The following is a 56,604-nucleotide window of genomic DNA, read 5'->3' as shown; positions in this document are numbered from 1 at the left end:
TCTGATTTCCGCGGTCGCTATCGCCGCCGCCCTCGTTGTTCCGGTCGCTGCGTTCGCTCAAGCCAGCCAGCCGGTGACCCGCGCTGAGGTTCGCGCTGAACTGGTTCAACTCGAAAAGGCCGGCTACAACCCGGCCGGCGACAACGCAACCTATCCGGCAAACATCCAGCAAGCGGAAGCTCGCGTCGATGCGCAACACGGCACGGCCGTCGCGGACACCAGCGGTTACGGCGCTCCGGCCGTCGGTACGTCACAAGCTGGCCACGGCCACGCCGTCCTTCCGGTGAAGGCCGACCGTAACTCGGTGTACTTCGGCGGCTAATTGCCGCTACGGGTTGCGCTGAACTTTGATGTGGAAGTTTGCAGTAGAAGTGTGCGGTAGACGCCGCGTCGTGCAATAGCGCGAACGCGGCGGGCAAGAAAAAACGCCATCCAGTTCGATTGGATGGCGTTTTGTCGTTTACGGCGCCGTGGTGCGGCGGGCTTGCGTTAGTGCAGCGTGCGATGCCGTCGGCCGATCTCATCGAACAGCGCGCGGCTCGGCTCCAGTGCCAGCAGCCACGATTCGTCGTAGCCGCTGAGGTTGTCGAGCGCCTCGCGCAGCCGCTCGACCGCCACCGCGGGCAACTCGACGCTCGCCTCGACCCCGCTCGACAGCCCCGCGATGCTCGCCAGTTGCACGAGCGCATCGGCGGCCTCGGCGACGTCGGCGGCGAAGACAAGATGCGTGTTCAGCAGTTCGACGAGGCCGGGAGACGCCGCCACATCGTCGACGTTGAGTTGCACGGACAGAAAGGTGGCTTTGTTCATCCTCGATTCCTCCCAGAATCACAGCGTTGTCGTGAGCGGCTCCGCGCGGCTTGACTGAGTATAGGCGATGCCCAGTTGCCTGCAATGATAGGACGAATCGGCAGCGCTGGCTTGCTTGCAAGGTTGCCCGTGCCGCGAGACCTATAATAGGGCCAGCCGCACCAGTGCTGTCGCGCGTGGGCAGATGGCGCTGGCCGCGCGGTTGCCCATCGTTCATCGGCCGTGAAAATCATCCGCAGCAGAAGCTTTCCCGCGTCCCTTGTCTGGGGCGCGCTCGACACTGGTCGTCGAAACGCAGGGCAGCGTCTGAAGAACACGGCAGTTTGACGGCGCCGCCAGCGCGGCGCGCCTGTGCCGGTCGCGCATAATATCCAGTCGACAGCAGACGGCCGCGACAGCTGCGCAAGCGGGGCGGCACGGCAATTGCTATGGCGTCGATTGAATCGGATTGATACACACGTCGAGGAAAATCAGATGACAGAACAATCGCAACCGACGGGAATCCGCCTCCTGATGGCGGTGGCGCTTGGCGTGATGATCGCCGGTTGCACGACGGTGCCGTGGGAAAGCACGCCGTTCTACAGCAGTGCGCCGTCCGCCACGACCAGCCTCGCGACAGTGCCGGTGCCCGCCGGCTACTACCGTGTCAACCCGGGCGATACGCTGTCCGGCATTGCCTCGGCGTATGGACGCAAGCCGCAGGAAATTGCGGCGTGGAACGGTTTGCCGGTCAATGCGGCGGTCGCGCCCGGCCAGGTGCTGCGCGTGTCGCCGCCGATGGTCTCGGGCAGTGTGGTCGCGCCGCCGGTTGCGGTGGCGCCGGGTGCGGCAGCCACGCCGGTCGCGCCCGGCGCGACGGCCAACGTGCCGCCGGCCGCCGCGGCCGGGCCGCAGCCAGGTGTGCTGCAATGGCCGTTGCGCGGACCGGTCCTGCGGGCGTTTTCGCCCGGTAAGTCCAACGGCATTGTGATCGGCGGGCAGCCCGGCGATCCGGTGAAGGCCGCGGCGACCGGCCGCGTGGTCTACGCGGGCACCGGCATCGAAGCCTATGGCCCGCTGATCATCATCAAGCACAACGACTCGCTGATCACCGCGTACGGCCAGAACAGCCAGTTGCTCGTCAAGGAAGGCGACGCGGTGGCGCAAGGGCAGACGATCGGCGAGGTCGGTGTCGATAGCCGCGGTGTCGCGTCGATCCAGTTCGAAGTGCGTCAGAACGGCCAGCCGGTCGATCCGCTCCAGTGGCTGCCGAAGCCGGGCGGCTGAGCGTCCCCCTCCCATCTGTCACTCATAGCGGCCGGATCGGTGCGCTTCTCGGGGGCGCGCCGATTTTCAGCGTCGTGTGAATTGAATACACTGTGTGGCTCGATTGCCGGCGCGTACGCGTTCGTTGCGGAACGTACGCGCGGCCGATCGCCGTAGGCTGTCATTCATGGACGCACAGGGACACAAAATGATCGATTTGCGCAGCGATACCGTTACCCGTCCGACTCCGCCGATGCTCGCGGCGATGTCGGCGGCCGAAGTCGGCGACGACGTCTGGGGCGACGACCCCACCGTACTGCGTCTGCAGACCACGTTGGCCGAGCGCACCGGCAAGGAAGCGGGGCTGTTCTTCCCGAGCGGCACGCAAAGCAACCTCGCCGCATTGATGGCGCACTGCGCGCGCGGCGACGAATACATCGTCGGCCAGCTCGCGCACACCTACAAATACGAGGGCGGCGGCGCGGCGGTGCTCGGCAGCATCCAGCCGCAACCGCTCGAAAACGCCGCTGACGGTTCGATCCCGCTCGAGAAGATCGCCGCCACGATCAAGCCGATCGACGATCACTTCGCGCGCACGAGACTGCTCGCGCTGGAAAACACGATCGGCGGCAAGGTGCTGCCGGCGCAGTACGTCGCCGAGGCGACGCAGCTCGCGCGCGAGCGCGGCCTCGCAACCCACCTCGACGGCGCGCGCGTCTTCAACGCGGCGGTGGCGTCGGGCAAGCCGGTCGCGGAACTTACCGAGCCGTTCGATTCGGTGTCGATCTGCTTTTCGAAGGGACTGGGCGCGCCGGTCGGCTCGGTGCTGGTCGGCAGCCGCGCGCTGATCGACGTCGCGCATCGCTGGCGCAAGGTGCTCGGCGGCGGCATGCGCCAGGCCGGCGTGCTCGCGGCGGCGTGCCTGTACGCGCTCGATCACAACGTCGAGCGTCTCGCCGACGACCACGCGAACGCCGCGCGTCTGGCAGCGGGGTTGGAGACGATCGAGCAGGTGAAGGTGCAATCGGTCGCGACGAACATGGTGTTCGCGCAGTTTCCGCAGCAGCATTGCGCGCCGCTCGAGGCGTGGCTCAAGGAACGCGGCATCCTCACGCAGATGCTCTACGCGTCGCGCTTCGTTACGCACAAGGATGTGTCGCGCGACGATATCGATACGTTTATCGCCGCGGTGAAGGGGTATTTCGCGGCGCGTTGACACGATCGCGCAGAGAGCCGGGCAAGGGGGCGGTGGGATCAGGCGCTTGGATGCTTTGCAGCATGCAACTAACTGTCAATGCCGCCCCGCGTCTCCAGATCGGCACGCGTCCGGTGTCAAATCCAGCTCGAATACGCTAAAGCCGCCCGGCAGAACGAGCTGCCCGATCCGATCGCACCCCGAAGCAACGCGGGGCTTCATCCAAGCGTCACGCATCGAAACAAATAATCGATGTGCGGCACGCCGGGGGCGGCGTCGGCGTACCAGCTTAGCCAACCCGACTCCGGCCGCGCTTCGCGCCCGCCGATGCACACCGCGAGTGCCGCCACCACGCGGCCGTGCACCGCATCTGGGCGCTGGCCGCGGCGCCGTCCCGTGGCATTGGGCGTGCGCGCCGGGCACGGCACGTGCGTCACCGTGCGCTCGCGCGCCGGCGTGCGCGATCCCTAAAATGTCCTACTCTGTTTTTTTAAACCGCTCCGACAGGCACGCGCCTCCCGTCCGTCCCCAGTGCGGTTCGCGTCTGCCATGTCGAACTACCCGGAGGCTTCGATGACAACCGTCGATCTGGAATTCGACCAGCTCCACAGTACCGTCGACGCGCTACGGCGCTCAATTTCGAATCGCATGATGTACGGCGTCGGCAAGGACGCCATCACCGCTCACCCGCACGACTGGCTGCACGCAGCCGCGCTGACCGTGCGCGACCGGCTCGTCGCGCGCTGGATGAAGACCACGCGCCTGCAATACGAGCAGGACGTGAAGCGTGTCTACTACCTGTCGATGGAGTTCCTGATCGGCCGGACCTTTACCAACGCGCTGCTCGCGCTCGGCATTCACGACCAGATGAAGGAGGCGCTCGCGAGCCTCGGCGTCGACATGGACGCGCTGATCGAAATCGAACCCGACGCCGCGCTCGGCAACGGCGGCCTCGGCCGGCTCGCCGCGTGCTTTCTCGACTCGATGGCGACGCTCGGCATCCCGGGCTTCGGCTACGGCATCCGTTACCAGTACGGCATGTTCCGTCAGGAAATCGTCGACGGCGAGCAGGTCGAGGCGCCCGATTACTGGCTGCGCGCGGGCAATCCGTGGGAATTTCCGCGGCCCGAAATCAAGTACATGGTCCACTTCGGCGGGCGCACGGTGCAGCGCGGCGAGAAGACCGAATGGATCGACACCGAGCACGTGAACGCGACCGCGTACGACACCGTGATCCCCGGCTATGCGACCGACGCGACCAACACGCTGCGCCTGTGGTCCGCGCGTGCGACCGAGGAGCTCGACCTCGGTGCATTCAATCGCGGCGACTACCGCAACGCGGTCGACACGAAGAACATGTCGGAGAACGTGTCGCGGCTGCTCTACCCGGATGACTCGACGCCGGCCGGCCGCGAGTTGCGATTGCGCCAGGAGTACTTCTTCGTGTCGGCGACGATGCAGGATCTGATCCGCCGCTATCAGCGCACGCACAGCACGTTCGGGCGCTTCTCGGAGAAGGTCGCGGTGCATCTGAACGACACGCACCCGGTGCTCGCGATTCCCGAGCTGATGCGCCTGCTCGTCGACGAGCATCATGTGCCGTGGGACAAGGCGTGGAAACACGTGACGCAGATCTTCTCGTACACGAATCACACGCTGATGCCCGAGGCGCTCGAAACCTGGGATGTCGAAATGTTGTCGCGCCTGCTGCCGCGGCATCTCGAGATCATCTTCGAAATCAACGCGCAGTTTCTGCAGCACGTGAGCGAGCAGTCGTACCACGATGCCGAGATGATCCGGCGCATTTCACTCGTCGACGAATATGGGCAGCGGCGCGTGCGCATGGCGTATCTGGCGATCGTCGCGAGTCACAAGGTGAACGGCGTGTCGAAGCTGCATTCGCAACTGATGACGCGCGACATCTTCGCCGACTTCGCGAGGATCTATCCAGACCGCTTCACCAATGTGACCAACGGCATCACGCCGCGTCGCTGGCTCGCCCAGGCGAGTCCGTCGCTGTCGTCGCTGATCGACTCGCGCATCGGCAATCATTGGCGCAGCAATCTGTTCGAGCTCGAGCAACTGCGCAATCTGCGCAAGGACGACGAGTTCGTCGAAGCATTCCGCGAGGCCAAACGACAGAGCAAGCTGCGGCTCGTGCAGCGGCTCGCGCATCACACGAAGATGCACCTCAATCCGGATGCGCTATTCGATCTGCAGGTCAAGCGCATTCACGAATACAAGCGCCAGCTGCTGAACGTGCTTCATGTGATCGTGCGCTACAACGAGATTCGCGCCAATCCGGAGCGCGACTGGGTGCCGCGCGTCGTGCTGTTCGCGGGCAAGGCCGCGTCCGCGTACCGGATGGCGAAGACGATCATCAAGCTGATCGGCGACGTGGGCGAGAAGGTCAATACCGATCCGCTGATCGGCGATCGGCTGAAGGTCGTGTTCGTGCCGAACTACGGCGTCAGCGTGGCCGAACTGATCATTCCGGCGGCCGACCTGTCGGAGCAGATATCGATGGCCGGCACCGAGGCGTCGGGCACCGGCAATATGAAGCTCGCGCTGAACGGCGCGTTGACGATCGGCACGATGGACGGCGCGAACATCGAAATTTGCGACGCGGTGGGGCGCGACAACATTTTCATCTTCGGCCACACCGCCGACGAGGTGGACGATCTGCGCGCGAGCGGCTACCGGCCGCGGCATATCTACGAGGAGAACGAAGCATTACGCACCGCGCTCGATCAGATCCGCTCGGGCTTCTTCTCGCCGGACGATCCGCTGCGCTTTTCGGATATCTTTCACACGCTGGTCGACTGGGGCGATCACTACATGGTGCTCGCCGATTTCGACGCGTTTGCAAAGGCGCAGAACGAAGTGGATGCGCGCTTCGTCGACAGGCACGCATGGGCCGAAAGCGCGATCGAGAACGTCGCGGGCATGGGGCAGTTTTCGTCGGATCGCACGATCGGCGAGTACGCGCGCAATATCTGGCGCGTGAGTCCGCTCAGTATCGAATGAGCGTGTCATGACGGCAACGTAGTTGCTTCGGTCGAGGCAGCCAATGGAAAGCCGTGCGGGGCTGGTGCTGATCAGTCGTGCACGGCTTTGTCATGTCTCGCCGTCGGCTCGCGTCAGGCCTTCGGCGCCGCAGCAGCTGCCTTCGCCCGATGCACGGCCTCGCCGACGCGTTCGACGAACTCGCGATCCGTGCTCATCAGCGCCTCGCGCTCGCCGTCGGCCGTCCTGACCATCAGCCGATGCGTGACGTCCTGGCTCACCAGGGTGAGCCAACCGACCACGATCAGCATTACCCCGCATACGAGTCCCGCCGGCGAATGCAGCACCCCCCCGGCGACCGCGCCGATCAACCCGGCCACCGAGATCGCGAGCGGCACGACCTTGTTCTTCTGGACGGTGACGACCTGCACGTCCACGATATCGCGCAGCGGGAAGACCTGACCCGCGGACGAGAGGGCGTTGCGCGTGACCGACACGCCGCGATCGTTGAAAGGGGATTCCATCGTTTCAATGCGAGGGTGGTGAAGGGCGCAGCGTAGCAGACTTCGTCGCTCGTCAGTGACGCGACGTCATCGGCTGGTTGCATTGCATCAAGGAAATCGATACCTCGCCCGGAGGGATTGGCTAAGATGTCGCAGGCGCGCGCTACTGCGTCTTGATCCCGCCCGGAGGCCATTCATGACTATCGGCGTATATGCCACGCTGGTCGCGACATCGCTCGTGCTGCTGCTCGGCGAAAAGCTCGTGCAATGGATCGGCGTGCTGCGGATCTATTCGATTCCGGCGCCGGTGGCGGGCGGCCTGATCGTCGCGATCGGCGTGCTGATCACGCGCCTCACCACGCACGTCGAGGTCAAATTCGATTCGACGGTGCAGGCGCCGCTGATGCTCGCGTTCTTCTCGACGATCGGTCTGAACGCGCATCTGTCGAGCCTGAAGGCGGGCGGACCGGTGCTGGTCCGCTTTCTCGCGCTGGTCAGCGGGCTCTTGATCCTGCAGAACGTGCTCGGCCTGCTGCTCGCGTTCGCGCTTGGCGTCGATCCGCTGCTCGGCATTCTCGGCGGCTCGGTCACGTTGTCGGGCGGTCACGGCACGGGCGCCGCGTGGAGCCAGGTCTTCACCGAGCGCCACGGGCTGGAGTCGGCGACCGAGATCGCGATCGGCTGCGCGACCTTCGGGCTCGTGATAGGTGGCGTGCTCGGCGGCCCGCTCGCACGGCTCCTGCTGCGGCGGATCAGTGCCGAAGAACTGCGGCACGTCAAGCTGCGCGAAGAAGAGACGCTGGTCTTCGAAGAACCGAAGGCGCAGCAGGCCACCACGCCCGCCGCGATCATCACGACGCTCGCGCTGATCTCGATCTGCCTCGCCGGCGGCGAAGTGTTCGCCGACTGGATCGCGGGCACCCCATTAGAGTTGCCGACTTTCGTGTGCACGCTGTTCATCGGCGTGCTCCTGAACAACGTGCTCGCGCTCGTGCGCGTACGGATCGACCAGCATGCGGTTGCGCTGATCGGCAACGTGGCGCTCGCGCTTTTTCTCGCCATGGCGCTGATGCGGCTCAATCTATGGGAGCTTGCCGCGCTCGCTGTGCCGATCATCTCGATCCTCATCGCGCAGACTGTGCTGATGGTGCTCTATGCGATCTTCATCACGTTCCCGGTGATGGGCCGCAACTACGATGCGGTCGTGTTGTGCGCGGCACAAAGCGGTCTCGGCCTGGGCGCGACGCCGACCGCGATCGCGAACATGCAGGCGATCACGAGCCGCTTCGGCCATTCCCATATCGCGTTCCTGATCGTGCCGATGACGGGCGCGTTTTTCATGGACATCGTCAACGCGATCGTCATCAAGCTGTTTCTCTCGCTACCGATTTTTCATTGAGCCGCGGTGGCGTTCGCAGGTCAACCTGGCAAGCAAATACCATGAGCGATCAACACAGCAACAAGCCCGTCGGCTTCGGCAAAGGCCTGACCAATTATGGCGACCGCGAATTCAGCGTCTATCTGCGCCGCACGTTCGCGAGTTCGATGGGCTATAGCCGCGAGATGCTGGACCGGCCGATCGTCGGCATTGCGCATTCGGCGAGCGGCTTCAATAACTGCCACCGGCATTTCCCCGAGATGATCGAAGCGGTCAAGCGCGGCGTGCTCGCGGCCGGCGGTCTGCCGATCGAGTTTCCGACGATCTCGCTCGGCGAGACGTTCCTGAGCCCGACGAGCCTGAAGTTCCGCAACCTGATGTCGATGGACGTCGAGGAGATGACGCGCGCGCAACCGATGGATTCGGTCGTGCTGCTCGGCGGTTGCGACAAGACCGTGCCCGCGCAACTGATGGGCGCGGCGTCCGCGAATCTGCCCGCGGTGCAACTGGTCGCGGGGCCGATGTCGACGAGCCGGCATCGCGGCGAGCGGCTCGGCGCCTGCACCGATTGCCGGCGCTTCTGGGCCAGGTTCCGTGCAACCGAAATCGACGCACAGGAGATCGGCATCGTCGAACGACGGCTTGCGTCGACCGCGGGCACCTGCGCGGTGATGGGCACGGCGAGCACGATGGCGATCATCGCCGAAACGCTCGGCATGATGCCCGCGAATAGCGCCGCGTGTCCCGCCGTCGATGCAGACCGGCTGCGCATCGCGGAAGAAACGGGGCGCGTCGCGTTCGATCTGATCGCGAAGCCGATCCTGCCGAGTGAGATCATCACCGCGCAGTCGGTCGAGAATGCGCTGCGCGTGCTGCTCGCGATCGGCGGCTCGACGAACGCGATGATTCATCTGACCGCGATCGCGGGCCGCGTCGGCGTGAAGATCGATCTGCAGCGGCTGAACGAACTGAGCGACACCACGCCGGTGCTCGTCAACCTGAAGCCGACCGGCGATCACTATATGGAAGACCTGTATGCGGCGGGCGGCGTGCCGGCGATCCTGCGCGAGATCAAACACCTGCTGCATCTCGACTGCCGTACGGTGACCGGCGAAACGCTCGGCGATCGGCTGCACGACGTGAGCTGGGTCGATCACTCGGTGGTGCGGCCGTATGCGCAGCCGGTGCGCGAGAACGGCGGTCTCGTCGCCCTGTTCGGCAACCTCGCGCCGCGCGGCGCGATCCTGAAGCGTTCGGCGGCGGACCCAAAGCTGTTCGAGAAAGAAGGGCGAGCGGTCGTGTTCGAATCGCTCGAAGACCTGGCGAACCGCGTCGACAGCGACGAGCTCGACGTCAGCGCCGACGATTTTCTGGTGCTGCAAAACGCCGGCCCCACCAGCGAATCGGCGATGCCCGAAGCCGGCTATCTGCCGATTCCGGCGAAGCTCGCGCGCGCCGGCGTGAAGGACATGGTGCGCATGTCGGACGCGCGTATGAGCGGTACCGCGTACGGCACGATCGTGCTGCACATCACGCCCGATTCGGCGTCGGGCGGGCCGCTCGGTCTGGTGCGCAACGGCGATCGGATTCGCTTGAGCGTCGCGAATCGCTCGCTCGAATTGCTCGTGTCCGATGAAGAGCTCGATCGACGCCGCGCCGCGTTGCCGCCGAGATCGCAAGCGCCGGCGAAACGCGGCTATGCGAAGCTGTACGAGCAAGAAATTCTGCAGGCCGACGAAGGTTGCGATTTCCAGTTTCTCAAGTGAGCGAGACAGAGGCATGAACGAACCACGAGAGACCGTACCCGACAGCACCGCCGCGCGCGTCGCGTTATGGCGTGCGCTGCACGTGCAGGCCGACCCGCCGCCGCACGTGTTCGAAGACGAAGTCGGCTTGCGGTTGCTGGCCCCCGCCGAAGACTGGCGCAGCCGCGGCGACATGGACCCGCAGTTCACGCGGCCGTTTCGCGCGTCGATCGTCGCGCGCGCACGCTTTATCGAGGATCTGGTCGTCGAGCAGGCCGGGCGCGGCGTCGGCCAGTATGTGATTCTCGGCGCCGGTCTCGACAGCTTCGCGCAACGCCGGCCCGACATCGCGTCGCGGCTCACCGTGTTCGAGGTCGACCAGCCGGGACCGCAAACGTGGAAGCGTCAACGGCTGAGCGAGCTGGGTTTCGGCGTGCCGGACTGGCTGCGTTTCGTGGCGGTCGACTTCGAAGCGGGCGACAGCTGGCGGCAGCGTCTCGTCGCCGAAGGTTTCGACGAAAGCAGGCCGGCCGTCGTCGTGTCGACCGGCGTCAGCATGTATCTGACGAAGGAGGCGAACGCGGCGACGCTGCGCGAAGTGGCCGGGCTTGCGCGTGGCTCGACGTTCGCGATGACGTTTCTGTTGCCGCTGGAGATGGCGGACCCGGACGTGCGTCCCGGACTCGAGATGGCCGAGAAGGGCGCGCGTGCGAGCGGAACGCCGTTCATCAGCTTCTTCACGCCGCAGCAGATGATCGCAATGGCGCGCGAAGCGGGATTCGACGAGGCACGGCATGTGTCTGCCGCCGATCTGACGCAGCGCTATTTCGCGGGCAGGACGGATGGGCTGCGTCCGCCGGGCAATGCGGAGGAATTGCTGGTGGCGAATACGTAGTGGTTGTGGCCCGCTTCGCCCACACGGCTATAATCGCGCTCGAACATGGCCTCCGAAGTCTACTCATGAAAAGAATTGCTGCCTTAGCACTCGTCGCGTGCGCACTCGCCGCCTGCTCGTCCCCGGAAAAGCAGGCGCAGCGCGCCCAGCAGGAAATCCTTCATAGCGAACCGAACCTCCTCGCCGCGCAACGCAACGCGGTGATCGATTGCACGCCGGCGAATTGCGATGCCGCCTGGGCGGCCACCAAGCGCTATATCGAGCAGCATTCCGACACGCACGTGATCCGTGCGGACGCGATCGCGATCGATACCGACGTGCCCGACGATACGGGCAAAGCCGCTTTTTCAGCGACCCGCGCGGACAAGAGCACGGGCGGCGCGACGCTCACGCTGTTCGCGCAGTGCCGCGGCATGTATGGTCCGGACAGCGAGAAGGGCTCGGACTATGACGAGTGCGCCGACAAGATCCTGAAAACGCAGAACGGCTACGTGCCGTACCTGCGCTCGCACGCGTCGGCGCAGTAGGCGGCAAGCCACCGCGGCGCCCCAGGCGCGGCACTCGCGTAGCGACCCGCTGAACCATCGCCACGATGCGGCGGGAGGCGCTATGCTGATGCGTCTTCGCCTCGCGGAACCACCTCATGCACGCTCCTGGCGCAACCGTGCCGATCTCGCTCGTCAATGGTTTCCTCGGCAGCGTCGGGACGCAGCCGGATATCGTCGACCGGCATCTGTCGGCCGCGAACATCCCTCGCGCGCTTCTGGACCAGCCTGGGGCGCGCGTCACCGAGGAACAGTTCTCGACGCTCTACCGCGCGCTCGCGATCGAACTCGACGATGAAATGCCCGGCGTTTTCTCACGCCCGCTGCGCAGCGGCTCGCTGAAGTTTCTCTGCCTGAGCCTGCTGGATGCGCCGAACCTCGAAACCGCGATGCACCGGTTCGGCCAGTTCTTCCATCTCGTGCTCGACGACTTCCGCTTCGAGTCGCGCCGCGGCGAGCTCGTCGCGAGTCTGACGCTGCATCCGGCAAGCACTGGCGCGCAACTTGGCATTCTGGGCCAGGAACTGATGCTGAAGCTGGCGCATGGGATTGCGTCGTGGCTGATCGGACAGCGCATTGCGTTGTTGCAGGTGCAGTTCGCGTTTCCCCGTCCGCCTCACGCGCTCGAGTATCTCTATCTGTTTCCCGGGCCGGCGAAGTTCGACTGCGCCCGGACCTCGATGCAGTTCAGCAGTACCTATTTCGACATGCCCGTGCGTCAGCGCAAGGCGAACCTGCGCAGGTTTCTCGCTCGCGCGCCGGAAGACTGGATCTTCGTTTCGTTCAACGAACAGCTTTTCAGTCATCGCGTGCGGGAATTTCTCGCGTCCCGGCTACCAGACGTGCCCACCATCGAAGAGTCGGCGGAAGGCCTGCATTGTTCGGTCAGAACGCTGTGCCGTCATCTTGCCGCCGAAGGCACGGCGTTTCAGGTGCTCAAGGACGAACTGCGCCGCGACATCGCGATACAGCGTTTGACAGGCACGCACGAACCCATCGCCATCATCGCGGGCGACGTCGGCTTCGGCGACCCCACCGCGTTCCACAGAGCGTTCCGTCACTGGACGGGCAGCACCCCGGCGGCCTATCGCCGGGGTGGCTGATCTCGCCATATTGAAGCGTCGGCTGCACAGGCCGACGCCGTTCCGACGCGGCATTCAGCCTTTGCGGCCTGGCCAGGTATGTCAATAGATCGTCCGGTTTGGACAACCGGGCAGGGCCTGTCCGGCGCTACGATTCAGCCATACGTTACCCCGGCCGCAGCGCCATCAGACGGGTGACATCCCCTACGGACTATCTGATCGGAAGAATGGCAATGAGCTACGTCGCGCCTCTCAAGGACATGTTGTTTGCAATCACGGAACTGGCCGGAATCGACCGCCTGTCGGGCTTGCCCGGCTGCGAGGACGCGACCGCCGACACCGCCCGGGCCGTGCTCGAAGAGGCCGCGCGGCTGCATGAGGGCGTGCTTGCACCGCTGAACTTCGACGGCGACCGCAGCCCGAGCACCTGGAAGGACGGCGCGGTGAGCGCCACGTCCGGATTCAGGGACGCGTTTCGTCAGTTCACCGAAGGCGGCTGGCAGGGTTTGCAACATCCGTCGGAATACGGCGGTCAGGATCTGCCCAAACTGCTGTCCACGCCTTGCATCGAAATGCTCAATGCCGCGAACCTGTCGCTGGGACTGTGTCCGCTCCTGACCGACGGCGCGATCGAAGCGCTGTTGACGGCGGGCAGCGAAGAGCAGAAGCAACGCTTCGTGCCGAAGCTGATCTCGGGCGAATGGACCGGCACGATGAACCTGACCGAGCCGCAAGCCGGCTCCGATCTCGCGCTCGTTCGCACCCGCGCCGAGCCGCAGGCCGACGGCTCGTACCGGATCTTCGGCACGAAGATTTTCATTACATGGGGCGAGCACGACATGACCGAAAACATCGTGCATCTGGTGCTCGCACGCACGCCCAACGCGCCCGAAGGCGTGAAAGGCATTTCGCTGTTCCTCGTGCCGAAGTTTCTCGTCAACGAGGACGGTTCGCTCGGCGAGCGCAACGATGTGCACTGCGTATCGATCGAGCACAAGCTCGGCATCAAGGCGAGCCCGACGGCGGTGCTTCAGTTCGGGGATCACGGCGGCGCGATCGGTCAGCTCGTCGGCGAGGAGAACCGTGGTCTGGAGTACATGTTCATCATGATGAACGCCGCGCGCTTCGCCGTGGGCGTACAGGGCGTGGCCATCTCGGATCGCGCGTATCAGCATGCCGTCGCGTATGCGAAGGAGCGGGTGCAGAGCCGTCCTGTCGATGGCTCGGCGAAGCAGGCGGTCACGATCATCCAGCATCCCGACGTGCGTCGCATGCTCTCGACCATGCGCGCGCTGACCGAAGGCGCACGCGCGCTCACCTATGTGGCGGCGTCGCATTGCGACCTCGCGCATCATCATCCTGACGCGGCGACGCGAGCGAACCATCAGGCAATCTACGAATACCTGGTGCCGGTCGTGAAGGGCTGGAGCACGGAGATGTCGCTGGAGGTGACGAGTCTCGGCGTGCAGGTGCACGGCGGCATGGGTTTCATCGAGGAAACCGGCGCCGCGCAGTACTACCGTGATGCGCGCATCCTGCCGATCTACGAAGGCACGACGGCGATCCAGGCAAACGACCTCGTCGGCCGCAAGACCGTGCGCGACAACGGCGAAGTGGCCGTGATGCTGCTCGCGCAGATCGACGCGACATTGGCCGCGCTGCGGGCGCACGCGTCGTATCGCACGAGCCCGGTCTTTCAGGCGATGGTCCGCCATCTTTCCTTCGGCCGTGACGCGTACTACAGCGCGGTGCGCTACGTTGTCGAGCGGGTCAAAAGCGATCCGAATGCAGTGTTCGCGGGCAGTGTCTCCTATCTGATGCTCGCGGGCGTCGTGCTCGCGGGTTGGCAAGTCGCGCGATCGCTCGTGCTCGCAGCCGACAAACGCGACGAAGACCCAGCCTTCTATGACGCCAAGATCGCGACCGCGCACAGCTACGCGACCCAGGTGCTGCCTCGCGCAGTCGCGCTCGAAGCGGCGATTCGCGGCGCTCGCGATGGCGAAGGCGCATTGGCGCTGCGCGAAGACCAGTTTTGATGCAATCAATCAACGTGACGTGTGAATCGAAACGGTAGGGCTCGGCCTTACCGGTGTGGGAAGGAGAGTGTTGTGAGAGTTCTTGTAGCAGTCAAGCGGGTGGTCGACTACAACGTGAAGGTCCGTGTGAAGTCGGACAACACGGGCGTCGATATCGCCAACGTGAAGATGTCGATGAACCCGTTCGACGAAATCGCGGTAGAAGAAGCGGTACGTCTGAAGGAAGCGGGCGTCGCGACCGAAGTGATCGCTGTGTCGGCTGGTGTGACGCAGGCGCAGGAAACGCTGCGCACCGCGCTCGCGATCGGCGCGGACCGCGCGATCCTGATCGAATCGAATGAAGACCTGCAGCCGCTGGCAGTCGCGAAGCTGCTCAAGGCGCTGGTCGACAAGGAACAGCCTTCGCTCGTCATTCTGGGCAAGCAGGCGATCGACGACGACTCGAACCAGACCGGCCAGATGCTGGCGGCGCTGGCTGGATTGCCGCAGGCAACCTTTGCCTCGAAAGTGGTGGTGGCGGACGGCAAGGCAACCGTGTCGCGTGAAGTGGACGGCGGCGCGGAAACGCTGTCGCTGACGCTGCCCGCGGTGGTGACGACCGATCTGCGCCTGAACGAGCCGCGCTACGTCACGCTGCCGAACATCATGAAGGCGAAGAAAAAGCCGCTGGAAACGGTCAAGCCCGAAGACCTCGGTGTCGATGTCACGCCGCGTCTGAAGACGCTGAAGGTCGCCGAGCCGCCGAAGCGCTCCGCCGGTGTGAAGGTGCCGGATGTGAAGACGCTGGTCGAGAAGCTGAAGACCGAAGCCAAGGTGCTGTGAGGAGACGCAAGAAATGACGAACCTGGTAATTGCAGAACACGACAATGCGTCGGTCAAGGCCGCGACCCTCAATACGATCGCAGCGGCACAGAAGATCGGCGGTGACATTCACGTGCTGGTGGCGGGTCACAACGCGCAGGCCGCAGCGGATGCGGCCGCGAAGATCGCGGGCGTGAGCAAGGTGCTGCTGGCTGACGCGCCGCAACTGGCCGCCGGCCTCGCGGAAAACGTCGAAGCCACGGTGCTCAACATCGCGAAGAACTACACGCACATCCTCGCGCCGGCGACCGCTTACGGCAAGAACATCGCGCCGCGTATTGCCGCGAAGCTCGACGTCGCGCAGATCAGCGACATCACCGCAGTCGATAGCGCCGACACGTTCGAGCGTCCGATCTACGCGGGCAACGCAATCGCGACGGTTCAATCAGCGGATCCGGTCAAGGTCATCACGGTGCGCTCGACCGGTTTCGACGCAGTTGCAGCTGAAGGTGGTAGCGCAGCGGTCGAAAAGATCGAAGCGGCACCCGATACGGGCATCTCGCAGTTCGTGAGCCGCGAAGTCACGAAGCTCGACCGTCCGGAACTGACGAGCGCGAAGATCATCGTGTCGGGCGGCCGGGGTCTGGGCAACGGCGAGAACTACACGAAGGTTCTGGAACCGCTGGCGGACAAGCTCGGTGCGGCACTGGGCGCGTCGCGCGCGGCGGTCGACGCGGGCTTCGTGCCGAACGACTATCAGGTCGGCCAGACCGGCAAGATCGTCGCGCCGCAACTGTACGTCGCGGTCGGCATCTCGGGTGCGATCCAGCACCTCGCGGGCATGAAGGACAGCAAAGTGATCGTCGCGATCAACAAGGACGAAGAAGCGCCGATTTTCAGCGTCGCCGATTACGGCCTCGTCGGTGATCTCTTCGCCGTCGTGCCGGAACTCGTGAGCGAACTCGGCTAACCGCATCCGGCGCCTGGCGCCCGTCCCAAGACACAGTACACATTCAGCCCAGGGCAAACGCCCGCCAAGCAAGCGGAATAATCATGAATGAGCTTAACGGATACGATTTCGAAGACCTGCGACCAGGCATGAGCGCCCACTTCGCCAAGACCATCACGGAGGCGGACATTCTGCTGTTCGCGGGCGCGTCGGGAGACATCAACGCGGTTCACATCAACGAGCAGTTTGCGCAGACGACACCCTTCAAGGGGCGCATCGCTCACGGGATGCTGAGCGCGAGCATCATCTCCGCGGCCATCGCGGGGCGGTTGCCCGGCCCGGGCACGATCTACCTCGGCCAGAACCTGCGTTTCAAGGCGCCGGTTCGACCCGGCGACACCGTTCGGGCCGACGTGACGGTCAAGGAACTGATTCACGACAAGCGCCGTGTGGTGCTCTCCACTGTTTGCACGGTCAGCGGCAGGGTGGTGATCGAAGGCGACGCCGTGGTCATGCCGACATCGTGCCGCGATCGTGTCGAGGCAGACGCGGTTTGCGCCGTCAGCAACGCATGATAGCGAGTCCCGCCATGAGAATGCCATTCAGCATGCCACACGCGAGCGCCCATTACCTGCAACAGCACGCGCAACTGTGGGGCGACACCGTAGCCGGATTGATCGGCGCGCGGCCGGAGTTGAAGCCGGTCGCCGAGCCCGAGCAGGGAGACCGGCGGTTTCACGCCGATGACTGGTCCAGCAACGGCTGGTACAGCCTTCTGAAACAGAGCTACCTGATCAATGCGCGCGCGCTCGAAGAGCTCGTCGAGGCGAGCATGCTCGATGAAAAGGACAAGCACAGGCTGCGCTTTTACACGCGTCAGTTCATCGACTTCGCCAGCCCCGCGAATTTCGCCGCGACGAATCCCGAGGTCATCCGCGCGGCGGTGGAATCGGGCGGATCGAGTCTGCTCGCGGGCTTGACGCATCTGTTCGACGATCTGGGCAACGGCTCGATCTCGATCACTGATCAAAGCGCGTTCGAAGTGGGCCGCAGCGTGGCCACATCGAGCGGCGCGGTAGTCTATGAAAACGATCTGTTCCAGCTGATCCAGTACGCGCCGCTGACGCCGAAGGTCGCTGCACGACCGCTCGTGATCGTTCCTCCGTGCATCAACAAGTTCTACATTCTGGATCTTCAGCCGGAGAATTCCTTCGTGCGCTTCGCCTGCGAGCAGGGGCTGACGGTGTTCGTCGTGTCCTGGCGCAATCCGCAGCAGGACATGGCGAATACCACATGGGACGCCTATCTCGAGGATGGCGTGATGCAGGCGCTCAGCGTCGCGCGTGCCATTAGCCGGGCCGACAAGGTCAACGCGTTGGGCTGGTGCGTGGGCGGCACGCTGCTTTCGTCGGCGCTTGCGATCATGCGTGCGAACGGCGACGACTCCGTGGCGAGCATGACGCTGTTGACGGCCTTGCTCGACTTCAGCGACCCAGGCGATATCGGCGTGTTCATCGACGAGCAGGGCGTGTCGATGCGCGAGCATACGATCGGTCGAGGCGGCCTTTATCCCGGGCGCGAACTCGGCTTCGTATTCCAGTCGCTACGTGCCAACGATCTGATCTGGCCGTATGTCGTGAACAACTACCTGAAAGGCAAATCCCCGGCCGCGTTCGACCTGCTGTACTGGAACGCGGACACGACCAATCTGCCCGGCCCGATGTACAGCTTCTACCTGCGCAACATGTACCTCGAAAACAGTCTGTGCGTGCCGAACAAACTGACGTTCTGCGGTACGCCCGTCGATCTCGGCAACATTGATGTGCCGAGCTATCTGATGGCGGCCGAGGAGGATCACATCGTGCCGTGGCGATCCGCCTATCGATCGACGCAATTACTGGGGGGCGAAACCGAGTTCGTGCTGGGGGCAAGCGGCCATATCGCGGGTGTGATCAATCCAGCGTCGAAGAACAAACGCAGCTACTGGACCAACGAGACCTGCGACGAGAATGCGGACGACTGGCGCGCAACAGCGGTTCAGCAACCTGGCAGCTGGTGGAATCACTGGATCGACTGGGTCAAGAAGCATTCCGGCGAACAGGTCGAGGCGCGCACGAAGCTCGGCAATCGAAAGTACAAGGTAATCGAGAGCGCACCGGGCCGGTATGTGAAGCTTCGTGCCGAATGAGCGGATGGCGTTTGCGCATGGCGTGTGAAAGGACGATTGCCCAACGTTGGGCAGCGTCGCCGCGCCGCAGTACGCGCGTCGCCCAATAGCGCTTCCTGCCCGCGTCGCTTGCCTTTTCCTCTAAATCTTGTAGGGCACTCGCACGCCCGGTTCATCCGCAGGAAAATCCTTCGTATTGCGAGAAACCAGCAACAACGAATTAACTTGTGCGGATGCCCAAACGATCGCATCAGGCAATCGGATTCGCCGTTGCTTGCGAATCTCGACCGCGCGATTTGCGATGGCACTGTCCAACGCGATGACTTCAAAGGAACCGAGCCATGCACGAATCGTCGCTTCATCTTCAGCCGTCGTGCCGACAAGAACTTCCATCCACGTAATTGTGCTGATCGCCCGGTATTCGTAGCGCGAAAGTTCTTTCTTCGCTGCGATGACACCACCGAGGTAGTCGATCAAAATGTTCGTATCAAAAAGTGCTCTTACCATTCCGAGCGAAGCTCCTGCTGGTATTCAAGGCCGTCTATTTTCTTGTTCTTCCACAGCCCGAAAACCTCGGCCCCGCGCGCTTGCTTGTGATTCGCGATATACACCTCGATCGCGTCACGGATTACCGCGGCGCGGGGGCGGCGCTCCATCTCCACGAGTACCGCCAACTCTTCGATCTGCGCATCGGGTAAATCAATCAAAATCCGACTCATTACCGCCTCCATAGCATGATATACATATCGTATATCATGCGCGCACGCTATGCAAACGAAACGCAGCTTTGTGTCATCACCGGTTATGACGGCATGCCGGGATGAGAATGCCGTCGAGCGCATCAGTGAAACGGCCGGTCTTTCGGGCCATCATTTCGAATGGCTCGTCCGCCAGTCACGCGGCGTCATATGGAATCGCGACACGAACCAGTTCGTGAACGATCCCTGCTGCGCGTAGCCGAGAAGCGCCGAAACCCGTCCGATCGGATAGGTGGGGTTGCTCATGTAGCGCACGGCGAGTTCTCCGCGGACTTCCTCCACCTGATCCGAAAAGCTGGTGCCGGCCGAATTCAACTGGCGTTGCATGGTGCGCACGCTCAGATGCAAATGGCGCGCCACCAGGTCCGCGTTCGCCTGTTCGAGCGGCAGCAGCAGGTAGATCGCCTTGCGCACTTCCAGCGCGGCCGATTCCGCTGCGCTCGCGTTCCGCGGAGCGGCGAGGCTCTCCGCATAGCGCACGAGTTCAGGGTCGGCTAGCGGATTCGGGTAGTCGAGATCGGCGCTCGCACAGACGAACCCGTTGAAGTCGCTGCCGAACTCCAGCGGACAGTTGAAAAAGCGGCGATGAAACGTCAGGTCCGCGGGCGCCGCGTGAGTGAAGTGGACCTCGCGCGGTTTCCAGAACTTGTCGAGCAGCGCGCCGGAGTGCTTCGCGAGGACACCGAGCGCCAGCTCGATGGCCTGCCTCGTCGGGGTACCCGGTTCGACGACGAGTTCCTCGCGAATGGTGACCGTTTTATCAGCGTCCTCGACGTAGACCGCCAGCGCTTCGTTCAGCAGATGACGGTATTCGGCCGCGGCCAGCAGCACTTCACGCAGCGTACGTTTGTGCGCGAGCAGGACATTGACCACACCGCTGCCGAACGTCTGCCGCGTCTCCGCCATTTGCAGCGCGAAAGTCGGGCACGACGCCTTTTGGGCCGTCATTTCCAGTAGCCGACAGCAGGCGGCAGCCGGTACGCGATCGCCCGGATTCGCGAGCGCGCCGGCATCGATGCCGGCCTGTCTGGCGAGTTCGACCGGATTCAGTCCCAGCCGTCGCGTCACTTCGAAATAGCCACTCATGGCTACCGACGTCACCATCGTTTCCATCGTAGTTTCTCCGGACCATTCGCACATCGCGTAATTTTCTAGTCATTAAACACTTGCTTCGCGCAATTATCGGTGTTAACGCGCAGTGGCACGAAGGGCTAAAAGGATGGCGCCCAATCATAAAAGTGTAGCGCGTGATTGCCGTATCTTTTGCCCATGACGTTTGAAATGTTCCAGCAGATTTCAACGCGGCTTCGCGAGGCCGGAACAGCGTCACCCCAAACTCGATGGAGGCAGACAAATGCAGTTTCTCGACGATTCGTTGCACCCTGAGAATCAGGACAAGGTAGTCATCACCACCGCGCCGTACGGCCCGGAATGGATGCCCGAGGACTTCCCGGAAGACATCGCCGTGACCATGGACGAGCAGATCCAGAAGGCGGTCGATTGCTACAACGCCGGCGCCACGGTACTGCACCTGCACGTGCGCGAACTGGACGGCAAGGGTTCGAAGCGCCTGTCGAAGTTCAATGAACTGATCGCTGGTGTGCGTGCGGCAGTGCCCGACATGATCATCCAGGTCGGCGGCTCGATTTCGTTCGCGCCGGAAGATGATGGACAGGCCGCGAAGTGGCTGTCCGACGACACGCGCCACATGCTGGCCGATCTCGAACCGAAGCCCGATCAGGTGACGGTCGCGATCAACACCACGCAGATGAACATCATGGAGCTGCTCTATCCGGAGTACCTGGCAGGCACCTCGCTTTCCAACCCCGGCTTCATGGCCGCCTATAGTGAAATGACGGTTCCGGCTGGCCCCGCGTGGGTCGAGGAGCACCTGCGCCGCCTGCAGGCTTCGGGCATTCAGCCGCACTTCCAGCTCACGGGCATCCATGCGCTCGAAACGCTCGAGCGCCTCGTGCGCAAGGGCGTGTACAAGGGCCCGCTGAATCTCACCTGGATCGGCATCGGTGGCGGCTTCGACGGCCCGAATCCGTTCAACTTCTTCAACTTCGTGCATCGCGCGCCGGATGGCTGCACGCTCACCGCGGAGTCTCTGCTGAAGAATGTGCTGCCGTTCAACATGATGGCGATGTCGATGGGCCTGCATCCGCGCTGCGGCATCGAGGACACGATCATCGACCAGCACGGCAAGCGCTTCACGTCGGTGCAGCAGATCGAGCAGTGCGTGCGGGTCGCGCGTGAGCTGGGCCGCGAAATTGCCACTGGCAAGGAAGCGCGCGAGATCTATCGTATAGGTGTGCAGTACGAGACGATCGACGAGACGCTTCTCGCCAACGGTATGGCGCCGAACCGCCAGGCCGGCGTCAGGAACCTGCCGCTGCGCGCGGCGTGATTGCCAGAGTCAGCGTGGAAGGAGACAGAAGAATGCTCGTACAGCATGCAGGGCCCACGACGGGCGATGTTTCGGCAACCCGGACGGACGTACGCACTTATGCGTGGGTGGTGTTTGCGTTGACGGTCGGATTGCTGCTTTCCGACTATATGTCGCGGCAGGTGTTGAACGCCGTGTTTCCGCCGCTCAAGGCGGCATGGCACCTGTCCGACGCGCAACTGGGTTCGCTCAGCAGCGTGATCGCGCTGATGGTTGGCGTGCTCACGTTCCCGCTGTCGGTGCTTGCCGACCGTTGGGGGCGCGTGAAGAGCATCGTGCTGATGGCGGGGATGTGGAGTCTCGCGACGGCAGGCTGCGCGATCTCGACGAGCTATGGCCAGTTGCTGCTTGCGCGTGCCTTCGTCGGGATCGGCGAAGCGGCCTACGGCAGTGTCGGAATCGCAGTTGTCCTGAGTATTTTTCCGGTGCGGCTGCGCTCTACGCTGACCGGCACCTTCATGGCGGGCGGCGCGTTCGGTTCGGTGCTGGGCATGGCCCTCGGCGGCGCGGTGGCGGCTCACCTCGGCTGGCGTTCGGCATTTGCTGCAATGGCGGCGATGGGAATCGTGCTGGTCGTGATCTACCGGCTGGTCGTCACCGAAAAGCGACTTGTGCCGCTGCAGCCGGCGGGCGTGAGCAGGCAGGCGGAATCGCGCGGCATGTGCTTGAGCCTGCGCGCGCTGATGAAGGGACTGTTCTCGACGAAGTCCGTGGTGTGCGCCTACGTCGGCAGTGGCCTGCATCTGCTGGTTCCCGCCGCTGTGTGGGCGTGGATGCCGAGCTTCCTGAATCGCTACTACGGCATGGCCACCGGCAAGGCCGCGATGTGCGCAGCGGTGTTCGTGCTGGTGACTGGGGTGGGCATGGTGGTGTGCGGAAACCTCACGGACCGGCTCAGCAAGAACGCACGCGAACGGAAGTGGCTCGCCGCGATCTCGTTCTGCCTCGCCTGTTTCGTACTGCTCGGGATCGGCTTCCAGATGCCGGCGGGGCCGTGGCAGCTCGTCGTGATCGGTGCCGGCATGTTCTTCTGCGCCGGTGCGAGCGGCCCGTCGGGGGCGATGGTGGCGAACCTCACGCCGCCGTCGATTCATGCCTCGGCGTTCGCGACCCTGACGCTCGCGAACAACCTGCTGGGCCTCGCGCCGGCAGCGGTCCTCACGGGGATCATCGCCGATCGGATCGGGCTGCTGGGCGCGTTGCAACTGGTGCCGCTCGCACCGCTCGTCGCGGCTGCCGCATTCATGATCGGCAAACGGAACTACGCGGTCGATCTGGATCGTCTGAACACCTTGCGTGAGCAGGCCGCAGGCTGACATCGCATCGCGCCACGCGGACGGCGCGTAAAACAGACTCCGCGACTGCGCCACAGGCGCCAGGCATTTCGCAGATTGCAGATTGAGTAAAGAATTGGAGATTCGACATGGCAAAGGCAGTGCGCTTTTATGAAACCGGTGGTCCCGACGTCTTGCGCTACGAGGACGTCGAAGTGGGCAACCCCGGCCCCGGTCAGGTTCGCCTGCGCCATCAGGCAGTGGGCCTCAATTTCGCCGACACCTACTTCCGCAGCGGCCTGTATCCGGTCCCGCTGCCCGCTGGGATGGGCGTTGAGGCCGCGGGCGTGGTCGAAGCCGTTGGCCCGGACGTGACGAACGTCGCGGTGGGCGATCGTGTGACCTACACGGGCTTTATCAACACGCTCGGCGCGTACAGCACCGAACGCCTGATTCCGGCTGCACCGCTGATCCGGCTGCCCGATGCGATCCACTGCGAAACGGCCGCCGGCATGACCATGCGCGGCCTGACCGCCGCGTATCTGATGCGCCGCATTCACGACTTCAAGGCAGGCGACACGATCCTTCTGCATGCCGCCGCCGGCGGTGTCGGCCTGATCGTTTCGCAATGGGCGAAGCTGCTGGGTCTGACCGTGATCGGCACGGTTTCGACCGAGGCCAAGGGCGAGGTGGCCCTCGCGCACGGCTGCGACCACATCATCAACTACAGCCGCGAAGACGTCGCAAAGCGCGTACGCGAACTGACCGATGGCGTCGGCGTGAACGTGGTGTTCGACAGCGTCGGCAAGGATACCTTCGAGGCCTCGCTCGATTCGCTCAAGCGCCGCGGTCTGATGGTTTGCGTCGGCACGGCTTCCGGCCCGATTCCGCCGTTCAATCCGCAACTGCTGGCGATGAAGGGCTCGCTCTATCTGACCCGCCCGGCGCTGGCGGACTACATCGCCGATCCGGCCGAGAAGAACGATCTTGCCGGTGAAATCTTCGGGCTGATCGCCTCGGGACGCATCAGGATCGAGGTCAATCAGCGTTATTCGCTCGAAGATGCGGCGCAAGCCCATCGGGATCTGGAATCGCGCAAGACGACGGGTTCGTCGGTCTTCGTCATCTGAGGAGCTAGTCATGCGAGTCGAACAATTAACGTACGCAATCGGCGCCGAGCTGATCGGGGTGAATGTCGCTCACGCGATCAACGACGATGACCTGTTTGCCGAGATCCGCTCGGCGCTGCTGAAGCACCGGGTTCTGTTCCTGCGCGACCAGCACATCACGCGCGCCGAGCACGTGGCGTTTGCGCGCCGTTTCGGTGAGCTCGAGGACCATCCGGTCGCGGGCAGCGATCCGGAGTATCCGGGCCTCGTGCGGATCTACAAGACCCCGGATCAGCCCAACGACCGCTACGAAAACGCATGGCACGCCGACACCACCTGGCGCGAAGCGCCGCAGTTCGGTGCCGTGCTGCGCTGTGTGGAGTGTCCGCCCGTCGGCGGCGACACGATGTGGGCGAACATGGTCCTCGCCTACGAGAATCTGCCGGCGCACGTGAAGACGCAGATCGCGGATCTGCGCGCCCGCCACAGCATCGAGGCGAGCTTCGGTGCCGCGATGCCTATAGAGAAGCGTCTCGCGCTGAAGGCGCAGTTTCCTGACCCGGAGCATCCGGTCGTGCGCACGCATCCGGAGACGGGCGAGAAAGTGCTGTTCGTGAACGCCTTCACCAGCCATTTCACGAACTTCCACACGCCGGAACGCGTGCGTTTCGGTCAGGACGCGAATCCGGGCGCGGGCGATCTGCTGCGCTACCTGATCAGCCAGGCGTACATCCCCGAGTATCAGGTGCGCTGGCGCTGGGAGAAAAACAGCATCGCGATCTGGGACAACCGCAGCACGCAGCACTATGCGGTGATGGACTACCCGCCGTGCCATCGCAAGATGGAACGCGCCGGCATCATCGGCGACAAGCCGTACTGAACCAGCAAGTAACTTCCGATGAATTACGAACTGAAACCGACCATTCTGATGGTCCCGGGTCTGCGCGACCATGTCCCGGAGCATTGGCAAACCTTGCTGGAGCAAAGGCTGCCGAGGGCACTCTCGGTGCCGCCGCTCGAGCACGACAAGCTCAGTTGCGCGGCGCGGGTTGCGGCGCTCGATGCCGCCCTCGCGAGGATCAACGGCCCGGTCATTCTGGTCGCGCATAGCGCGGGCGTAATGATCACCGTGCATTGGGCGGCGCAGCACAAGCGCGAGATTCACGCAGCGCTGCTCGCGGCGCCCGCGGACCTCGAAACGCCGCTGCCGCCGGGCTATCCGGAGCGCGAGACGCTCGAGCAGAACGGCTGGCTGCCGATTCCGCGCAAGCGTCTGCCGTTCCCGAGCATCGTCTGCGCGAGCCGCAACGATCCGCTTGCACGGTTCGAGCGTGTGCAGGACATGGCTCAGGATTGGGGCAGCCGCTTCGTCGATCTCGGCGAAGTGGGGCACCTCAACCCCGCTGCGGGCTTCGGCGAATGGCCGATGGCCGAGACGTTGATCAACCGGCTGGTACTGATGTGATGTGGCCGGCGACGGATCGGAAGGCGTCCGGCATGTCACGTCAGATCGTGGTGGGTGTCGCCGGTGAGCTCGCGCCGGGCCAGCGCAAGCTGGCCTTCATCGATGGCCGCAGCATCGTGCTGTTCAACATCGAAGGCAGGCTCCACGCCATCGACAACGCGTGTCCGCACAACGGAGCCGCACTCGCGGGCGGCCAGCTGGAAGGCTGCGTGTTGCGCTGCCCGGCGCACGGCCTGCGGTTCGACGTGCGCACGGGCTGCATGCCGGGAACCGGCGGATTGAATGTGACGACCTTCCCGGTCGCAATAGTGGATTCAAAGGTAGTGGTGAGTCTCGACGAGCCGAACGCGACGCCCTCGCAGGCATGAGACGCCACAACCAATCAGGAGAAGGAAAGATGCAAGGCTTGATGATGCAGCAACCGCTGCTGGTCGCTGCGCTGCTCACGCACGCGGAGCGCCATCACGGCGAACAGGAAATCGTGTCGCGACGCGTGGAAGGGGACATCCATCGTTATTCGTATCGGCACCTCGCGCAGCGCGCGCGCCGCATGGCCAACGCGCTGTCGACGCTCGGTGTCGGTCGGGGCGAGCGCGTCGCGACGCTCGCGTGGAACGGCTATCGCCACATGGAGCTGTATTTCGCCGTGTCGGGTTCCGGGTCAGTGCTGCATACGCTGAACCCGCGGCTGCACGTCGACCAGCTCGCGTACATCATCGATCACGCGGAAGACCGTGTGGTGTTCTTCGACCTGAACTTTCTGCCGCTGATCGAGAGCGTCGCGTCACGGGTGAAGAGCCCGAAGGTATTCGTGGCCATGACCGATCGCGCGCACATGCCGCAAGCGGGCGACCTGGGCGCCATGCTGATGTGCTACGAGGATCTGATCGATCTTCACGACGACGTTTTCGAATGGCCTCTGCTCGACGAGAACAGCGCGTCGTCGCTGTGCTACACGTCGGGCACCACCGGCAATCCGAAGGGCGTGCTGTATAGCCACCGCTCGACGGTGCTGCACACCTACGCGGCGGCGCTGCCCGATTCGCTGAACTGTTCCGCGCGCGACGTGATCCTGCCGGTCGTGCCGATGTTCCATGTGAACGCCTGGGGACTGCCCTACATCGCCTGCATGGTCGGCGCGAAGCTGGTGTTTCCGGGTCCGGCGCTCGACGGCGAGTCGCTCTACGAACTGATCGAAACAGAACACGTGACACTGTCGGCCGGTGTGCCGACCGTGTGGCAGGGACTGCTCGCGCATGTCGATGCACTGGGCGGAACCTTCTCGTCGATGCGGCGCACGGTGATCGGCGGCGCGCCGTGTCCGACCGCGATGGCCGAAGCGTTCCAGAAGCGCCATCGGGTCGAGGTGCTGCACGCGTGGGGCATGACCGAATTGAGCCCGATCGGCACGGTTTGCAGCTTCAAGGCGCATCAGCAGTCGTTGCCGATGGCGGAGCAGTACAAGGTTCAGGCGAAACAGGGACGTGCGCTGTTCGGCATCGACATGAGAATCGTCGGCTCCCGTGGCAACGAATTGCCGTGGGACGGCGAGACGGCTGGTGATCTGCAGGTGCGCGGTCACTGGGTCACGCAGCAATACTTCGGCGCCGACGTTGCGTCGCCGCTCAGCGACGGCTGGTTTCCGACCGGCGACATCGCGACGATCGACCGGCACGGCTTCATGCAGATCACCGATCGCAGCAAGGACGTGATCAAGTCGGGCGGCGAATGGATCAGTTCGGCGGCTATCGAAAACGTCGCGTATCTGCATCCGGAAGTCACGACTGCCGTCTGTATCGCGGCACGGCACCCGAAGTGGGACGAACGGCCGCTGCTGCTGGTCGTGAAGAAGCCCGGCAGCGAGCTGGCGAGCGATGAACTGCTGTCCTTCTTCAACGGCCGGGTCGCGCGCTGGTGGACGCCCGATGCAGTGGTGTTCGTCGACACGGTTCCTATCGGCGCGACGGGCAAGGTACTCAAGAACCAGTTACGCGATCAATTCGGGAGCTACTACCTGTCGGCCTGATCCGACGCTTTCGCAGCAACGCAGTTCGATTCACGCAACAGGGCGACCGGGCGAATCCGGCGCTCACATAACCACCAACCAACTTGAAGCGACCGTAGCATGGGCATGTGCGCCAACGCCGGTACGCGTAGGAGACCAAATGAAGTTGAAGTCAAGCAGCGCGATCGCGTTGGCTGTCTTTGCCACCGCAGCCCATGCGCAATCATCAGTGACGCTCTACGGCGTAGTCGATACAGGGCTGCTGTATCAGAACACTTCGGCGGCTACCTTTCTGCCGCATGCGCCGAACACGGGCGCGATTTTTCAGTTGAAGGACGGCGGCATCTATTCGAGCTACTGGGGTATGAAGGGCGCCGAAGACATCGGCGGCGGCTACAAGGTCAACTTCAAGCTGCAAGGTGCATTCAACACCACGAACGGCAAGTTCGGTTTGTCCGACACGCCGGGCGTCACCGCGATCTTCAACCAGTTCGCGACGGTGGGCCTATCCGGGCCCTTCGGTACCTTCGACGCTGGCCGGCAGATCGTTCCGATGATCTACGCGATGGCGGAAACCGACGTTCGCGGCGCGCAGTATTTCGGCAGTATTCTGACGGCCTGGCTTGGTATCAATCAGGCGGCCGGCTGGCCTGGCACCAGCACGAACGCGCCGATCGGCGCCTTGTACGACAGCAATGCGCTCGTCTATAACTCGCCGAAATTTTATGGCGCGTCGCTCGCGCTCGAGTACGCGCCGGGCGGTGTCGCCGGCCATTTCCAGGGCGGCACGCGCGAGTCGGCCGTGCTCAAGTACTCGAACTACGGTCTGAATCTGTCCGCCGTGTATTACAACGGCCATGATACCAACCCGTTCCCGCTGACTTACCCGGCGGCGCCCGCTATCCCTGCGACCGGTGTCGCAAACAATCGCCTCTACTACTTCGGGGCGATGTACACGATCGCCGGGTTCTCGGTGTCGGCCTCGTATGGCGTCGGCAAGAATCCGGCCCATAGCAACACGGCGAACTTCGAAATGATCTCGGGGGGCCTCGGCTACCAGTTCAATCCGCGTTTCAAGATCACGTCCGGCTACTACTACCTGAACGATAAAAACCACTCGGCGAACCATTCGACCGAAATCGCCGTGGGGGCGGAATACAACCTGTCGCAGAGAACCAAGGCGTACGCGCAAGTGGGTTATGTCGCTAACAGGGGCACCATGAACCAGACCATCGTCTATGGCGCCCCGGTTGCGCCTGGCGTGAACACCACAGCGGCGATGGTCGGCATCCGCCACACCTTCTGATTCCGTCCGCTATAACAATTGGAGTATTCGATGAAAAGTATTCAGGCACGCGCGTTGGCGATTGCCACATTGATTCTGGCCGCGTTCGGCAACGCATGGTCGCAGCCGGGCCAGACCGGCAGTGCACCTTCCGGTATACCGGGCGCATCCGCGACGGAAACTGGCGAGGCCACTCCCGTCAACGCAAGGAAAGCCAATCGCGCGCTGCGCCGGCAGGTGTATGCCGCCATCGGCAAGCACAAGGAGATCAGCGCCGGCAATATCAGCGTGATCGCAAAAGGCGGCGCGGTGACGCTGAATGGCACGGTCACGGACGCGTCGCAGGTCAATCAGGTTGCGGAGATCGCGAAGGGTGTTCCGGGGGTGACTTCCGTGACCAACAAGCTGACCGTGCAAAAGCCGTTTGGCGGGATGTAAAAAGCTCACGCATCGGGGAAGTAGTAAGCGCGAGGAGCCCACTATAACAACGCACTGCCTGTTGAACGGGGCCGTGTAGATATGCATTACCTGCGGGTACCGGGGAGAATCAGCGCCGGCCCCGCCGCACCGGCAGTCCCGGCGAATCTATACCAGAACTGATATCGATATCGCCCAAAATATAATTGGAAAGATATCGGCCCGCTCCGTACACTTCACCATCCCAGGGCATTGAACGGCAGCCTTGCGCGGTAGCGCCGGGCGCGCCGATTCAGTCAAATTGGCCGGTGAGGGTCCCGGCACATGCATCAAGGACCTAGCATGTCGGAAAAAAAGCGGAAATTGCGCTCGGCCGAATGGTTCGGCACAGCTGATAAGAACGGCTTCATGTATCGAAGCTGGATGAAAAATCAGGGCATTCCCGATCACGAGTTCGACGGGCGTCCCGTGATCGGCATCTGCAACACGTGGTCCGAGCTGACGCCGTGCAACGCGCACTTTCGCAAGCTCGCCGAGCACGTGAAGCGGGGCATCTACGAAGCGGGCGGCTTCCCGGTCGAGTTCCCGGTGTTTTCGAACGGTGAATCGAATCTGCGTCCGACCGCGATGCTCACGCGCAATCTCGCGGCGATGGACGTCGAGGAGGCGATCCGCGGCAATCCGATCGACGCGGTCGTGTTGCTGACCGGCTGCGACAAGACGACCCCCGCGCTGCTGATGGGCGCGGCGAGCTGCGACGTGCCGGCGATCGTCGTGACCGGCGGGCCGATGCTGAACGGCAAGCTCGACGGCAAAAACATCGGCTCGGGCACCGCGGTGTGGCAGCTCCACGAGTCGCTGAAGGCCGGCGAGATCGATCTGCATCAGTTTCTGTCGGCCGAGGCGGGCATGTCGCGCTCGGCGGGCACCTGCAACACGATGGGCACCGCATCGACGATGGCCTGCATGGCTGAGGCGCTTGGTACGTCGCTGCCGCATAACGCGGCGATTCCCGCAGTCGACTCGCGCCGCTACGTGCTCGCGCATATGTCAGGCATGCGGATCGTCCAGATGGCGCTGGAGGACCTGAAGCTGTCGAAGATCCTCACGCGCGAGGCGTTCCTGAACGCGATTCGCGTCAATGCGGCGATCGGCGGCTCGACCAATGCGGTGATTCATCTGAAGGCGATCGCGGGGCGCATCGGTATCGATCTCGAACTCGACGACTGGGTACGCATCGGCCGTGACACGCCGACGATCGTCGACCTGATGCCGTCCGGCCGTTTCCTGATGGAAGAGTTTTATTACGCGGGCGGCCTGCCGGCTGTGCTGCGCCGGCTCGGCGAAGCGGACCTGCTGCCGTATCCGGGCGCGTTGACGGTCAACGGCAAGTCGCTGTGGGACAACGTGAAGGACGCGCCCAACACCAACGACGAAGTGATCCGTCCGCTTGACCGGCCACTCGTCGCTGATGGCGGCATCCGCGTGCTGCGCGGTAATCTCGCGCCGCGCGGCGCGGTACTTAAGCCGTCGGCGGCGACGCCCGAGTTGCTCAAGCATCGCGGACGCGCGGTCGTGTTCGAGAACCTGGAGCACTACAAAGCGCGCATCGTCGACGAGACGCTCGACGTCGACGCGAATTCGGTGCTAGTGATGAAGAACTGCGGGCCGAAGGGTTATCCGGGCATGGCCGAAGTCGGCAACATGGGCCTGCCGCCGAAGCTGCTGAAGCAGGGCGTGAAGGATATGGTGCGCATTTCCGATGCGCGCATGAGTGGAACCGCATACGGCACGGTGGTGCTGCACGTGACGCCGGAAGCAGCGGCCGGCGGTCCGCTCGCCGCGGTACAGGACGGCGACTGGATCGAACTCGATTGCGACGCGGGCACGCTGCACCTCGACATCAGCGACGCGGAACTCGCTCGCCGTCTCGCGCAGCATGTGCCGCCGCAACCGCCTGAAGGTGGCGGCTACCGGCGACTTTATATCGATCATGTGCTGCAGGCCGATGAAGGTTGCGATCTCGACTTCCTTGTGGGGTGTCGAGGGTCAGCGGTGCCGCGTCATTCGCATTGACGTGTTGCGCTACGTGAGGAACGGCCGGGTGAGCGTAAGCGGGAAACGCTAGCGGCTTACATCGCTCATCGCATCGACCGCGTCGAGCACGAGCCCGAAAAACTCGTTCGCCGCGGCCGGATTCAGCCAGCGCACGACCACCGTCATGCGCCGTTCCGGTTCGATCCACGTGAACGAACTGCCCGCACCGACGCCGAAATAGCTCGACTCCGGCACGTTCGGAAACACCTTGCGATCGGTGTTGAGCCACACGAGGTAGCCATAGAACGGCGCGATCGCGCACGGCGTGCGCATGCGCGCGATCCATTCGGACGACAGCACCCGCTGGCCATTGGCGACGCCGTCGTTGAGCAGCATCTGCGCGACCTTCAACTGGTCGTTCGCGCTGATCGACACGCCGCCGCCCCAGTGCGTGCCGCCCGGCACCGACTGCATGCGTCGGCCGTCGATCTCGATCCAGGCGTTGTCGTAGCCGACCCATTGCCAGTTTTCGCTGGCACCCGAAGGCCGCATGATCGCTTCGCGAAACACCTCTGGCAGCGGCTGACGGAACAGGTGCAGCAGCGCGAGCGAGAACTGGTTGATGCGTACGTCGTTGTATTCCCAGTACGTGCCCGGCCGTTGCGGCGGGCGCAGGTCGCCCTTCCGGCCATCGGGCGGGGCGGCGAAATTGACGGCGCGATAGTGGTCCGCCTGATCCGACAAACCAAAGTACGTGCCGCGCCATTCGCTGGTTTGCTGCAGCAGATGCGCCCAGGTGATCGGCGCGTTGTGTTCGTCGTCGAAGCCGATGTTGGGCACGCGCACGCGCACCGGCTCGTCGACGTCGGGCAGCAGGCCGCGATCGTGCGCGACACCGGCGATGAGCGCGAGGTACATCTTCGCTACGCTGAAGGTCAGATCGGCGCGGTCGGGTTCGCCCCAGCGCGTTAGCACACGGCCGTCAACAGCAATCGCGCCGGACACCGGCCCGCGATCATGCACGGGACCGAGCAGCCTGTTCCAGGGCGGCGGATCGTTCACGTGCACACCCCATGCGCCGCCTACGTGGCGGTCCCAAAGCGATTCATGATCCACCGCGAACTGCACGGCTTGCTGCAAACGGTCTTGCATGGATAAGGTCCTGTCGGTTCGACGAGGCCCGCGAGGCGAGGCAGAGACTTAGCGGGCGTGCAGTCGCACGCGTGCCCACATCAGGGTGAAAAGGCTGAGTACAGCCGCGAACATCAGATAGAGGCCGGGTGCGAGATTATTGCCGGTCGCCGCGATCAGCGAGGCGACGGCGAGCGGCGTGAAGCCGCCGAATATGGTGGTGCCGATGTTGTAGCCGAACGCCATGCCGGTCGTGCGCGTGCGGGTCGGGAACAGTTCGGACATCATGGCCGGAATCGGCGCGAAATAGGTTGCCTTCAGCAACGCGACCCACGTGACCGCGGCCAGCAACGAGCCGAGTGACGGGTGCGCGTTCATCAGCATGAAGGCCGGGTAGACGGTCGCGAAGAACAGCACGCCGGCGCTGAGCATGATGCGCATGCGGCCCACCTTGTCGGACAGATGACCGACGATCGGCGTGAGCACCATCATGATCAGACCGGCCACGAGCGTCGCGATGAAGCCCGACGACGGCGCGAGCCCCAGTTGTCGCGCCGCGTACGTCGGCATGTAGAGCAGCATGTAGTTGGCCGTGGTTGTCAGCACGAGCGCGCCGATCGACACGAGCACCTGCTCCTTTTGCGTCGCGAGCAGTTCGCGCACCGGCGCGGCGGACTTCTCCGCGCGCTCGAACTCCGGCGTTTCGTCGATGCGGCGTCGAATGTAGAGCCCCACCGGACCGATCAGCATGCCGAACAGGAACGGAATGCGCCAGCCCCAGCCTTCGAGTTGCTCGGTCGTCAGCGTGCTCGTCAACACCGCGCCGAACAGCGACGCGAGTAGCGTGCTCGCGCCCTGGCTCGAGAACTGCCAGCTCGCCATGAAGCCTTTGCGCTGCGGTGCATGCTCGATCAGAAACGCGGTCGAGCTGCCGAATTCGCCGCCGGCCGAGAATCCCTGCAACAGCCGCGACGCGAATACGCCGATCGGCGCGAGCACGCCGATTGCCGCATACGACGGCATTAGCGCGATCATGGCGGTGCCGAGCGTCATCATCGCAATTGACAAAGTCAGCGATGCCTTGCGGCCTTTGCGGTCGCTGAACGAGCCGAGCGCGAGCGCGCCGATCGGTCGAGCGAGATACGAGAGCGCGAAGGTGCCGAGCGTGAGCAGCAGCGACACGGTGCGGTCGTGCACCGGGAAGAACGTACGCGACAGCACGGCCGCGAAGTACCCGTACACGACGAGATCGTAGAACTCCAGCGCGTTGCCGATCGAGGTCGCGAGAATCAGCCGCGATACGCTCGAGCGCGAGGCGTGCCGCGCGACGGCGTCGGCGGTGGTGACGGAGTTCATGCTCATGACGAAGTCCTGTGGCGGCGTGTGGGGGCGCGCCTGAAATGTCACCTGAGCGGCGTCGGCGCGGGATTCGAAGCCTGTGCAGCGATCTTGGGGTGGACGATATTTATAGACAATTACAATATTTGGCAGATATCGTTGCCGAAACGGCAAAGCGCAATGGTGATGATCCAGATCGACAACACCGCGCCGCAAAAGAAAAAACGCCCTGGATAGGGCGTTTTTCGTCAAAACAACCCGGTAGGGAACAGCACGTGTCCCCCACCGCGAACTGTCTGCTTAGAACTTGTGACGCAGACCGACACGGAACGCGAGCTGGTTGTCGGCACCGACGCCCGACGTGCTGAAGTAGCTCGTGCTCGAACCGATCTGTGCCTGCAGATCCTGCGTGCCGTTGCGGCCCGACGCGATCTGGTAGATGCCCAGCACGTACACGTCCGTGCGCTTCGACAGCGCGTAGTCGCCGCTCAGGTTCACCTGGTTCCAGTGGCCGACGTTCGCGCCGCTCAGGTTCATGTACGTGTAGCCCGCGCCTGCCGTGATAGCCGGCGTGAACGCGTACTTCGCGCCTGCTTCGTACGCAGCGAACGTCGTCGACCCACCCGAGATCGGTGCGAGGCGCGTGTTCGTGTACAGGGCCCACAGCAATGCCGGACCAAACGCGTAACGGCCGCCGACGCCGACCGTGCGCAGATCCTGGATCTGGCCGGTGCCAATCGTCGGGAAGGTCACGTTAGCCAGCGACGTCGAGAAGGCCGGCGTTGCCTGGCCCGGGTAACGGATGTCCGTGTACGCCACGCCGAGGCCGAACGGACCGTTCGCGTAGTTCGCGCCGAAGCTGTAAGCGCGCGACGAACCCGCAACCGGGGCAGCCGCCGTGCCCGTACCCGGCGTGCCGGCAAAGCCGCCCGCCGTGTTCGAGAAGCCGTACATCGCGCCGAAGGTCAGGCCGGAGAAGTTCGCGCTGCTGTACTTGACCGAGTTGTTGATACGGCTCGACGTGAGCTGGTCGACGTCGTTGATGTGGTAGGCGTAGTTACCCGCGACGGTCAGGCCGCCGGTCGAGTAGTTGGAGCCGAGGTAGTCGGTCGAGAACGAGTACTGGCGGCCGAACGTCAGCGAGCCGATGTTGTTCTGCGACAGACCAACGTACGCCTGGCGGCCGAACATCGCGCCGCCCTGGCCGGCGGCGCCGTTCGCGCTGCTGAAGCCGTTTTCCAACAGGAACAGCGCTTTCAGGCCGTTACCGAGGTCTTCCGTGCCGCGCAGACCCCAACGGCTGCCTTGCGCAACGCCGTCGTCGTACTTGGTCAGGCTGGCGTGGCCGGTGGACGTTTTCGAGTTGTTCACGTAGCTGATACCGGCGTCGATCAGGCCGTACAGCGTGACGCTGCTTTGTGCGTGAGCGGCGGTGGCGAAGGCGGCAAACGTAGCGGCGGTCAGGATTTTTTTGTTCAAGGTACTTCTCCGGTTAGCAATTTTTAGCGATCGCGACGCGTTGCTCTGCGGCAATGTCGCGCGATGGCCCGCAATTTAAGGGGACGCTGAGTAAGGTATGTGACAGTGAAAAAATTTTTCCACTGTGTCGTGTCGGCGCGACACTTTGCGGACGGCCGGTTGCGGACGGCCGGTTGCGGACGGCCGGTTGCGGGTCTACCGGAGGCGGGGCGGGTCGATTGAACCTGAAGCGAGGCGGGGACGCACGACAGCGGATCGCCCGCCGGGCGGCGGGCGATCGATTACTTCAGCTGGTGCGTGCGTTGAAAATGCAGTTACATGACCGGCTGCGAGAGGATCGATCTTCGCAGCGGCTTGGGCGTCAGTTGCTCAACAACGAGCCGCTGCGGAACGGCGTCGCGCCGGCAATGCGCGCGAACTCAAGTCCGGCCGTCGCGAAGCGCGCCAGGTGCCGCGCGTACAGCACGCCGGCCACGGTGTTCTTGATCGTGACGACTCGGTCCGTCAACGGATCGATGATGTCCGCGATTTCGTGGCCCACGTCCACCCACGAGCCGACTTCACAGCGATACACGAGCACGCCGCTGATCGGCGCGACGAGCGGCTCGGCGCCCGCGAGCGGCGTCGCCGCGAATTCGAGCGGCGGCAGCGGCGCCGGCTCGCCGTCGACCACGCCGCGCGAAGTCAGATATTCGATGATCGCCTGCGCGTCCTTTTCCGCGTACTCGTACGAGACGTCGCGCTGACCGCGCAGCTCGATCGTGACCGAGATCCCGCCGTTCGGAATCGGGAAGCGCTCGCCGAAGCGACCGCGCAGATCCGACCAGCAGAAGCTGTGGATCTCGTCGAACGGATTGCCGACCGAGTTCAGCGCGAGCAGCGACGCCTTCGCGTCCAGATAGCGCGCGAGCGGCTCGACTTCGGGCCACAGGTCCGGGTTCGTATACAGGTGCATCGCGGCTTCCCAATCGCAATGCAGATCGAGCACGACGTCAGCATCGTACGAGAGCTTTTGCAGCGCGAGGCGTTGCGAGGCGAGTTCGGTGGTCGGCTGCTGCGCGTCGAGCGCTTCGCGCATCGCGGTGCGGATGGCCGCGCGGTTCGCGTCGATGTCGCCGGAGAGGCGCGACTCGATGACCGGCAGCACGAGCTCGGCGAGGTCGTAGAAGTTGCGGTTGAAGTTCTGCGCGCTGCCGGCTTCGAAGCGGCCGAGCATCTGGCCGAGCAGATGCTGGTTCAGGCCGATCGGATTCGGCACCGGCACGATCACGACTTCGCCGCGCAGCTTGCCCGCGGCTTCGAGCACGGCCAGCTTGCGTCGCAGCGACCACGACACCAACATGCCGGGCAGTTCGTCCGCGTGCAGCGACGACTGGATATAGATCTTCTGTCCGCCGCCGGGACCGTAGTGGAAACTCGTCAGTTCGCGGGCGGTGCCAAGCGACGGGGCAATCAGCGAATGGGTCTGGGTTTGCATGGTATTGGCTTCGCGGCTCGTCCGGAGCAGCCGCGCTAGGTGGTTGATTGCAAGGGGAAAGATGCGCGCCGCTGCGCGCGGGGGGAGCGGCGTGCGGACTGCGGCGACCTGTCGCACGGAGGCCGCGGTTCGCACGATCTTAGCCGATATGCCACATGATGTGGCTTCATGTGGCTGGACGTGGCCGCGCAAAACAAAACGGGCTCCGCGTTGCGGAGCCCGTTTCGGGTACATCTGGCCGGCGCGCCGTGCGGCGCGCGTGGGCGGTTTAGCTGCCGTACACGTCGAAGTCGAAGTACTTCTTCTCGATCTTCTTGTAGGTGCCGTCCTTGATCATGTCGGCGATTGCCTTGTCGACCTTCGCTTTCAGATCGGTGTCTTCCTTGCGCATGCCGATGCCGGCGCCGCTGCCGAGGATCTTCGGATCGTCGATGTCCTTGCCGACGAACACGAAGCCCGCGCCGCGCGGCGTCTTCAGGAAGCCGATGTCAGCCTGCACCGCGTCCTGCAGCGCTGCGTCCAGACGGCCCGAGATCAGGTCGGCGTAGACCTGGTCCTGGTTCTGGTACGGCACGACTTTCGTGCCCGCCGGTTCCCAGTAGGTCTTCGCGTAGGTTTCCTGGATCGTGCCCTGTTCGACGCCAACCGTCTTGCCCTTCAGCGATTCGGCGGTCGGCAGGATGCCCGAGCCCTTCTTCGCGACGAGGCGCGTCGGCGTGTTGAACAGCTTCGACGAGAAGGCGATCTGTTCGGCGCGTTGCGGCGTCATCGACATCGACGACAGCACGCCGTCGAACTTCTTCGCCTTCAGCGCAGGGATCATGCCGTCGAAGTCGTTTTCCACCCACACGCACTTCGCACCCACGCGTTTGCAGATTTCGTTGCCGAGGTCGATATCGAAGCCAATGAGCTTGCCGTCCGCGCCTTTCGACTCGAACGGGGGATAGCTGGCGTCAACACCAAAACGGATCGTCGACCAATCCTTAGCGTGTGCGCCAATCGAGACGGTGGCAAGCAGAGCGACCGTCAAAGCCGCTAGCAGTTTTTTCACTGTTTTTACTCCTCGGTGTAGTTCAATTACGCCCTCGGCGGTTGTGCCGCCTTGGGACGCCCGGCGCGACTCACGACAGGGCTTTCGATCAGGTTACAAGCCGGGGTGGCCTGCAACGCGCGCCAAGCTTATCAGTTCAAAAATATCGGAAAGCTAGTAAAACACCGGATGGCGCAGGAGGAGGCCCTCTACGGCAACGCTTGCGTCCAAGCCGGCGTGACCGGATCGTACACCGTTGGCGGGGTTTGCGTAACGCGGGTGTAACGAAGGAGCGGTAATACGATGGCCGGGCGAGTGTAATCGACTCGCATTTGCAGTGGTTTTCTCGCGAACTCGTCGACAGCTGGTTTGAAAGGCGGGTTTGAATCGCGGACGGACCGTTAAAGGTTTCGCCTGAATTTGCCGTTAATTGACAACGATGTCGAGACCATTGCGTGACGTGTCACTGCCTGAGCCCGGTATTTTTTGCCGCCTTTTTGAACCGGTGCAAAAGCGAAGTCTTTGGCGCTATGATCGATTCTCCCTGCGCCGGAAGCCGACCATCGCGCAGGCGGGATTCGCGTTGCTACACGTCGTCGAACAGCTGTCAAGATTTAAATGCCGCGCGTTTGCGCTCGCTCAAAAGGCCTTTCTGCTCAACGGTGTTATTCATGCACGCGAAGTTCAAGGCGGATCAAACGGGCCGTTGTAGACAGGCTTTTAAGCGACAAATCGCGAGCGCGCGGGCGCGCGCGGCCTTATTGCAGCGCAGGTTTTTTGGCGGATTTTTGTCGAGCGATTCATCCGGATTTTCGGCGCTTGGCGCAGCCGGATTTGGGGCCGCCATTCTTTCCGGGCTTTTGCCATTTCTAATTGGCGTAGTCCTGTGCGCGGGTTTCGGCGCGACGACGTCCGCCGCGGCCGCCGACAAAGTGCTGCGCGTGCTCGCGTGGCCCGGCTACGCGGACCCGGACGTCGTGAAGGCATTCGAAGCGCGCTACGACGCGAAGGTCGAGGTCACGCTCGTCGATTCCGACGAAGCGCTGTGGGCGCAGATGCACAGCAAGGACACGCCGCCGTTCGACGTGCTCGCCGCCAACACCGCCGAAATCCGCCGCTATACGCAGGCGAATCTGCTTGCGCCGCTCGATCTCGCGAGTCTGCCGAACACGAAGAAGCAGTTGCCGCGTTTCCAGGCGCTCGGCTCGATCGACGGCCTGACGTCGGCGGGCAAGGTGTACGCGATTCCTTTTACGTACTCGTCGATGGGGCTCATCTACGATCGCCGGCAGATTCCGGTCGCGCCGCGTTCAATGCTCGAGCTGTGGAACCCGCGCTATCGCGGCAAGGTGCTCGACTTCAATAGCGCGCAGCACAACTTCTCGTTTACCGCGCTCGCGCTCGGCTATCCGCATCCGTTTCAACTCGACTCCGCGCAGATGCGCGCGATCGCGCACAAGCTCGTCGATCTGCGCCGCAACCTGCTGACCTATTACACGCTGCCCGAGGAGGCGACCGCGTTCTTCATCCAGCACAAGGCCGCGCTGATGTTCGGCAACTACGGTACGCAGCAGGTGGAGTTGCTGCGCCGCGCGGGCGCGGACGTCGGCTACGTGATTCCGGACGAGGGCGCGCTCGCGTGGCTCGATTGCTGGTCGATGACGCGCTCGGCGAGCGACAGGCCGCTCGCGCTCGCGTGGATCAACTACATGCTCGAGCCGGGCGTGAGCGGGTTGCTCACGCAGCGGCAGGGGCTCGCGAACACGCTGACCGAACCCGCGGAAGGCAGCGCCAACGCGCATATCGTCTGGATCAGCCCGGTCGAGGATATCGAGCGCCGCGAGAAACTGTGGGTGCGGATCGTGTCGGGCGACCGTTCGGAGCGCTTCTGATGCTGCACCGCGGCCTGACCTTCAAGCTGTCCGTGTTGCTCGCGTGCATCGGCGTGCTGGCGTCGGGCGCGACCGGCTATTACGCGTATTGCGCGAATCGCACGATGCTCGTCAACGAAGCGCAGCACAGCCTGCAGACTTCGACGGAGCTGCTCGGTCAGCGCATCGCCGTGTCGATCGACGATGTCGCGGCGGACGCGCTCGTGCTCGCGACGATGCCGTCGTCGGTGAGCGTCGCACAGACCGACGACGGCATCGGCCCGAGCGAAGGCCGCGAGCGGCTCGCGCAGGTGTATTCGAGTTTTATGCTGCATCACCCGGAATATCTGCAGGTGCGGCTGATCACGCAGCAACATCACGGGCTCGAACTGATCCGTTTTGATCGCGACAGCGACGGCCTCGTGCGCGTCGAGGGCAACGATCTGCAGGAAAAAGCCCAGTTTCCCTATGTATTCGAAACGCTCGCGTTTTCGCCGGGGCGCATCTACACGTCGCCGATCGCGGTCAATCACGAATACGGCACGCATGCGGCGCAAGGCAAGCCGACGCTGCGTCTCGGCACGCCGATCGCGGACGCGCGCGGCACGGTGGTCGGCGTCGTCGTGCTCGACGTCGATCTGGCCGGCATGTTGCGGCGTTTGCAGAGCGATCTGCCGAGCGACTATCAGGTCTATCTGGCCAACGAGTGGGGCGATTTCCTGGTTCATCCCGACCCGTCGAAGACCTTCGGATTCGACCGCGGCCGACGCGTGCTGATGCAGGACAGCTTCCCGATTACGAAGCCACTGTTCGAGCCGCAACGCAGCGAGGCACTCGTCAACGGTCTCGCGGGCGCCTGCGAGGCGTCCGGGCACGTGCTCGCGTTCGTGCGCCGGCCGTTCGGCGGCTCGGAGGGCAACCGCTTCATCGTGCTCGGTCTCGCGAAGCCGCTCGAAGACGTGCTGGCCGGCGCGAATCAGCTTGGCACGCGGATCATTCGCATGGTGCTGGTGTTCAGCGCATTGTCGGTGCTGCTGGCGATCCTGTTCGCGCGAGCACTGACCAAGCCGCTGCATCTGCTCGCGCATGCGGCGACGCATCTGTTCGCCGAGCATGCGATGCACACACTGCCGCTCAAGCGCACCGACGAAATCGGCGTGCTCGCGCGCTGTTTCGAGCGTTTGCGCCGCGAAATTCGCGCGCAGATGGACGCGCTGCACAGCAAGCAGAGCGAGCTCGTGCATCTCGCATCGCACGACGTGCTGACCGGCCTGCCGAACCGCATGCTGTTCATGCAGAAGCTCGAAAGCGCGATCGAGGAGGCGAAATTCCGCGGCGAAGGGCTCGCCGTGCTGTTCGTCGACCTCGACCGCTTCAAGCAGATCAACGATCAGTTCGGCCACTCGGTCGGCGACAAGGTGCTGGTCGCGGTCGCGCGCCGCCTGAAGGACGTGCTGTATGCGGGCGACGTGGTCGCGCGGCTCGGCGGCGACGAATTCATCGTGTTGATCGAAGGGCCGCGCGCGGCGGAGGTCACGCCCGCGATCGCCGCGGTCATCATGGACGCGCTCAACGAAACGCTGATCGTCGACGGCAATAGCATGACGGTTGGCGCGAGCATCGGCATCAGCGAGTTCCCGCACGACAGCGGCAATGCCGAGGAACTGCTGCTGAACGCCGACGCCGCGATGTATGCAGCGAAATCGGGCGGACGTTGCGCGTATCTGCGCTATCGGGATCTGCTCGCGATGCGGCTCGACGAGCAGGCGCGGGAGCATGCCAGAGCCCAACTCGCGCAGGCGCGCGCCGCCCAGGATGCGATCGAGGGGCGCGAGCCGGAGCCCACGGCGTGACGCGGTTTTATCCGCGTGCCTGACGGTCGTCTACTGCCACGCCGCGATTGCGCCGCAGGCGCCCCACTCAAACAATCCGCACCCCACCTCGATAAGTCGCACGCGGCACCGGCAGCTTGTCGAGCATCGTCACGCGCACGAGGTCCGCGCGCAAGCCTGGCTCGATCGCCCCGCGGTCCGTCAGGCCCACGGTGCGCGCCGGTTCGGCGGAGACCGTCGCCATTGCGCGCGGCAGCGACCAGCCCGCTTTTTCGACGAGATCGAACACCGCGGCCAGCAAGCTCGACGGCACGTAATCCGACGACAGGATGTCGAGCAGATCCGCTCGCGCGAGTTCGAGCGCCGACACGTTGCCCGAATGCGAGCCGCCGCGCACGATATTCGGCGCGCCCATGATCGTCGCGATGCCGTGCTCGCGCGCGGCCTGCGCGGCGACGCGCGTGGTCGGGAATTCGGCGAGCACGATGCCCTCGGCCTTCGCCTGTTCGACGTGCTCGATCAGTGTGTCGTCGTGGCTCGCGAGTGGAATGCCGAGTCGCCGGCAACGCTCGACGATCTCGCGGCGGTGCGTATCCGCGTAACGCTCCTGTTCGACCGCAAGCTCGGCGAGTGCGGTCGCGACACGTTCATCGCTCATCTTGCCGTTGCGCTCCTGGTAGCGGCGCCATTGCTCGTGGTCGTGCCATTGGCGCTGGCCCGGCGTATGGTCCATCACCGATGCGAGTCGCAGCAGCGGATGCGCGCACAGCGAATCGAAGACCTCGAGCACGTCGGCGGTCGCGATCTCGCAGCGCAGATGCAGAAAGTGCTCGGCGCGCAGCAGTTGACGCGCGGACAGCCGCAGCAGCGAATCGGCGCATTGCGTTTGCACGTCGCGGTTACGCAGGCCGACGTTCGAGCGCGAGCCGATCGCGAGCGCGTCGAACACCGTCGTGATGCCGGCGGCGGCGACCTGCGCGTCGTGGATCACGAAGGCCGCGTCGGTATTCCATTCGACGCCGGGACGCGGCACGAGATGCTTTTCGAGGTTGTCCGTGTGCAGTTCGATCAGACCGGGCAGCAGATAATCGCCGTCCCAGTCTTCGGCGTCGCGTGTCGAACTCGCGCCGCGTTCGACGTCGCGAATCACGCCGTCTTCGACGCGCACGGCGCCCATGAATACTTCGTCTCGCGTCACGATGCGAGCGTTGCTGATCAACATCGACTTGCTCCGTAGTCAGTCGGTATCCGTTCGAGTTTAGTGCCGCTGCGGCGGCCGCAGTTCCAGGCGGCGCGTCGCGACCTTGTTGCGCGTCTGTTCGTCGTGAAAGATACCAACGATCGCGGCGCCGCGCTCGCGCGCCTCGACGATCAGATCGGCCACCACCTCGCGGTTTTCCGCATCGAGCGACGCGGTCGGTTCGTCGAGCAGCAACAGCGGATGTTCGGCGATCAAGCCGCGCGCGATGTTCACGCGCTGCTGCTCGCCGCCCGAAAACGTCGCGGGCGCGAGCGCCCACAGACGCTCCGGCACGTTCAGCCGCGCGAGCAATTCAGCGGCACGGGCACTGGCTTCGTGTTCGGCGATGCCGTGCAACACGAGCGGCTCGGCGACGAGCGCAAGCGTCGGCACGCGCGGAATCACGCGCAAGAACTGGCTGACGTAGCCGACCACGCCGCGGCGCAGACGCAGCACGTCGCGCGGTTCGGCACCGGTGATCGTGACGGGCTGGCCCTGACCGCTCGTGTCGCGAATCGCGATCGAGCCGGTGCTCGCCAGATAGTTGCCGTACAGACAGCGCAGCAGCGTACTCTTGCCCGCGCCGGACGGCCCGACCAGCACCACGCATTCACCGCGCTCGACCTCGAGCGACACGTCCGCGAGCGCGTCGATCCGCACGCCGCCCTGGCCGTGCAGCGTGAAGGTCTTGCCGATGCCGGCGGCGCGCAGCATCAGCGCCGCGTTGTCGGCGAACGCTCGCTCGGCGCCTGCATCAATTGCTGCATCAGTGGATCGCATCGTGAGCCTCAAACCGGCAGAACCGAGGAAACCAGCGTTTGCGTATAAGGGTGCTGAGGATCGTCGAGGACCTGATCGGTCAAGCCGGCCTCGACGACTTCGCCCGCCTGCATCACCATCAGCCGATGCGCGAGCAGACGCGCGACACCGATATCGTGCGTGACGATCAGCACCGACAGATGCAGCGTCGACGTCAACGTGCGCAGCAGATCGAGCAGACGCGCCTGCACGGAGACGTCGAGACCGGCGGTCGGTTCATCCATGAACACGAGACGCGGACCGGTGACGAGATTGCGCGCGATCTGCAGACGCTGCTGCATGCCGCCCGAAAACGCGGCGGGGAATTCGTCGATGCGCGTCGGGTCGAGCTCGACGCGCTCCATCCATTGCGTGGCCGTGCGGCGAATCTCGCCGTAGTGGCGCGCGCCGACCGCCATCAACGGCTCGCCGATGTTGGCGCCGGCCGATACGCCGCTGCGCAGGCCGTCGCGCGGATTCTGCTGCACGAAGCCCCACTCGGTGCGCATCAACAGACGGCGGCGCGGCTCGGACAGCGCGCGCAGATCGAGCGAGTCGCCATGCGACGCGGTGTAGTGCAGTGAGCCGCTATCGGCCTCGGTCCTCAGCGCCAGCGTGTTGAGCAGCGTGGTCTTGCCCGAGCCCGATTCGCCGACGATGCACAGCACCTCGCCCGGACACAGGTCGAAGCTCACGTTGCGGCAACCATTGCGGCCGTCATACTGTTTGGTGAGCGCGCGTGCGCTCAGGAGCGGCCTCATGCGGACTCTCCTTCGCGCGTGGCGCGCGGCAACGGTGCTTGCGATTCGGTATCGCCATCGCCATCGCCGCGCCGCTCGTGGCAGTAGTCGCTATCCGAGCAAACGAACATGCGCGTGCCCGCGTCGTCGACGATCATCTCGTCGAGAAAGCTTTCCTTCGATCCGCACAGCGCGCATGCGTGCTGCCACTTCTGCACCTCGAACGGATGATCGTCGAAGTCAAGGCTGCGCACCGCCGTATAGGGCGGAATCGCGTGAATGCGCCGCTCGCGGCCTGCGCCGAACAGTTGCAGCGAGGCGTTCATATGCATCTTCGGATTGTCGAACTTCGGGATCGGCGAGGGCGAGCTCAGATAGCGATGATTGACGATCACCGGATAGTCGTATGTGGTCGCGATGCTGCCGTGATGCACGATGTCCTCATAGAGCTTCACGCTGATCAGTCCGTAGTCGGCCAGCGCATGCAGCTTCCTGCATTCGGCGACGCGCGGTTCGAGCCGGTACAGCGGCTCGGGCATCGGCACCTGATAGACGAGAATCTGCCGCTCGTTCAGCGGTGTTTCGGGAATCCGGTGGCGCGTCTGGATGATCGTCGCCTCGCTCGTGCGCCGCGTGGTCGCGACACCCGTGGTGCGCGCGAAGAAGCGGCGGATATTGACCGCGTTGGTGGTTTCGTCGGAGCCCTGGTCGATGACCTTCAGCGTGTCGTTGCGGCCGATGATCGCGGCCGTCACCTGGATGCCGCCGGTGCCCCAGCCGAATGGCAACGGCATTTCGCGCGATGCGAACGGCACCTGGTAGCCGGGCACGGCGACTGCCTTCAGCAGCGCGCGGCGCAGCATGCGCTTGGTCTGCTCGTCGAGGTACGCGAAGTTGTAGCCGTGTGCGGCGCTGTCGTATGACGTGTTTGCAACAGCGGTGTCGGGCGCGTTCATGCTGTCTGCTCCTTGCCGGTGACGTGGCTTGGTTCATCGTTGCCTTGATGCCGTGAGCGCAAGCGCCGAACCAGTTCCAGCTCCGCCTGGAAGTCGACGTAATGCGGCAGCTTCAGGTGCTGGACGAAGCCCGACGCCTCGACGTTATCGCTGTGCGAGAGCATGAATTCGATGTCCTGTGTCGGTGACGCGAGCGTCTCGCCAAGTTCTTCGGCTCGCAACGCGCGATCGACGAGCGCCATCGCCATCGCCTTGCGCTCCGAGTGGCCGAACGCGAGACCGTAGCCTTGCGTGAAGGCGGGCGGCACCGCGCCGCTGCCTGCGAACTGGTTGATCATCTGGCATTCGGTGATGTCGATATCGCCGATGTCGACGGCTCCGCCGAGTTCGTCGAGGTCCATTTCGACCTCGATCGTGCCGAAGCGGATCTCACCCGCGAACGGATGCGAGTGCGCGTAGCCGCGTTGCGTCGCGTAGCCCATCGCGAGCAGAAAGCCTTCGTCGCCACGCGCGAGATTCTGCAGGCGCGTCGCGCGGCTTGCGGGAAATGCGAGCGGTTCGCGCGACAGATCGCCGGGTTGTGCGCCGTCGGGTGTCGGGCGCTCCTGTTCGATCAGGCCTTCCTTGTCGAGCAGCGACACGACGCGCGGCATCGATTCCGGCGCGGGCGGTTCTATCGAAACCGGCACGCCGCCGCGCGTCACCTCTTGCTGCACGTCCTCACCATCCGCGAGCAAGGCGAAATCGAGCAGGCGCTGCGTGTAGTCATAGGTCGCGCCGAGCAGTTGGCCGCCGGGCAAGTCCTTGAAGGTCGCCGAGATGCGACGCTCGACGTGCATCGTTTCGGTATCGATCGCGCGCGTATAGCCGAAGCGCGGCAACGTGGTGCGATACGCACGCAGCAGGAAGATCGCTTCGACCAGATCGCCCGCCGCCTGCTTGATGGCGAGCGCGGCGAGTTCCTCGTCGTAGACCGAGCCCTCGGTCATCACGCGCGCGACCGCGAGCCGCAACTGCTCGCGAATCTGCGCGACGCTCAGTTCGGCGATCCGCGTATCGCCGCGGCGCGCTTTGTCGAGCAGGCGCCACGACGCTTCGATCGCGCGTTCTCCACCTTTGACGGCAACGTACATCAGTTCACCTTCGCGTCAGTTGTGCGCGGCAGGCCGATCACGCGCTGGCCGCAAACCAGATAACAGTCGATTCCGCACGGAAACAGCGGTGCGAGCATCGCGCGTTCCTGCCAGAACCGCGTAGGAAGACCGTCGGGAGAAATTGTTTCGGTATCCAGAATGCCGGGACCGCTCAGCGTGACCGGTGCGCCGCCCGTCAGCGCGTCGACGCGGATCAGCAGCGTGGCTGATTGTTCGGGCGACTCGGCGCTGCCGGGCGCGAAGCTTTCGAGCGACGGCAGTGCGTTGGCATCTTGCAGATACACGAACGCGGCTTCGCCGGGTGCATCGACGAGCGGTGCGCCGGTATGAAAACGCAACGCCGACGCGAGCGCGGTATCGGGCTGCGCGAGCCAGACCGGTGTTGCGTAGTCGCAGAGCGTGAGCAGCGCTGCGAACGCAGCGGGTTCGGCCGGCGTATTGCGCAACTCAGGCAGCACGTCGCCGATCACGCCGATCGTGCCGGGCCGCGACAACGCGTCGAGCAGCGTACGGAAAACGGCCTGGGTATCGTGGACTGGGTCCGCGAATCCCGGCGTCAGTGTGGACAAAGCAATTGGTGAATGTTCCATCAGTCGCCCCGCACCATCGTGAAGAATTCGACCCGCGTCGTCGCGGCGTCCTGTTGCTGTTGCACGCGCCGGGCTTGCTGCTGCGCGGCGAACGGCTCGATCAGGTGGCGCTGCAGGCTGTCATGATGCTCGGGCATTTGCAGCAACGCATCGGCGAGCGCGGCGAGTTCGGCGCGACGCCGGTCGCGTCCCAGATGGCAGGCCACGCCGACGGTGGCCTCAGCGTCGCCGCTGGCACGCAGACGCAGCGTGGCGCGCGTGACGGTCGCTTCGCCGAGATTAAACGGATCGCCGCTGCCGCCGATACGCCCGCGCACCATCGCGAGGCCGATTTCAGGGGGACGGAGCCAGTCGTAGGCGGGGGCGGGTTGGCCTTGCAGCGCGCGCTGTAGCGCGGCTTCGAGGTCGGTGCGCGCCGTGCGGGCCAGCACGGCCATCCAGGCGCGGCGCGGTGCCGAAGAGGGGGGGACGGAAGTCGGGCTCATCGGATTTCCTGTCGATCCAGCGAGTGGATATTGGAGCATCTATTCATCTAAACGTCTAGACGTTTATAGGCATAGTTGTCTGGACGGCCGTGCGCGGCCGACGTTTCATATTTCCATCACGGCTTGCGCACTACAATGCACGTCATGGCGATCATTTGAACCGAAGGGAATGACAGCACCATGACATCGAATGACAGCGCGACGCCGGCTACGACGCTCGAACGTGGCGCGGGGGTGGCCGTTTGGAGGCAGATCGAACAGATTCTCGCGGCCGAGATCGCGGCGAGCGGGTTCGGCGAAGAAGGGCGGCTGCCGAGCGAGGGCGAGCTGGCGAAACGCTTCGACGTCAACCGTCACACGGTGCGTCGCGCGATGCTTGGCCTCGCCGCGCTCGGCCTCGTCAGCGTCGAGCAGGGACGCGGCACCTTCGTGCAGCCCGGCGCGATCGACTATTCGATCGGCCGCCGTACGCGCTTCACCGAGAACCTGCGTCAGCAGCATCACTCGCCCGCGGGCAAGATGCTGTCGGCCGCGCGCGTGAAGGCCGAACCCAATGTCGCGAAGGCGTTGGGTCTGCGCGCGGGCGTGGCGGTCTATCGCATCGAATCGCTGAACGAGTCCGACGGCGTGCCGCTCACGTTCGCACGCAGCTGGTATCCGGCCGCGCGATTTCCGGATCTGCCGGAGGTGGTGCAACGTCTCGGCGGCACGACGAAGGCGCTGGCCGAATTCGGCGTGGACGATTATCTGCGCAAGTGGAGCCGCATCGGCAGCGTGCTGCCCGAGCCGGAAGTCGCGCGGCGGCTGAACATCAACCGTCAGCAGCCGGTGCTGTGGGTCGAGAACGTCGACGTCGATCTGCAAGGCACGCCGGTCAAGTACGGCTTCACGCATTTCGCGGCCGACCGCGTGCAATTGCTCGTGGAGCACGACCTGTGAGCGGCGCCGCATGGGGTGCCGAAGCGCGCTTCGCGCTCTACTACGCGCCGTCGCGTGAATCCGCGTGGTGGCCGGCCGGCTCGACATGGCTCGGGCGCGATGCACAAAGCGGCGAGCGCTGCGCGCAGCCGCAGCCGCCAGGTTTGACGCGCGCGCTCGCCGCGTTGACCGACGCGCCGCGCCGCTACGGCTGGCATGGCACGCTGGTCGCGCCGTTCCGGCTCGGCGCTTGCGTCACGCAAGACGACGTGCTCGCGGCCGCTCGGGCCTGGGCGCTCGCGCAGCAGGCGTTCGCGTTGCCGGTGGAAGCGGCCACGCTGGGCGACTTCGTGGCGTTACGTCCCGCCGATGAGCACGGCGAAGCGCACATCCGCGAGCTTGCGTCGAACGCGCTGCAATCGCTCGATGGGCTGCGCGCGCGACCATCGGCGGAAGATCTCGCGCGCCGGCTCGCCGCGCCGCTTAGCGAGCGCCAACGTGCGTTGCTCCTGGAATGGGGCTATCCGTACGTGTTCGACGAATTCCGTTTTCATATGACGTTGTCCAGTTCGCTCGCCGATGCCGGCGAACGCGCGACGCTGCTCGCATGGTGGCGTGAACGCACGCCCGCGCTCGGGCCGCTCGCGGTCGATCAGGCCGCGCTCTTCGTCGAGCCGGCGCTGGGCGAGCCGTTCGTGTTGTGGCAGCGGCTGCCGTTCAGCCCCGGCGTGCAACATGGCGATCGCAAGGACATGCAGCACGACGAGGTGAGCAGCCAATGACAGGGCGATTGATCTATGTGATGGGGCCGTCGGGCGCGGGCAAGGATGCGCTGCTGCAATTCGCGCGCAAGGGGCTCGCGGGCGACCCGGTCGTGTTCGCGCATCGTTACATCACGCGGCCAAGCGGCAATGGCGAGGTGCATGTCGCACTGAGCGTCGAGGAGTTCGCCGCGCGTTCGGTGCTTGGCCTGTTCGCGCTCGAATGGTCGAGCCATGCGCTGCGCTATGGCATCGGCATCGAACTCGATGCATGGCTCGCGCGCGGCTGCACGGTGGTCGTCAACGGCTCGCGGCAGTACGTGCAGCATGCGCTCGCGCGCTATCCGCGCGCGGAAGTGGTGCATGTGAGCGCCGCGCTGCATATTCTCGAAGCGCGGCTCGGCGCACGGGCGCGCGAATCGGCGGAGCAGGTCGCGGCGCGGCTCGCGCGGCGCGCGCCGTTTGCTTTGCCCGCCGGCGTGCGCTGCACGACGATCGACAACTCCGGTACGCTCGAAGAGGCGGGGCACGCATTGATCACGGTGCTCAAGGAAAACGTGAACGCGTAGCGCAGGCACGCGTCCTTACTGCGCGGCAACTCATTGGAGCCCGACAAACTATGAACGAGATCCCGCGTTTGACCGAAGTGTCCGATCTGGAACCCGCCGCCGCGAGCCTGCGCGAAATTCGCCATCACATTCACCACCATCCCGAGCTCGCGTACGAGGAAGTGCAGACCGCGGCGCTCGTCGCCGACAAGCTCGAACAGTGGGGCTGGCAGGTCACGCGCGGGGTCGGCAAGACAGGGGTGGTCGGCACGCTGAAAGTGGGCGACGGCAAGCGCAGCATCGGCATTCGCGCGGACATGGACGCGCTGCCGATCATCGAGCAAACCGGCTTGCCTTACGCGAGCGGCACGCACGGCAAGATGCATGCGTGCGGCCACGACGGCCACACGACGATCCTGCTCGGTGCCGCGCAACGGCTCGCGGCCACGCGCAACTTCTCGGGCACCGTGCATCTGTATTTCCAGCCGGCCGAGGAAAGCGGCATCGACAGCGGCGCGCAGAAGATGATCAACGACGGCCTGTTCGAGCGCTTCCCGTGCGACGCCGTGTTCGGCCTGCACAACCATCCGGGCGCGGAGCCGGGCGTGCTGCTGTTCCGCAAGGGGCCGTTCATGTCGGCGGGCGACAAGGCGATCATCACGATCGAAGGCGTCGGCGGTCATGCGGCGCGTCCGCATCTGACCGTCGATCCGGTCGTGGTCGCCGCGAGCATCGTGATGGCGCTGCAGACGATCGTCGCGCGCAACGTCGATCCGGCGCAGCCAGCCGTCGTGACTGTCGGCTCGATGCACGCGGGCACCGCGAACAATGTGATATCGAGCAGCGCGCGGCTCGAGCTGAGCGTGCGCTCGTTCAGCCCCGAGGTACGCGCGATGCTGAAGAAGCGCATCACCGAGCTGGCCGGGACGCAGGCCGCCAGCTATGGCGGCAAGGCGCACGTCGAGTACGTCGAAGGCTATCCGGTCGTCATCAATACGGATGCCGAAACGGACTTCGCGGTGCAGGTCGCGCGCGAACTGCTCGGCGACGACAAGGTGGTCGAGCAGGCCGACATCCTGATGGGCAGTGAGGACTTCGCGTTCATGCTGCAGAAGCGTCCGGGCACGTTCCTGCGCCTCGGCAATGGCGTCGGCGAGGACGGCTGCATGGTGCACAACCCGCGCTACGACTTCAACGACCGCAGCCTGCCGATCGGTGCGGCGTTCTGGGCGCGCCTGGTGGAGCGTTATCTGCCGCGGTGAGCGACTTGACGGCTATCTGGCCGCGTGCGTCAGCCCCGCCGCGCGACCATCTGCGAGACCGTCTGCGCGGCCTGCTGCAGCGGTTCCAGAAACGCCTTCACCATCTGCTTGGCCGAATTGCGCTGCGCGTTGCCGCTGATGTTCATCGCGGCGATCACGCGGCCCTGGCGATTGCGGATCGGCGCGGACAGCGAAATCAAACCGCCTTCGAGCTCCTGATCGACGATCGCCCACCCCTGGCGACGCACCTGCGCGATCAGCTTCTTCAACTCGTCCTTGTCGGTGACGGTGCGCGGCGTGTGCGCGTAGAGCGGCGACGAGTTCAGCGTCGCGTCGAGCGTCTCGTCGTCGAGCGAGGCGAGCAGCACGCGCCCCATCGACGTGCAGTACGCGGGCAGGCGGCTGCCGATCGACAGGTTGATCGTCATGATCTTGTGGGTCGGCACGCGCAGCACGTAGACGATCTCGGTGCGATCGAGCACGGCCGCCGAGCAGCTTTCGTGCACCTGCGCCGACAGACTCTCCATGACGGGTTCGGCGAGATTCCAGAACGGCATCGAGGTCAGGTATGCGAAGCCGAGATCGAGAATCTTCGGCGTCAGACGGAAGAGGCGCCCCTCGGCCTCCACGTAGCCGAGCGTTTGCAGTGTCAGCAGAATCCGGCGCGCGCCGGCGCGCGTCAGGCCGGTCGCCGCGGCGACGTCGGTGAGCGTCTGTTCGGGGCGCGTCGCGTCGAACGCGCGGATGACCGCGAGGCCGCGCGCGAACGACTGCACGTACGAGTCGCCCGGTTTCTCCCGGGCCGGTTCGGCGATGACGGGCGCGACGGAAGACGGCGGCAGGGCTTTGCTCATGGACCTTGATCGTGGTTTTGGAATAGTGCGCACGAAGGACGCGCGACGCCTGTTCGTTTCGATGCGGCGCCGCGTTGTGCGTTGCGCCGCAAAGGCGAGACGATAGCTTAAGCCTTCCGTTTCGCCAAATGACGCCGATCCGTTCAAAAAACCAGGGGTTTGCGTGGATGCGGTTCATCGTCCAGATTTGTATGATGACCCGACAACCCGATCCATTCACGGTACCTGACCCAACCGATACGCCATGTTCGACAAGATTCCCGCCCGCGCGTTGAGCGACACTGTCGCGCAGCAACTGCTCAAGCAGATCGACAAGGGCACCTTCGCGCGCGGCGCCAGGCTGCCGACCGAAGCCGTGCTCGCGCAACAGTTCGGCGTGAGCCGCACGGTGATTCGCGAGGCGCTGTCGCGGCTGAAGAACGAGGGCGTGGTCGAGCCGCGCCAGGGCAGTGGCGTATTCGTCGCCGGACACGGCGCGATCCGCCCGTTGCGGATCGACTACGCGGAAGCGGTCGAACCGGGCTCGGTCGTGCAGATCCTTGCGCTGCGCCGTGCGATCGAGGCGGAGGTTGCGGCCGAAGCCGCGATGCGCCGCAGCGATACCGACATGGCCGCGATCGACGCCGCGCTCGCGCGCATCGAGCGCGCGGTCGCCGACGGCGAAGACGGCGTCGCCGAAGACGTCGCGTTCCATCGCGCGATTGCGGTGGCAACCGGCAATCCGTATTTCCTCAAGACGCTTACGTTTCTCAATCAGTACCTTGAAGCGGGCACGGTCGTCACGCGTCGCAACGAGGCGCTGCGCGAGGACTTCTCGCGGCAGGTGCGCGAGGAGCACGCGGCGATCGCCGCGGCGATTCGCTCGGGCGATCCGATGGCGGCGCGCAATGCCGCGCAGACGCATCTGTATAACGCGGCGCGGCGGCTTGCCGAGGCGGGCATCGTCTGACGCGCTCGAACGAACAAGCGCAGCACTAATTCATAGGGGTCATGCATGTCGAGAAATGTCGGTGTCATTGGTCTGGGGGCGATGGGGCTTGGCGTCGCGCGCTCGCTGTTGCGCGCGGGCTTCAGGGTCCACGCGTGCGACTTGCGGCGCGACGTGCTGCAGGCGTTCGTCGATGAAGGCGGCGTCGGCTGTGCGACGCCCGCCGAGCTTGGCGCGCAGTGCGAGGTCGTGATCACGCTGGTCGTGAATGCCGCGCAAACCGAGGCCGTGCTGTTCGGCGAGCGAGGCGGCGATGGCGCGCTCGCGGCGATGAAAGCGGGCGGCGTCGTGATCGCGAGCGCCACGGTCGCGCCGGACTTTGCGAGCGATCTCGGCAAGCGCGTCGAGGCGGCCGGATTGCAGATGCTCGATGCGCCGGTGTCGGGCGGCGCGGCGCGTGCCGCGTCGGGCGAAATGACGATGATGACGTCCGGGCCCGCGGCCGCTTACGCCGCGTGCGAGGACGTGCTCGCCGCGATCGCCGGCAAGGTCTATCGGCTCGGCGCCGCGCATGGCGCGGGCTCGAAGGTGAAGATCATCAACCAGCTGCTGGCCGGCGTGCATATTGCCGCAGCCGCCGAGGCGCTGGCACTCGGCTTGCGCGAAGGCGTCGACCCGGACGCGCTATACGACGTGATCACGCACAGCGCGGGCAATTCGTGGATGTTCGAGAACCGCGTGCCGCATATTCTCGCGGGCGACTACACGCCGCTGTCGGCGGTCGATATTTTCGTGAAGGACCTCGGGCTCGTGCTCGATACCGCGCGTCGCACGAAGTTTCCGCTGCCGCTGTCGGCGGCAGCCCATCAGATGTTCATGATGGCGTCGACGGCGGGCCACGGCGGCGAAGACGACTCGGCGGTCGTGAAGATTTTCCCCGGCATCGAACTGCCGGCGAAGCGATAGCCGAGGGGCAGGTCATGACGGCTCAAACGAACCCTGCGCTGCTCGGCTGCATCGCCGACGATTTCACCGGCGCCACCGATCTCGCCAACATGCTCGTGCGCGGCGGCATGCGCACGGTGCAGACGATCGGCGTGCCTGCATCGAACGAAACGCCGAACGAAGCGCTCGACGCCGACGCGCTCGTCGTCGCGCTGAAGTCGCGCACGATCCCCGCGGCCGACGCGGTCGCGCAATCGCTCGCCGCGCTCGACTGGCTGCGCGCACAAGGGTGCCGGCAGTTCTTCTTCAAGTACTGCTCGACGTTCGATTCGACCGATGCGGGCAACATCGGCCCGGTGACCGACGCGTTGCTGAATGCGCTGTCCGGCGAATTCGCCGAGCGCGCGTCGTTCACGATCGCCTGTCCCGCGTTTCCCGAGAACGGCCGCACGATTTTTCGCGGCCATCTGTTCGTCGGCGATGCGCTGCTCAACGAGTCGGGCATGGAAAACCATCCGCTGACGCCGATGCGCGACGCGAACCTCGTGCGCGTGCTGCAGCGGCAAACTCGATCGAAAGTCGGGCTCGTGCGTTATGACTCGGTCGCGCAAGGCGACGCGGCCGTGCGCGCCGCGTTCGACGTGCTGCACGCCGACGGCGTGCGTATCGCGATTGCCGATGCGGTGTCCGACGCCGATCTGCACACGCTCGGCGCGGCCTGCGCGGACCTCGCGTTGATCACCGGTGGCTCGGGCGTTGCGCTCGGTTTGCCGGCCAATTTCCGCCGCGCGGGTCTGCTCGGCGAGCAGGCCAATGCCGCGCAATTGCCGCGTGTCGAAGGCTTGTCGGCGGTGCTCGCGGGCAGCGCGTCGAAAGCGACCAACGCGCAGGTCGCCGCCTGGTGCGCGACGCGGCCTGCGTTCCGCATCGACCCGCTCGCGGCGGCGCGCGGCGAGGACGTCGTCGGCGAGGCGCTCGAGTTCGCGCAACAGCGCTTCGTGCACGCGGAGCCGGCGCTGATCTATGCGACCGCATCGCCCGACGAAGTGAAGACCGTGCAGCGCGAACTCGGCGTCAACGAGGCAGGGCATCTGGTGGAGAAGACGTTGGCGTCGATTGCACGCGGCTTGCGTGAGCGCGGCGTTCGCAAGTTCGTCGTCGCGGGCGGAGAGACGTCGGGTGCGGTTGTCCAGGCGCTAGGCGTGCGCATGCTGCGCATCGGCGCGCAGATCGATCCGGGCGTGCCGGCTACCGCGACGACCGACGCGCAGCCGCTCGCGCTCGCGCTGAAGTCCGGCAACTTCGGCGCGACCGACTTCTTCGACAAGGCACTGCGCCATCTCGACGGAGCCGCGCAATGAGCGGCACGCCGGCATTACACACCTCCACCGAAGCGCGCGTGCGCGAGGAAATCTGCGTGGTGGGCGCGAGTCTGTATCAGCGCGGCTATACGGTCGGCACGGCCGGCAACATCAGCGCGCGGCTCGACGACGGCTGGTTGATCACGCCGACCGACGCTTGCCTCGGCCGCCTCGATCCCGCCGAGATAGCGAAGGTTGACGCGGATGGCCACGCGGTGTCGGGTGGCAAGCCATCGAAAACGCTCGCGCTGCATCGCGGCATCTATGCGCGCAACGACGACGCGCGCGGCATCGTCCATACCCATTCGACGCATCTGGTCGCATTGACGCTCGCGGGTGTTTGGAACGAAGCGGACGTGTTACCCCCGATCACTCCGTACTACGTGATGAAAGTGGGACATGTACCGCTGATTCGTTACCGACGCCCAGGCGATCCGCAAGTGGCCGCACAGATCGCCGCGCTGGCCGATCGCGTGCGCGCGGTGTTGCTCGAACGTTTGGGGCCGGTGGTGTGGGAGCGCTCGGTCGCGCAGGCGTCGTATGTGCTCGAAGAACTCGAGGAGACCGCGCGCCTGTGGCTGATGACGAATCCGCGGCCCGAGCCGCTCGATGCCGCCGCGATCGAAGAACTACGTGCCGCGTTCGGCGCGCGCTGGTAGCGCCGCATAACGGTTCAATTTGAAGGAGCTGTCCCTATGCCTCGCTTCGCCGCCAATCTGACGATGATGTACAACGAGCACGCGTTCCTCGACCGTTTCGCCGCCGCCGCGCGCGACGGCTTCAACGCGGTCGAATTCCTGTTTCCCTACGAGTTCCGCGCGGGCGAGCTGAAGGCGCGGCTCGACGCGCATGGCCTCACGCAGGCGCTGTTCAATGCGCCGCCCGGCGACTGGCATGGCGGCGAGCGCGGCCTCGCGTCGTTGCCGGGCCGCGAGGACGAGTTCCGCCGCAGCATCGACACGGCGCTCGAGTACGCGCGCGTGCTCGGCAATCGCAAGCTGCATGTGATGGCCGGGTTGCTCGCCGGCGATCAACCCGGCGACACGCAGCGTCGAACCCAACGCGACGTGTATCTGAACAATCTCGCCTATGCCGCGCGGGCCGCTCAAACCGAACAGATCACGGTCGTCATCGAGCCGATCAACACGCGCGACATGCCCGGCTATTTCCTCAATCGACAGGACGACGCGCAGGCGATCCGCGCCGAAGTCGGCGCGCCGAATCTGAAGGTGCAGTTCGATTGCTATCACTGCCAGATCGTCGAGGGCGATCTCGCGATGAAGCTCAAACGCGATATGGCCGGCATCGGCCATATCCAGATCGCGGGTGTGCCGGAGCGGCACGAGCCCGACATCGGCGAGCTGAACTACCCGTACCTGTTCGATCTGATCGATGCGCTCGGCTACGACGGCTACATCGGCTGTGAATACCGGCCGCGCGCGGCGACGTCGGCGGGGCTCGGCTGGTTGAAGCCTTATCTCGCCGCAGGGCGCTGACTCGTTCCGACAACCACTGACGGACACGTAACCATGAAAGTACTGATCACCGGCGGCGCCGGCTTTCTCGGCCAGCGCCTCGCGCGCGAACTGCTCGCGCGAGGCACGCTGAAGGATGCGCGCGGCGCGTCGCAGGCGATTACCGAACTGCTGCTGCTCGACGTCGTGCGTGCCCACGATTTCGGCGATGCGCGCGTGCGCACCGAAGTCGGCGATATCGCGGAGCGCAGCGTGCTCGAACGCGCCATCGACGC

54 protein-coding genes (2 of these 54 running past the window's edge) are annotated in these 56,604 nt (G+C 64.6%); 36 read left to right on the top strand and 18 right to left on the bottom strand.

Going from position 1 to position 56,604, the window contains the following annotated elements:
- On the top strand, positions 1–322 hold the 3' portion of the coding sequence (locus L0U81_RS23790) for a DUF4148 domain-containing protein (protein ID WP_233806174.1). It extends 8 nt beyond the left edge of the window; only the last 322 of its 330 coding nucleotides appear in the window; the start codon falls outside the window, past its left edge; it ends in the stop codon at positions 320–322.
- Positions 323–489: 167 nt separating this feature from the next.
- Here L0U81_RS23790 and L0U81_RS23785 read toward each other — a convergent pair whose 3' ends face one another.
- Entirely contained in the window at positions 490–810 is a 321-nt protein-coding gene (locus L0U81_RS23785) for a hypothetical protein (RefSeq protein WP_233806172.1), read from the bottom strand.
- Positions 811–1,284: 474 nt separating this feature from the next.
- Here L0U81_RS23785 and L0U81_RS23780 point away from each other — a divergent pair, with 474 nt between their 5' ends.
- The 3 genes from L0U81_RS23780 to L0U81_RS23770 all read left to right on the top strand — a co-directional run bounded on the left by L0U81_RS23780 (position 1,285) and on the right by L0U81_RS23770 (position 6,277).
- Positions 1,285–2,076, top strand: coding sequence for a peptidoglycan DD-metalloendopeptidase family protein (locus tag L0U81_RS23780; RefSeq protein ID WP_233806170.1), 792 nt, complete (start codon positions 1,285–1,287; stop codon positions 2,074–2,076).
- 187 nt (positions 2,077–2,263) lie between these two features.
- Positions 2,264–3,271: a low-specificity L-threonine aldolase gene (gene ltaE / locus L0U81_RS23775; protein ID WP_233806168.1), complete on the top strand. Its 1,008-nt coding sequence runs from the start codon at positions 2,264–2,266 to the stop codon at positions 3,269–3,271.
- Positions 3,272–3,823: 552 nt separating this feature from the next.
- Positions 3,824–6,277 (top strand): glycogen/starch/alpha-glucan phosphorylase, encoded by a 2,454-nt coding sequence (locus tag L0U81_RS23770; protein ID WP_233806167.1) that lies wholly within the window; start codon positions 3,824–3,826, stop codon positions 6,275–6,277.
- Positions 6,278–6,390: 113 nt separating this feature from the next.
- On the opposite strand, the gene L0U81_RS23765 is transcribed toward L0U81_RS23770, so the two are convergent.
- Positions 6,391–6,780, bottom strand: coding sequence for a DUF6232 family protein (locus L0U81_RS23765; RefSeq protein ID WP_233806159.1), 390 nt, complete (start codon positions 6,778–6,780; stop codon positions 6,391–6,393).
- A gap of 175 nt (positions 6,781–6,955) precedes the next feature.
- Between L0U81_RS23765 and gltS the strand changes: the two genes are divergently transcribed.
- From gltS to L0U81_RS23715, 10 genes are all read left to right on the top strand, one after another.
- Positions 6,956–8,158: a sodium/glutamate symporter gene (gene gltS / locus L0U81_RS23760; RefSeq protein ID WP_233806157.1), complete on the top strand. Its 1,203-nt coding sequence runs from the start codon at positions 6,956–6,958 to the stop codon at positions 8,156–8,158.
- 41 nt (positions 8,159–8,199) lie between these two features.
- The gene (locus tag L0U81_RS23755; RefSeq protein ID WP_233806149.1) at positions 8,200–9,903 is read left to right on the top strand and encodes a dihydroxy-acid dehydratase; all 1,704 of its coding nucleotides are present in this window, start codon (positions 8,200–8,202) and stop codon (positions 9,901–9,903) included.
- Between the two features lie 13 nt (positions 9,904–9,916).
- On the top strand, positions 9,917–10,777 hold the full coding sequence (locus L0U81_RS23750; RefSeq protein ID WP_233806147.1) for a class I SAM-dependent methyltransferase: 861 nt from the start codon (positions 9,917–9,919) through the stop codon (positions 10,775–10,777).
- Positions 10,778–10,842: 65 nt separating this feature from the next.
- Positions 10,843–11,304: a hypothetical protein gene (locus L0U81_RS23745; RefSeq protein WP_233806145.1), complete on the top strand. Its 462-nt coding sequence runs from the start codon at positions 10,843–10,845 to the stop codon at positions 11,302–11,304.
- A 116-nt stretch (positions 11,305–11,420) separates the two neighbouring features.
- Positions 11,421–12,425 carry an AraC family transcriptional regulator gene (locus tag L0U81_RS23740; RefSeq protein ID WP_233806143.1) on the top strand — a complete coding sequence of 335 codons (1,005 nt, stop codon included), beginning with the start codon at positions 11,421–11,423 and terminating at the stop codon, positions 12,423–12,425.
- A gap of 212 nt (positions 12,426–12,637) precedes the next feature.
- Entirely contained in the window at positions 12,638–14,440 is a 1,803-nt protein-coding gene (locus tag L0U81_RS23735; protein ID WP_233806142.1) for an acyl-CoA dehydrogenase, read from the top strand.
- Between the two features lie 72 nt (positions 14,441–14,512).
- On the top strand, positions 14,513–15,262 hold the full coding sequence (locus L0U81_RS23730) for an electron transfer flavoprotein subunit beta/FixA family protein (RefSeq protein ID WP_233806140.1): 750 nt from the start codon (positions 14,513–14,515) through the stop codon (positions 15,260–15,262).
- Between the two features lie 13 nt (positions 15,263–15,275).
- The gene (locus L0U81_RS23725) at positions 15,276–16,211 is read left to right on the top strand and encodes an electron transfer flavoprotein subunit alpha/FixB family protein (RefSeq protein WP_233806138.1); all 936 of its coding nucleotides are present in this window, start codon (positions 15,276–15,278) and stop codon (positions 16,209–16,211) included.
- 83 nt (positions 16,212–16,294) lie between these two features.
- Complete coding sequence (locus tag L0U81_RS23720; RefSeq protein ID WP_233806136.1) at positions 16,295–16,765, top strand: MaoC family dehydratase; 471 nt, start codon at positions 16,295–16,297, stop codon at positions 16,763–16,765.
- Positions 16,762–18,378, top strand: coding sequence for a PHA/PHB synthase family protein (locus L0U81_RS23715; RefSeq protein ID WP_442793447.1), 1,617 nt, complete (start codon positions 16,762–16,764; stop codon positions 18,376–18,378). Before L0U81_RS23720 ends, L0U81_RS23715 begins: the two co-directional genes overlap by 4 nt.
- A 120-nt stretch (positions 18,379–18,498) precedes the next feature.
- On the opposite strand, the gene L0U81_RS23710 is transcribed toward L0U81_RS23715, so the two are convergent.
- The 3 genes from L0U81_RS23710 to L0U81_RS23700 form a co-directional block, all read right to left on the bottom strand.
- Entirely contained in the window at positions 18,499–18,864 is a 366-nt protein-coding gene (locus L0U81_RS23710) for a type II toxin-antitoxin system VapC family toxin (protein WP_233806132.1), read from the bottom strand.
- Entirely contained in the window at positions 18,858–19,076 is a 219-nt protein-coding gene (locus tag L0U81_RS23705; protein WP_233806130.1) for a ribbon-helix-helix protein, CopG family, read from the bottom strand. The genes L0U81_RS23710 and L0U81_RS23705 overlap by 7 nt, the downstream gene beginning before the upstream one ends.
- 150 nt (positions 19,077–19,226) lie before the next feature.
- A complete protein-coding gene (locus L0U81_RS23700) occupies positions 19,227–20,228 on the bottom strand; it encodes an AraC family transcriptional regulator (RefSeq protein WP_233806128.1) in 1,002 nt (333 codons plus the stop codon).
- Between the two features lie 241 nt (positions 20,229–20,469).
- Here L0U81_RS23700 and L0U81_RS23695 point away from each other — a divergent pair, with 241 nt between their 5' ends.
- The 10 genes from L0U81_RS23695 (at position 20,470) to L0U81_RS23650 (ending at position 31,195) form a co-directional block, all read left to right on the top strand.
- The gene (locus L0U81_RS23695; RefSeq protein WP_233806126.1) at positions 20,470–21,525 is read left to right on the top strand and encodes a 3-keto-5-aminohexanoate cleavage protein; all 1,056 of its coding nucleotides are present in this window, start codon (positions 20,470–20,472) and stop codon (positions 21,523–21,525) included.
- A gap of 32 nt (positions 21,526–21,557) precedes the next feature.
- The gene (locus L0U81_RS23690; RefSeq protein ID WP_233806124.1) at positions 21,558–22,880 is read left to right on the top strand and encodes an MFS transporter; all 1,323 of its coding nucleotides are present in this window, start codon (positions 21,558–21,560) and stop codon (positions 22,878–22,880) included.
- Positions 22,881–22,987: 107 nt separating this feature from the next.
- Entirely contained in the window at positions 22,988–23,968 is a 981-nt protein-coding gene (locus tag L0U81_RS23685) for a quinone oxidoreductase family protein (protein WP_233806122.1), read from the top strand.
- Positions 23,969–23,978: 10 nt separating this feature from the next.
- A complete protein-coding gene (locus tag L0U81_RS23680; RefSeq protein WP_233806120.1) occupies positions 23,979–24,827 on the top strand; it encodes a TauD/TfdA dioxygenase family protein in 849 nt (282 codons plus the stop codon).
- 18 nt (positions 24,828–24,845) lie between these two features.
- Positions 24,846–25,412 (top strand): RBBP9/YdeN family alpha/beta hydrolase, encoded by a 567-nt coding sequence (locus tag L0U81_RS23675; RefSeq protein ID WP_233806118.1) that lies wholly within the window; start codon positions 24,846–24,848, stop codon positions 25,410–25,412.
- A 32-nt stretch (positions 25,413–25,444) separates the two neighbouring features.
- Positions 25,445–25,780 (top strand): Rieske (2Fe-2S) protein, encoded by a 336-nt coding sequence (locus L0U81_RS23670; protein ID WP_233806117.1) that lies wholly within the window; start codon positions 25,445–25,447, stop codon positions 25,778–25,780.
- Between the two features lie 29 nt (positions 25,781–25,809).
- Positions 25,810–27,438, top strand: coding sequence for a 3-(methylthio)propionyl-CoA ligase (locus L0U81_RS23665; RefSeq protein ID WP_233806115.1), 1,629 nt, complete (start codon positions 25,810–25,812; stop codon positions 27,436–27,438).
- 139 nt (positions 27,439–27,577) lie between these two features.
- Positions 27,578–28,723 (top strand): porin, encoded by a 1,146-nt coding sequence (locus L0U81_RS23660; RefSeq protein WP_233806113.1) that lies wholly within the window; start codon positions 27,578–27,580, stop codon positions 28,721–28,723.
- Positions 28,724–28,753: 30 nt separating this feature from the next.
- Positions 28,754–29,140 (top strand): BON domain-containing protein, encoded by a 387-nt coding sequence (locus L0U81_RS23655; RefSeq protein ID WP_233807924.1) that lies wholly within the window; start codon positions 28,754–28,756, stop codon positions 29,138–29,140.
- A gap of 321 nt (positions 29,141–29,461) precedes the next feature.
- Positions 29,462–31,195, top strand: coding sequence for an IlvD/Edd family dehydratase (locus L0U81_RS23650; protein ID WP_233806104.1), 1,734 nt, complete (start codon positions 29,462–29,464; stop codon positions 31,193–31,195).
- Positions 31,196–31,243: 48 nt separating this feature from the next.
- On the opposite strand, the gene L0U81_RS23645 is transcribed toward L0U81_RS23650, so the two are convergent.
- The 5 genes from L0U81_RS23645 to L0U81_RS23625 all read right to left on the bottom strand — a co-directional run bounded on the left by L0U81_RS23645 (position 31,244) and on the right by L0U81_RS23625 (position 37,632).
- Positions 31,244–32,308, bottom strand: coding sequence for a serine hydrolase domain-containing protein (locus L0U81_RS23645; RefSeq protein WP_233806102.1), 1,065 nt, complete (start codon positions 32,306–32,308; stop codon positions 31,244–31,246).
- A gap of 48 nt (positions 32,309–32,356) precedes the next feature.
- The gene (locus L0U81_RS23640) at positions 32,357–33,649 is read right to left on the bottom strand and encodes an MFS transporter (RefSeq protein WP_233806100.1); all 1,293 of its coding nucleotides are present in this window, start codon (positions 33,647–33,649) and stop codon (positions 32,357–32,359) included.
- 276 nt (positions 33,650–33,925) lie between these two features.
- Positions 33,926–35,104, bottom strand: coding sequence for a porin (locus L0U81_RS23635; RefSeq protein ID WP_233806098.1), 1,179 nt, complete (start codon positions 35,102–35,104; stop codon positions 33,926–33,928).
- Between the two features lie 361 nt (positions 35,105–35,465).
- Positions 35,466–36,581: a succinylglutamate desuccinylase/aspartoacylase family protein gene (locus L0U81_RS23630; protein ID WP_233806089.1), complete on the bottom strand. Its 1,116-nt coding sequence runs from the start codon at positions 36,579–36,581 to the stop codon at positions 35,466–35,468.
- 268 nt (positions 36,582–36,849) lie between these two features.
- Positions 36,850–37,632 carry an ABC transporter substrate-binding protein gene (locus tag L0U81_RS23625; protein WP_233806087.1) on the bottom strand — a complete coding sequence of 261 codons (783 nt, stop codon included), beginning with the start codon at positions 37,630–37,632 and terminating at the stop codon, positions 36,850–36,852.
- A 650-nt stretch (positions 37,633–38,282) separates the two neighbouring features.
- On the opposite strand from L0U81_RS23625, the gene L0U81_RS23620 reads away from it, so the two are divergent.
- Together L0U81_RS23620 and L0U81_RS23615 are read left to right on the top strand one after the other, a co-directional pair.
- On the top strand, positions 38,283–39,503 hold the full coding sequence (locus L0U81_RS23620) for an extracellular solute-binding protein (protein WP_442793446.1): 1,221 nt from the start codon (positions 38,283–38,285) through the stop codon (positions 39,501–39,503).
- Entirely contained in the window at positions 39,503–41,335 is a 1,833-nt protein-coding gene (locus tag L0U81_RS23615; protein WP_233806085.1) for a diguanylate cyclase domain-containing protein, read from the top strand. The genes L0U81_RS23620 and L0U81_RS23615 overlap by 1 nt, the downstream gene beginning before the upstream one ends.
- A gap of 67 nt (positions 41,336–41,402) precedes the next feature.
- Here the strand turns inward: L0U81_RS23615 and L0U81_RS23610 are convergent, their stop codons facing one another.
- Genes L0U81_RS23610 through phnG form a run of 7 tightly spaced genes read right to left on the bottom strand, consistent with a single transcriptional unit; the run spans position 41,403 to position 47,277 of the window.
- On the bottom strand, positions 41,403–42,536 hold the full coding sequence (locus tag L0U81_RS23610; RefSeq protein ID WP_233806076.1) for an alpha-D-ribose 1-methylphosphonate 5-triphosphate diphosphatase: 1,134 nt from the start codon (positions 42,534–42,536) through the stop codon (positions 41,403–41,405).
- Positions 42,537–42,572: 36 nt separating this feature from the next.
- Positions 42,573–43,334, bottom strand: coding sequence for a phosphonate C-P lyase system protein PhnL (phnL, locus tag L0U81_RS23605; RefSeq protein ID WP_233806068.1), 762 nt, complete (start codon positions 43,332–43,334; stop codon positions 42,573–42,575).
- Between the two features lie 8 nt (positions 43,335–43,342).
- Positions 43,343–44,113, bottom strand: coding sequence for a phosphonate C-P lyase system protein PhnK (gene phnK, locus L0U81_RS23600; RefSeq protein ID WP_233806066.1), 771 nt, complete (start codon positions 44,111–44,113; stop codon positions 43,343–43,345).
- Positions 44,110–45,048 carry an alpha-D-ribose 1-methylphosphonate 5-phosphate C-P-lyase PhnJ gene (locus L0U81_RS23595; protein ID WP_233806064.1) on the bottom strand — a complete coding sequence of 313 codons (939 nt, stop codon included), beginning with the start codon at positions 45,046–45,048 and terminating at the stop codon, positions 44,110–44,112. Before L0U81_RS23595 ends, phnK begins: the two co-directional genes overlap by 4 nt.
- Positions 45,045–46,181 (bottom strand): carbon-phosphorus lyase complex subunit PhnI, encoded by a 1,137-nt coding sequence (locus L0U81_RS23590; RefSeq protein ID WP_233806056.1) that lies wholly within the window; start codon positions 46,179–46,181, stop codon positions 45,045–45,047. The genes L0U81_RS23595 and L0U81_RS23590 overlap by 4 nt, the downstream gene beginning before the upstream one ends.
- The gene (phnH, locus tag L0U81_RS23585; RefSeq protein ID WP_233806054.1) at positions 46,181–46,792 is read right to left on the bottom strand and encodes a phosphonate C-P lyase system protein PhnH; all 612 of its coding nucleotides are present in this window, start codon (positions 46,790–46,792) and stop codon (positions 46,181–46,183) included. The genes L0U81_RS23590 and phnH overlap by 1 nt, the downstream gene beginning before the upstream one ends.
- The gene (gene phnG / locus L0U81_RS23580; protein WP_233806052.1) at positions 46,792–47,277 is read right to left on the bottom strand and encodes a phosphonate C-P lyase system protein PhnG; all 486 of its coding nucleotides are present in this window, start codon (positions 47,275–47,277) and stop codon (positions 46,792–46,794) included. The genes phnH and phnG overlap by 1 nt, the downstream gene beginning before the upstream one ends.
- A 180-nt stretch (positions 47,278–47,457) precedes the next feature.
- Here phnG and phnF point away from each other — a divergent pair, with 180 nt between their 5' ends.
- From phnF to L0U81_RS23560, 4 genes are read left to right on the top strand one after another with little or no spacing between them, the layout of a single operon-like run.
- On the top strand, positions 47,458–48,216 hold the full coding sequence (phnF, locus tag L0U81_RS23575; protein WP_233806050.1) for a phosphonate metabolism transcriptional regulator PhnF: 759 nt from the start codon (positions 47,458–47,460) through the stop codon (positions 48,214–48,216).
- Complete coding sequence (locus tag L0U81_RS23570; RefSeq protein WP_233806048.1) at positions 48,213–48,977, top strand: DUF1045 domain-containing protein; 765 nt, start codon at positions 48,213–48,215, stop codon at positions 48,975–48,977. Before phnF ends, L0U81_RS23570 begins: the two co-directional genes overlap by 4 nt.
- Complete coding sequence (phnN, locus tag L0U81_RS23565) at positions 48,974–49,525, top strand: phosphonate metabolism protein/1,5-bisphosphokinase (PRPP-forming) PhnN (RefSeq protein WP_233806046.1); 552 nt, start codon at positions 48,974–48,976, stop codon at positions 49,523–49,525. Before L0U81_RS23570 ends, phnN begins: the two co-directional genes overlap by 4 nt.
- Positions 49,526–49,575: 50 nt before the next feature.
- Positions 49,576–50,766 carry a M20 aminoacylase family protein gene (locus tag L0U81_RS23560; RefSeq protein WP_233806044.1) on the top strand — a complete coding sequence of 397 codons (1,191 nt, stop codon included), beginning with the start codon at positions 49,576–49,578 and terminating at the stop codon, positions 50,764–50,766.
- A 29-nt stretch (positions 50,767–50,795) separates the two neighbouring features.
- Here L0U81_RS23560 and L0U81_RS23555 read toward each other — a convergent pair whose 3' ends face one another.
- Positions 50,796–51,620 (bottom strand): IclR family transcriptional regulator, encoded by an 825-nt coding sequence (locus L0U81_RS23555; protein WP_233806042.1) that lies wholly within the window; start codon positions 51,618–51,620, stop codon positions 50,796–50,798.
- 244 nt (positions 51,621–51,864) lie between these two features.
- Between L0U81_RS23555 and L0U81_RS23550 the strand changes: the two genes are divergently transcribed.
- The 6 genes in view from L0U81_RS23550 to denD are tightly spaced (at most 45 nt apart) and all read left to right on the top strand, a layout consistent with a single transcriptional unit that may run on beyond the window.
- The gene (locus L0U81_RS23550) at positions 51,865–52,569 is read left to right on the top strand and encodes a FadR/GntR family transcriptional regulator (protein WP_233806040.1); all 705 of its coding nucleotides are present in this window, start codon (positions 51,865–51,867) and stop codon (positions 52,567–52,569) included.
- A 45-nt stretch (positions 52,570–52,614) separates the two neighbouring features.
- Positions 52,615–53,514: an L-threonate dehydrogenase gene (ltnD, locus tag L0U81_RS23545; RefSeq protein ID WP_233806034.1), complete on the top strand. Its 900-nt coding sequence runs from the start codon at positions 52,615–52,617 to the stop codon at positions 53,512–53,514.
- 14 nt (positions 53,515–53,528) lie between these two features.
- The gene (otnK, locus tag L0U81_RS23540; RefSeq protein ID WP_233806032.1) at positions 53,529–54,854 is read left to right on the top strand and encodes a 3-oxo-tetronate kinase; all 1,326 of its coding nucleotides are present in this window, start codon (positions 53,529–53,531) and stop codon (positions 54,852–54,854) included.
- The gene (gene otnC / locus L0U81_RS23535) at positions 54,851–55,513 is read left to right on the top strand and encodes a 3-oxo-tetronate 4-phosphate decarboxylase (RefSeq protein WP_233806030.1); all 663 of its coding nucleotides are present in this window, start codon (positions 54,851–54,853) and stop codon (positions 55,511–55,513) included. The genes otnK and otnC overlap by 4 nt, the downstream gene beginning before the upstream one ends.
- Positions 55,514–55,549: 36 nt before the next feature.
- On the top strand, positions 55,550–56,350 hold the full coding sequence (gene otnI, locus L0U81_RS23530) for a 2-oxo-tetronate isomerase (RefSeq protein ID WP_233806015.1): 801 nt from the start codon (positions 55,550–55,552) through the stop codon (positions 56,348–56,350).
- A 33-nt stretch (positions 56,351–56,383) separates the two neighbouring features.
- Positions 56,384–56,604: the 5' portion of a D-erythronate dehydrogenase gene (gene denD / locus L0U81_RS23525; RefSeq protein WP_233806013.1), read on the top strand. The gene runs 760 nt beyond the window's last position; only the first 221 of its 981 coding nucleotides appear in the window; it begins with the start codon at positions 56,384–56,386; its stop codon lies off the right edge, out of view.

Origin of the sequence: Paraburkholderia sp. HP33-1, from assembly GCF_021390595.1 — a bacterium.
Classification (GTDB): Bacteria; Pseudomonadota; Gammaproteobacteria; order Burkholderiales; family Burkholderiaceae; genus Paraburkholderia.
This window is presented reverse-complemented; position numbering and strand designations above follow the sequence as displayed.

Coding starts and splice junctions, on each gene's coding strand:
- L0U81_RS23745 (WP_233806145.1), top strand. CDS start 10,843: ATGAAAAGAATTGCTGCCTTAGCACTCGTCGCGTGCGCACTCGCCGCC.
- L0U81_RS23780 (WP_233806170.1), top strand. CDS start 1,285: ATGACAGAACAATCGCAACCGACGGGAATCCGCCTCCTGATGGCGGTG.
- otnC (WP_233806030.1), top strand. CDS start 54,851: ATGAGCGGCACGCCGGCATTACACACCTCCACCGAAGCGCGCGTGCGC.
- L0U81_RS23645 (WP_233806102.1), bottom strand. CDS start 32,308: ATGCAAGACCGTTTGCAGCAAGCCGTGCAGTTCGCGGTGGATCATGAA.
- L0U81_RS23695 (WP_233806126.1), top strand. CDS start 20,470: ATGCAGTTTCTCGACGATTCGTTGCACCCTGAGAATCAGGACAAGGTA.
- ltaE (WP_233806168.1), top strand. CDS start 2,264: ATGATCGATTTGCGCAGCGATACCGTTACCCGTCCGACTCCGCCGATG.
- L0U81_RS23770 (WP_233806167.1), top strand. CDS start 3,824: ATGACAACCGTCGATCTGGAATTCGACCAGCTCCACAGTACCGTCGAC.
- phnG (WP_233806052.1), bottom strand. CDS start 47,277: ATGAGCCCGACTTCCGTCCCCCCCTCTTCGGCACCGCGCCGCGCCTGG.
- L0U81_RS23595 (WP_233806064.1), bottom strand. CDS start 45,048: ATGAACGCGCCCGACACCGCTGTTGCAAACACGTCATACGACAGCGCC.
- L0U81_RS23785 (WP_233806172.1), bottom strand. CDS start 810: ATGAACAAAGCCACCTTTCTGTCCGTGCAACTCAACGTCGACGATGTG.
- phnK (WP_233806066.1), bottom strand. CDS start 44,113: ATGAGGCCGCTCCTGAGCGCACGCGCGCTCACCAAACAGTATGACGGC.
- ltnD (WP_233806034.1), top strand. CDS start 52,615: ATGTCGAGAAATGTCGGTGTCATTGGTCTGGGGGCGATGGGGCTTGGC.
- L0U81_RS23640 (WP_233806100.1), bottom strand. CDS start 33,649: ATGAGCATGAACTCCGTCACCACCGCCGACGCCGTCGCGCGGCACGCC.
- phnN (WP_233806046.1), top strand. CDS start 48,974: ATGACAGGGCGATTGATCTATGTGATGGGGCCGTCGGGCGCGGGCAAG.
- L0U81_RS23735 (WP_233806142.1), top strand. CDS start 12,638: ATGAGCTACGTCGCGCCTCTCAAGGACATGTTGTTTGCAATCACGGAA.
- L0U81_RS23690 (WP_233806124.1), top strand. CDS start 21,558: ATGCTCGTACAGCATGCAGGGCCCACGACGGGCGATGTTTCGGCAACC.
- phnL (WP_233806068.1), bottom strand. CDS start 43,334: ATGCGATCCACTGATGCAGCAATTGATGCAGGCGCCGAGCGAGCGTTC.
- L0U81_RS23610 (WP_233806076.1), bottom strand. CDS start 42,536: ATGTTGATCAGCAACGCTCGCATCGTGACGCGAGACGAAGTATTCATG.
- L0U81_RS23705 (WP_233806130.1), bottom strand. CDS start 19,076: ATGAGTCGGATTTTGATTGATTTACCCGATGCGCAGATCGAAGAGTTG.
- L0U81_RS23655 (WP_233807924.1), top strand. CDS start 28,754: ATGAAAAGTATTCAGGCACGCGCGTTGGCGATTGCCACATTGATTCTG.
- L0U81_RS23550 (WP_233806040.1), top strand. CDS start 51,865: ATGTTCGACAAGATTCCCGCCCGCGCGTTGAGCGACACTGTCGCGCAG.
- L0U81_RS23560 (WP_233806044.1), top strand. CDS start 49,576: ATGAACGAGATCCCGCGTTTGACCGAAGTGTCCGATCTGGAACCCGCC.
- L0U81_RS23685 (WP_233806122.1), top strand. CDS start 22,988: ATGGCAAAGGCAGTGCGCTTTTATGAAACCGGTGGTCCCGACGTCTTG.
- phnH (WP_233806054.1), bottom strand. CDS start 46,792: ATGGAACATTCACCAATTGCTTTGTCCACACTGACGCCGGGATTCGCG.
- L0U81_RS23700 (WP_233806128.1), bottom strand. CDS start 20,228: ATGGAAACGATGGTGACGTCGGTAGCCATGAGTGGCTATTTCGAAGTG.
- L0U81_RS23765 (WP_233806159.1), bottom strand. CDS start 6,780: ATGGAATCCCCTTTCAACGATCGCGGCGTGTCGGTCACGCGCAACGCC.
- L0U81_RS23750 (WP_233806147.1), top strand. CDS start 9,917: ATGAACGAACCACGAGAGACCGTACCCGACAGCACCGCCGCGCGCGTC.
- L0U81_RS23675 (WP_233806118.1), top strand. CDS start 24,846: ATGAATTACGAACTGAAACCGACCATTCTGATGGTCCCGGGTCTGCGC.
- L0U81_RS23720 (WP_233806136.1), top strand. CDS start 16,295: ATGAATGAGCTTAACGGATACGATTTCGAAGACCTGCGACCAGGCATG.
- L0U81_RS23725 (WP_233806138.1), top strand. CDS start 15,276: ATGACGAACCTGGTAATTGCAGAACACGACAATGCGTCGGTCAAGGCC.
- gltS (WP_233806157.1), top strand. CDS start 6,956: ATGACTATCGGCGTATATGCCACGCTGGTCGCGACATCGCTCGTGCTG.
- otnI (WP_233806015.1), top strand. CDS start 55,550: ATGCCTCGCTTCGCCGCCAATCTGACGATGATGTACAACGAGCACGCG.
- L0U81_RS23710 (WP_233806132.1), bottom strand. CDS start 18,864: ATGGTAAGAGCACTTTTTGATACGAACATTTTGATCGACTACCTCGGT.
- L0U81_RS23630 (WP_233806089.1), bottom strand. CDS start 36,581: ATGCAAACCCAGACCCATTCGCTGATTGCCCCGTCGCTTGGCACCGCC.
- L0U81_RS23660 (WP_233806113.1), top strand. CDS start 27,578: ATGAAGTTGAAGTCAAGCAGCGCGATCGCGTTGGCTGTCTTTGCCACC.
- L0U81_RS23665 (WP_233806115.1), top strand. CDS start 25,810: ATGCAAGGCTTGATGATGCAGCAACCGCTGCTGGTCGCTGCGCTGCTC.
- L0U81_RS23590 (WP_233806056.1), bottom strand. CDS start 46,181: ATGTACGTTGCCGTCAAAGGTGGAGAACGCGCGATCGAAGCGTCGTGG.
- L0U81_RS23555 (WP_233806042.1), bottom strand. CDS start 51,620: ATGAGCAAAGCCCTGCCGCCGTCTTCCGTCGCGCCCGTCATCGCCGAA.
- L0U81_RS23755 (WP_233806149.1), top strand. CDS start 8,200: ATGAGCGATCAACACAGCAACAAGCCCGTCGGCTTCGGCAAAGGCCTG.
- phnF (WP_233806050.1), top strand. CDS start 47,458: ATGACATCGAATGACAGCGCGACGCCGGCTACGACGCTCGAACGTGGC.
- otnK (WP_233806032.1), top strand. CDS start 53,529: ATGACGGCTCAAACGAACCCTGCGCTGCTCGGCTGCATCGCCGACGAT.
- L0U81_RS23670 (WP_233806117.1), top strand. CDS start 25,445: ATGTCACGTCAGATCGTGGTGGGTGTCGCCGGTGAGCTCGCGCCGGGC.
- L0U81_RS23740 (WP_233806143.1), top strand. CDS start 11,421: ATGCACGCTCCTGGCGCAACCGTGCCGATCTCGCTCGTCAATGGTTTC.
- L0U81_RS23715 (WP_442793447.1), top strand. CDS start 16,762: ATGATAGCGAGTCCCGCCATGAGAATGCCATTCAGCATGCCACACGCG.
- L0U81_RS23680 (WP_233806120.1), top strand. CDS start 23,979: ATGCGAGTCGAACAATTAACGTACGCAATCGGCGCCGAGCTGATCGGG.
- L0U81_RS23650 (WP_233806104.1), top strand. CDS start 29,462: ATGTCGGAAAAAAAGCGGAAATTGCGCTCGGCCGAATGGTTCGGCACA.
- L0U81_RS23615 (WP_233806085.1), top strand. CDS start 39,503: ATGCTGCACCGCGGCCTGACCTTCAAGCTGTCCGTGTTGCTCGCGTGC.
- L0U81_RS23620 (WP_442793446.1), top strand. CDS start 38,283: ATGCACGCGAAGTTCAAGGCGGATCAAACGGGCCGTTGTAGACAGGCT.